This window comes from Streptomyces sp. NPDC006430, assembly GCF_040612395.1.
Lineage (GTDB): Bacteria > Actinomycetota > Actinomycetes > Streptomycetales > Streptomycetaceae > Streptomyces.
The window spans coordinates 1-56,188 of record NZ_JBEXQA010000037.1; the positions used below are offsets into that span (position 1 = coordinate 1).

Annotated in this window: 53 protein-coding genes, 1 pseudogene and 1 riboswitch (1 of these 55 cut by a window edge); of the genes and pseudogenes, 12 read left to right on the forward strand and 42 right to left on the reverse strand. The window is 70.6% G+C overall.

Annotated elements, in window-relative coordinates; genetic code table 11:
* Positions 1-332: 332 nt before the first annotated feature.
* The 6 genes from ABZZ20_RS32060 to ABZZ20_RS32085 all read right to left on the reverse strand — a co-directional run bounded on the left by ABZZ20_RS32060 (position 333) and on the right by ABZZ20_RS32085 (position 7,573).
* Positions 333-1,751: an FAD-dependent oxidoreductase gene (locus ABZZ20_RS32060; RefSeq protein ID WP_356875699.1), complete on the reverse strand. Its 1,419-nt coding sequence runs from the start codon at positions 1,749-1,751 to the stop codon at positions 333-335.
* 21 nt (positions 1,752-1,772) lie between these two features.
* Positions 1,773-2,567, reverse strand: a complete 795-nt coding sequence (locus ABZZ20_RS32065; protein ID WP_356875701.1) for an ABC transporter permease — start codon at positions 2,565-2,567, stop codon at positions 1,773-1,775.
* Positions 2,567-3,496, reverse strand: coding sequence for an ABC transporter permease (locus ABZZ20_RS32070; RefSeq protein WP_356875703.1), 930 nt, complete (start codon positions 3,494-3,496; stop codon positions 2,567-2,569). Before ABZZ20_RS32070 ends, ABZZ20_RS32065 begins: the two co-directional genes overlap by 1 nt.
* Positions 3,493-4,662 (reverse strand): ABC transporter ATP-binding protein, encoded by a 1,170-nt coding sequence (locus ABZZ20_RS32075; RefSeq protein ID WP_356875704.1) that lies wholly within the window; start codon positions 4,660-4,662, stop codon positions 3,493-3,495. Before ABZZ20_RS32075 ends, ABZZ20_RS32070 begins: the two co-directional genes overlap by 4 nt.
* A 67-nt stretch (positions 4,663-4,729) precedes the next feature.
* A complete protein-coding gene (locus ABZZ20_RS32080) occupies positions 4,730-5,980 on the reverse strand; it encodes a spermidine/putrescine ABC transporter substrate-binding protein (RefSeq protein WP_356875706.1) in 1,251 nt (416 codons plus the stop codon).
* Between the two features lie 75 nt (positions 5,981-6,055).
* Entirely contained in the window at positions 6,056-7,573 is a 1,518-nt protein-coding gene (locus tag ABZZ20_RS32085) for a gamma-aminobutyraldehyde dehydrogenase (protein ID WP_356875708.1), read from the reverse strand.
* Positions 7,574-7,755: 182 nt separating this feature from the next.
* Between ABZZ20_RS32085 and ABZZ20_RS32090 the strand changes: the two genes are divergently transcribed.
* Complete coding sequence (locus ABZZ20_RS32090; RefSeq protein WP_356875710.1) at positions 7,756-8,355, forward strand: NADAR family protein; 600 nt, start codon at positions 7,756-7,758, stop codon at positions 8,353-8,355.
* Between the two features lie 105 nt (positions 8,356-8,460).
* Here ABZZ20_RS32090 and ABZZ20_RS32095 read toward each other — a convergent pair whose 3' ends face one another.
* Positions 8,461-9,195 carry a DUF4190 domain-containing protein gene (locus ABZZ20_RS32095; RefSeq protein ID WP_356875712.1) on the reverse strand — a complete coding sequence of 245 codons (735 nt, stop codon included), beginning with the start codon at positions 9,193-9,195 and terminating at the stop codon, positions 8,461-8,463.
* A gap of 110 nt (positions 9,196-9,305) precedes the next feature.
* On the opposite strand from ABZZ20_RS32095, the gene ABZZ20_RS32100 reads away from it, so the two are divergent.
* Together ABZZ20_RS32100 and ABZZ20_RS32105 are read left to right on the forward strand one after the other, a co-directional pair.
* Positions 9,306-10,331, forward strand: a complete 1,026-nt coding sequence (locus tag ABZZ20_RS32100) for an adenosine deaminase (protein ID WP_356875714.1) — start codon at positions 9,306-9,308, stop codon at positions 10,329-10,331.
* Positions 10,332-10,353: 22 nt separating this feature from the next.
* The gene (locus ABZZ20_RS32105; RefSeq protein WP_356875716.1) at positions 10,354-11,070 is read left to right on the forward strand and encodes a glycerophosphodiester phosphodiesterase; all 717 of its coding nucleotides are present in this window, start codon (positions 10,354-10,356) and stop codon (positions 11,068-11,070) included.
* Positions 11,071-11,212: 142 nt separating this feature from the next.
* Here ABZZ20_RS32105 and ABZZ20_RS32110 read toward each other — a convergent pair whose 3' ends face one another.
* Entirely contained in the window at positions 11,213-12,391 is a 1,179-nt protein-coding gene (locus tag ABZZ20_RS32110) for a spermidine/putrescine ABC transporter substrate-binding protein (protein WP_356875718.1), read from the reverse strand.
* Positions 12,392-12,496: 105 nt separating this feature from the next.
* Complete coding sequence (locus tag ABZZ20_RS32115) at positions 12,497-13,936, reverse strand: gamma-aminobutyraldehyde dehydrogenase (RefSeq protein WP_356875720.1); 1,440 nt, start codon at positions 13,934-13,936, stop codon at positions 12,497-12,499.
* 169 nt (positions 13,937-14,105) lie between these two features.
* Between ABZZ20_RS32115 and ABZZ20_RS32120 the strand changes: the two genes are divergently transcribed.
* The 7 genes from ABZZ20_RS32120 (at position 14,106) to ABZZ20_RS32150 (ending at position 21,070) form a co-directional block, all read left to right on the forward strand.
* Positions 14,106-14,609, forward strand: a complete 504-nt coding sequence (locus ABZZ20_RS32120) for an Lrp/AsnC family transcriptional regulator (RefSeq protein WP_037837395.1) — start codon at positions 14,106-14,108, stop codon at positions 14,607-14,609.
* Positions 14,610-14,612: 3 nt separating this feature from the next.
* Positions 14,613-15,974, forward strand: a complete 1,362-nt coding sequence (locus ABZZ20_RS32125; protein WP_356875722.1) for an aspartate aminotransferase family protein — start codon at positions 14,613-14,615, stop codon at positions 15,972-15,974.
* A 173-nt stretch (positions 15,975-16,147) separates the two neighbouring features.
* Positions 16,148-16,930: an ATP-binding cassette domain-containing protein gene (locus ABZZ20_RS32130; RefSeq protein WP_356875724.1), complete on the forward strand. Its 783-nt coding sequence runs from the start codon at positions 16,148-16,150 to the stop codon at positions 16,928-16,930.
* Positions 16,912-17,985, forward strand: coding sequence for a hypothetical protein (locus ABZZ20_RS32135; RefSeq protein ID WP_356875726.1), 1,074 nt, complete (start codon positions 16,912-16,914; stop codon positions 17,983-17,985). The genes ABZZ20_RS32130 and ABZZ20_RS32135 overlap by 19 nt, the downstream gene beginning before the upstream one ends.
* Positions 17,986-18,011: 26 nt before the next feature.
* Complete coding sequence (locus tag ABZZ20_RS32140) at positions 18,012-19,103, forward strand: LOG family protein (RefSeq protein ID WP_356875727.1); 1,092 nt, start codon at positions 18,012-18,014, stop codon at positions 19,101-19,103.
* A gap of 91 nt (positions 19,104-19,194) precedes the next feature.
* Positions 19,195-20,100 carry a hypothetical protein gene (locus ABZZ20_RS32145; protein ID WP_356875729.1) on the forward strand — a complete coding sequence of 302 codons (906 nt, stop codon included), beginning with the start codon at positions 19,195-19,197 and terminating at the stop codon, positions 20,098-20,100.
* Between the two features lie 43 nt (positions 20,101-20,143).
* Positions 20,144-21,070 carry an EamA family transporter gene (locus tag ABZZ20_RS32150; protein ID WP_356875731.1) on the forward strand — a complete coding sequence of 309 codons (927 nt, stop codon included), beginning with the start codon at positions 20,144-20,146 and terminating at the stop codon, positions 21,068-21,070.
* On the opposite strand, the gene ABZZ20_RS32155 is transcribed toward ABZZ20_RS32150, so the two are convergent.
* From ABZZ20_RS32155 to rpsB, 9 genes are all read right to left on the reverse strand, one after another.
* Entirely contained in the window at positions 21,033-22,064 is a 1,032-nt protein-coding gene (locus ABZZ20_RS32155) for an ABC transporter ATP-binding protein (RefSeq protein ID WP_356875733.1), read from the reverse strand. The two genes, ABZZ20_RS32150 and ABZZ20_RS32155, sit on opposite strands and share 38 nt — an antisense overlap.
* Positions 22,064-23,680 (reverse strand): iron ABC transporter permease, encoded by a 1,617-nt coding sequence (locus tag ABZZ20_RS32160; protein ID WP_356875785.1) that lies wholly within the window; start codon positions 23,678-23,680, stop codon positions 22,064-22,066. Before ABZZ20_RS32160 ends, ABZZ20_RS32155 begins: the two co-directional genes overlap by 1 nt.
* Positions 23,681-23,739: 59 nt before the next feature.
* Positions 23,740-24,840 carry a thiamine ABC transporter substrate-binding protein gene (locus tag ABZZ20_RS32165; protein WP_356875735.1) on the reverse strand — a complete coding sequence of 367 codons (1,101 nt, stop codon included), beginning with the start codon at positions 24,838-24,840 and terminating at the stop codon, positions 23,740-23,742.
* Positions 24,841-24,925: 85 nt separating this feature from the next.
* Positions 24,926-25,034, reverse strand: a riboswitch (TPP riboswitch).
* A 58-nt stretch (positions 25,035-25,092) separates the two neighbouring features.
* Positions 25,093-26,205 (reverse strand): 23S rRNA (adenine(2503)-C(2))-methyltransferase RlmN, encoded by a 1,113-nt coding sequence (rlmN, locus tag ABZZ20_RS32170; protein WP_356875737.1) that lies wholly within the window; start codon positions 26,203-26,205, stop codon positions 25,093-25,095.
* Positions 26,206-26,393: 188 nt separating this feature from the next.
* A complete protein-coding gene (locus ABZZ20_RS32175) occupies positions 26,394-27,470 on the reverse strand; it encodes a phosphatidate cytidylyltransferase (RefSeq protein ID WP_356875739.1) in 1,077 nt (358 codons plus the stop codon).
* Positions 27,470-28,027, reverse strand: a complete 558-nt coding sequence (gene frr, locus ABZZ20_RS32180) for a ribosome recycling factor (protein WP_030298420.1) — start codon at positions 28,025-28,027, stop codon at positions 27,470-27,472. Before frr ends, ABZZ20_RS32175 begins: the two co-directional genes overlap by 1 nt.
* A gap of 84 nt (positions 28,028-28,111) precedes the next feature.
* On the reverse strand, positions 28,112-28,891 hold the full coding sequence (gene pyrH / locus ABZZ20_RS32185) for a UMP kinase (protein WP_356875741.1): 780 nt from the start codon (positions 28,889-28,891) through the stop codon (positions 28,112-28,114).
* A 162-nt stretch (positions 28,892-29,053) separates the two neighbouring features.
* Positions 29,054-29,890, reverse strand: a complete 837-nt coding sequence (gene tsf, locus ABZZ20_RS32190) for a translation elongation factor Ts (protein WP_356875743.1) — start codon at positions 29,888-29,890, stop codon at positions 29,054-29,056.
* A gap of 135 nt (positions 29,891-30,025) precedes the next feature.
* Positions 30,026-30,910 (reverse strand): 30S ribosomal protein S2, encoded by an 885-nt coding sequence (gene rpsB / locus ABZZ20_RS32195; RefSeq protein ID WP_356875745.1) that lies wholly within the window; start codon positions 30,908-30,910, stop codon positions 30,026-30,028.
* Positions 30,911-31,162: 252 nt separating this feature from the next.
* Between rpsB and ABZZ20_RS32200 the strand changes: the two genes are divergently transcribed.
* Positions 31,163-31,651 carry a M23 family metallopeptidase gene (locus ABZZ20_RS32200; RefSeq protein WP_356875747.1) on the forward strand — a complete coding sequence of 163 codons (489 nt, stop codon included), beginning with the start codon at positions 31,163-31,165 and terminating at the stop codon, positions 31,649-31,651.
* Between the two features lie 46 nt (positions 31,652-31,697).
* Here ABZZ20_RS32200 and ABZZ20_RS32205 read toward each other — a convergent pair whose 3' ends face one another.
* The 18 genes and pseudogenes from ABZZ20_RS32205 to proS form a co-directional block, all read right to left on the reverse strand.
* Positions 31,698-32,255 (reverse strand): helix-turn-helix domain-containing protein, encoded by a 558-nt coding sequence (locus ABZZ20_RS32205; protein ID WP_356875787.1) that lies wholly within the window; start codon positions 32,253-32,255, stop codon positions 31,698-31,700.
* 52 nt (positions 32,256-32,307) lie between these two features.
* The gene (gene whiG, locus ABZZ20_RS32210) at positions 32,308-33,144 is read right to left on the reverse strand and encodes an RNA polymerase sigma factor WhiG (RefSeq protein WP_356875749.1); all 837 of its coding nucleotides are present in this window, start codon (positions 33,142-33,144) and stop codon (positions 32,308-32,310) included.
* A gap of 209 nt (positions 33,145-33,353) precedes the next feature.
* The gene (gene dprA / locus ABZZ20_RS32215; protein ID WP_356875751.1) at positions 33,354-34,571 is read right to left on the reverse strand and encodes a DNA-processing protein DprA; all 1,218 of its coding nucleotides are present in this window, start codon (positions 34,569-34,571) and stop codon (positions 33,354-33,356) included.
* Entirely contained in the window at positions 34,568-36,202 is a 1,635-nt protein-coding gene (locus ABZZ20_RS32220) for a YifB family Mg chelatase-like AAA ATPase (protein ID WP_356875753.1), read from the reverse strand. The genes dprA and ABZZ20_RS32220 overlap by 4 nt, the downstream gene beginning before the upstream one ends.
* Positions 36,202-36,573: a YraN family protein gene (locus tag ABZZ20_RS32225; RefSeq protein ID WP_356875754.1), complete on the reverse strand. Its 372-nt coding sequence runs from the start codon at positions 36,571-36,573 to the stop codon at positions 36,202-36,204. The genes ABZZ20_RS32220 and ABZZ20_RS32225 overlap by 1 nt, the downstream gene beginning before the upstream one ends.
* Before the next feature lie 152 nt (positions 36,574-36,725).
* The gene (locus ABZZ20_RS32230; RefSeq protein WP_006139554.1) at positions 36,726-37,034 is read right to left on the reverse strand and encodes a DUF2469 domain-containing protein; all 309 of its coding nucleotides are present in this window, start codon (positions 37,032-37,034) and stop codon (positions 36,726-36,728) included.
* A gap of 55 nt (positions 37,035-37,089) precedes the next feature.
* Positions 37,090-37,596, reverse strand: coding sequence for an NUDIX hydrolase (locus ABZZ20_RS32235; protein ID WP_356875757.1), 507 nt, complete (start codon positions 37,594-37,596; stop codon positions 37,090-37,092).
* On the reverse strand, positions 37,586-38,377 hold the full coding sequence (lepB, locus tag ABZZ20_RS32240) for a signal peptidase I (RefSeq protein WP_356875759.1): 792 nt from the start codon (positions 38,375-38,377) through the stop codon (positions 37,586-37,588). Before lepB (ABZZ20_RS32240) ends, ABZZ20_RS32235 begins: the two co-directional genes overlap by 11 nt.
* A 66-nt stretch (positions 38,378-38,443) precedes the next feature.
* Entirely contained in the window at positions 38,444-39,343 is a 900-nt protein-coding gene (lepB, locus tag ABZZ20_RS32245) for a signal peptidase I (RefSeq protein ID WP_356875789.1), read from the reverse strand.
* Positions 39,312-40,316, reverse strand: a pseudogene (gene lepB, locus ABZZ20_RS32250) (signal peptidase I). Before lepB (ABZZ20_RS32250) ends, lepB (ABZZ20_RS32245) begins: the two are co-directional and overlap by 32 nt.
* Complete coding sequence (gene lepB, locus ABZZ20_RS32255) at positions 40,309-41,115, reverse strand: signal peptidase I (RefSeq protein ID WP_356875761.1); 807 nt, start codon at positions 41,113-41,115, stop codon at positions 40,309-40,311. Before lepB (ABZZ20_RS32255) ends, lepB (ABZZ20_RS32250) begins: the two are co-directional and overlap by 8 nt.
* Before the next feature lie 43 nt (positions 41,116-41,158).
* Positions 41,159-41,509, reverse strand: coding sequence for a 50S ribosomal protein L19 (gene rplS, locus ABZZ20_RS32260; RefSeq protein ID WP_008737520.1), 351 nt, complete (start codon positions 41,507-41,509; stop codon positions 41,159-41,161).
* Positions 41,510-41,642: 133 nt separating this feature from the next.
* The gene (trmD, locus tag ABZZ20_RS32265; RefSeq protein WP_356875763.1) at positions 41,643-42,464 is read right to left on the reverse strand and encodes a tRNA (guanosine(37)-N1)-methyltransferase TrmD; all 822 of its coding nucleotides are present in this window, start codon (positions 42,462-42,464) and stop codon (positions 41,643-41,645) included.
* Positions 42,464-43,027, reverse strand: a complete 564-nt coding sequence (gene rimM, locus ABZZ20_RS32270; protein WP_356875765.1) for a ribosome maturation factor RimM — start codon at positions 43,025-43,027, stop codon at positions 42,464-42,466. The genes trmD and rimM overlap by 1 nt, the downstream gene beginning before the upstream one ends.
* Positions 43,028-43,108: 81 nt before the next feature.
* Positions 43,109-43,348, reverse strand: coding sequence for an RNA-binding protein (locus ABZZ20_RS32275; protein ID WP_030011889.1), 240 nt, complete (start codon positions 43,346-43,348; stop codon positions 43,109-43,111).
* Positions 43,349-43,350: 2 nt separating this feature from the next.
* Complete coding sequence (gene rpsP, locus ABZZ20_RS32280) at positions 43,351-43,791, reverse strand: 30S ribosomal protein S16 (RefSeq protein ID WP_030298453.1); 441 nt, start codon at positions 43,789-43,791, stop codon at positions 43,351-43,353.
* A 248-nt stretch (positions 43,792-44,039) separates the two neighbouring features.
* A complete protein-coding gene (locus ABZZ20_RS32285; protein ID WP_356875767.1) occupies positions 44,040-44,639 on the reverse strand; it encodes a hypothetical protein in 600 nt (199 codons plus the stop codon).
* Between the two features lie 248 nt (positions 44,640-44,887).
* Entirely contained in the window at positions 44,888-46,300 is a 1,413-nt protein-coding gene (proS, locus tag ABZZ20_RS32290) for a proline--tRNA ligase (protein WP_356875769.1), read from the reverse strand.
* Positions 46,301-46,431: 131 nt separating this feature from the next.
* On the opposite strand from proS, the gene ABZZ20_RS32295 reads away from it, so the two are divergent.
* Entirely contained in the window at positions 46,432-47,109 is a 678-nt protein-coding gene (locus ABZZ20_RS32295) for a methyltransferase type 11 (protein WP_356875771.1), read from the forward strand.
* Between the two features lie 43 nt (positions 47,110-47,152).
* Here ABZZ20_RS32295 and ftsH read toward each other — a convergent pair whose 3' ends face one another.
* From ftsH to ABZZ20_RS32325, 6 genes are all read right to left on the reverse strand, one after another.
* Positions 47,153-49,075: an ATP-dependent zinc metalloprotease FtsH gene (gene ftsH / locus ABZZ20_RS32300; protein WP_356875773.1), complete on the reverse strand. Its 1,923-nt coding sequence runs from the start codon at positions 49,073-49,075 to the stop codon at positions 47,153-47,155.
* A gap of 140 nt (positions 49,076-49,215) precedes the next feature.
* The gene (ffh, locus tag ABZZ20_RS32305) at positions 49,216-50,784 is read right to left on the reverse strand and encodes a signal recognition particle protein (protein ID WP_356875775.1); all 1,569 of its coding nucleotides are present in this window, start codon (positions 50,782-50,784) and stop codon (positions 49,216-49,218) included.
* A 227-nt stretch (positions 50,785-51,011) separates the two neighbouring features.
* Positions 51,012-53,453 (reverse strand): [protein-PII] uridylyltransferase, encoded by a 2,442-nt coding sequence (locus ABZZ20_RS32310; protein ID WP_356875777.1) that lies wholly within the window; start codon positions 53,451-53,453, stop codon positions 51,012-51,014.
* A gap of 17 nt (positions 53,454-53,470) precedes the next feature.
* The gene (locus ABZZ20_RS32315; RefSeq protein WP_356875779.1) at positions 53,471-53,809 is read right to left on the reverse strand and encodes a P-II family nitrogen regulator; all 339 of its coding nucleotides are present in this window, start codon (positions 53,807-53,809) and stop codon (positions 53,471-53,473) included.
* The gene (locus tag ABZZ20_RS32320) at positions 53,806-55,152 is read right to left on the reverse strand and encodes an ammonium transporter (RefSeq protein ID WP_356875781.1); all 1,347 of its coding nucleotides are present in this window, start codon (positions 55,150-55,152) and stop codon (positions 53,806-53,808) included. Before ABZZ20_RS32320 ends, ABZZ20_RS32315 begins: the two co-directional genes overlap by 4 nt.
* Before the next feature lie 315 nt (positions 55,153-55,467).
* On the reverse strand, positions 55,468-56,188 hold the 3' portion of the coding sequence (locus ABZZ20_RS32325) for a hypothetical protein (protein WP_356875791.1). It continues 713 nt past the right edge of the window; 721 of the gene's 1,434 nt are visible here — the last part of the coding sequence; its start codon lies beyond the right edge, outside the window — the gene reads right to left on this strand; it ends in the stop codon at positions 55,468-55,470.

The following is a 56,188-nucleotide window of genomic DNA, read 5'->3' on the forward strand; positions in this document are numbered from 1 at the left end:
CCGGTAGCCGGACAGAACAGTCGCAGGACAGTCCAGCAGGACGTCAGTCAGACCCTGAGCCACGACCACCGGAACCCGCTACGAGTATCAATGTCAGCCCCCTCGGTTACTCGGGCGACTGAACCCGTCGCGCCGGAGCCCCGGAAGACTCCGGCGCGACGCCGGTCAGCCGCCGAAGTGGGCGCCGATTCTTCGAGAACTCCCGGCCGCCGAAGCGGTCCCAGTAGATCGACCGGGCCCTGCGATGACGCGGGTTGCGCCACCCCGTGCTGGTGAAACGACTCATGGCACGCGCCGCGGTACGAACCGCGGCGCGCACCCGTTCGTAGCGGTCAGCTGTCGAAGCCCAGGCCGAACTTGTCGAGCGTCCTCAGCCACAGGTTGCGACGGCCCCCGCGGGCGTCCGCCCGGGCCAGGGACCACTTCGTGAGGGTGATCCCGGTCCAGGCGAAGGGCTCCGGCGGGAACGGCATCGGCTTGGACTTCACCATCGCCAGCTCGGTCCGCTCGGTGCGGGCCCCGTCGAGCAGGTCCAGCATCACGTCGGCGCCGAAGCGGGTGGCACCGACCCCGAGTCCGGTGTATCCGGCCGCATAGGCGACCTTCCCGGAGTGGGCGGTGCCGAAGAACGCGGAGAAGCGCGAGCAGGTGTCGATGGCCCCTCCCCAGGCGTGGCTGAAGTTGATGCCCTCCAACTGCGGGAACGCGGTGAAGAAGTGCTGCGCGAGCTTCAGGTACGTCTCGGGGCGGTGGTCGTACTCGGAGTCGAGCTTGCCGCGGTAGGGGTAGATGGCGTCGTAGCCGCCCCACAGGATGCGGTTCTCCGGGGTGATGCGGAAGTAGTGGAACTGGTTGGCGCTGTCGCCCAGGCCCTGGCGGCCCCGCCAGCCGATGGCCTCCAGCTGCTCGGCGGTCAGTGGCTCGGTCATCAGCGCGTAGTCGTACACCGGGACCGTGAACGGGCGGAGCCGCTTGACCAGGGAGGGGAAGATGTTCGTGCCCAGTGCCACCCGCCGGGCGAAGATCCGCCCGTACGGGGTGCGCACGGCCATCCCGGCCCCGGAGGCGGCCAGCGACAGCCCGCGGGTGTTCTCGTAGATCCGCACGCCGAGGCCCAGGCAGGCCTGTTTCAGGCCCCAGGCGAGCTTGGCGGGGTTGAGCATGGCCACGCCGTCGGTGTCCCACAGGCCCGCGAGGAACGTCGGCGAGTCGACCTCGGCGCGCAGCTCGTCACGTTCCAGCCAGCGCGAACCGCCCGCCAGACCCAGCTTCTGGGCCTCTTCGTACAGCTCGCGCAGCTCCTCGACCTGGTGGGGCTCGGTGGCCACGTCGATCTCGCCGGTGCGCTCGAAGTCGCAGTCGATTCCGTAGCGCGCGATGGCGGCCTCGATCTCGTCGAGGTTGCGGGCGCCCAACTCCTCCAGCTTGGCGAGCTCGGCGGGCCAGCGGGCCATGCCGTTGGCGAGGCCGTGCGTGAGGGAGGCGGCGCAGAAGCCGCCGTTGCGGCCGGAGGCGGCCCAGCCCGCCTCCTTCGACTCGATCAGGACCACGTCCCGGGCGGGATCACGTTCCTTGGCGATCAGCGCCGTCCACAACCCGCTGTACCCGCCGCCGATGACAAGCAGGTCGCATGCCTCGTCGGAGGTCAGCGCCGGCCGTGCGGCGGGCTTGCCGGGGTCGTCCAGCCAGTACGAGACCGGCAGTGCTTCGGAAAGGGATTTCGCAACACTTCGCATGGCGACTGGGGCCATGTCTTCCAACTCCCTACAGAGTTACTTGGGCTGTGCGTTCTTTCGGCGGTTGCCGACGACCTGGCCGGCGAGGACCACCAGCACCGCGATGACGAACATCGCCGTGCCGATGACGTTGATCTGTACGGGCGTACCGCGCTGGGCTGATCCCCACACGAACATGGGGAAGGTGACGGTGTTGCCCGAGTTGAAGTTGGTGATGATGAAGTCGTCGAAGGAGAGCGCGAAGGAGAGCAGCGCACCCGCCGCGATGCCCGGCGCCGCGATCGGCAGGGTGACCCGTACGAAGGTCTGCACCGGGCCCGCGTAGAGGTCGCGGGCGGCCTCCTCCAGCCGCGGGTCCATGGACAGGACACGCGCCTTGACGGCGGCGACGACGAAGCTGAGGCAGAACATGACGTGGGCGATCAGGATCGTCCAGAAGCCCAGCTGGATGCCCATGTTGAGGAAGAGCGCGAGCAGCGAGGCCGCCATCACGATCTCGGGCATGGCCATCGGGAGGAAGATCAGCGAGTTGACCGCGCCGCGCGCCCGGAAGCGGTAGCGGACGAGCGCGAAGGCGATGGCCGTACCGAGGACGGTGGCACCGAGGGTGGCCCACACGGCGATCTGGAGCGACAGAGACAGGGAACCGCACAGGTCGGCGACGCCGCAGGGGTCCTTCCAGGCGTCCAGCGAGAAGCCCTGCCAGGTGTAGTTGAACCGCCCGGTGGGGTTGTTGAAGGAGAAGACCGTCACGACGACGTTCGGCAGGATCATGTACGCGAGCGTGCCGAGGCCGAAGATGACGACGAGATTGCGCCGGAGCCAATGCATCAGACCAGGTCCTCCGTCCCCGCTCGGCGGATGTAGATGGTGACCATGATCAGGACGATGGCCATGAGGATGAAGGACAGCGCGGCGGCCGTCGGGTAGTCCAGGATCCGCAGGTACTGCGACTGGATGACGTTGCCGATCATCCGGGTGTCGGTGGAGCCGAGCAGCTCGGCGTTGACGTAGTCGCCGCTCGCCGGGATGAAGGTGAGCAGGGTTCCGGAGACCACGCCCGGCATGGAGAGCGGGAAGGTCACCTTGCGGAAGGTGGTGGAGGGGCGGGCGTACAGGTCCCCCGCGGCCTCGTGGAGGCGGGTGTCGATGCGCTCCAGCGAGGTGTACAGCGGCAGGATCATGAAGGGGAGGAAGTTGTACGTCAGACCGCAGACCACGGCCAGCGGCGTGGCCAGCACCCGGTCGCCCTGGGTGAGGCCGAGCCAGCTGGTGACGTCCAGGAAGCCGATCTTGTTGAGGACGGCCACCACGGGGCCGCCGTCGGCCAGGATCGTCTTCCAGGCCAGGGTGCGGATCAGGAAGCTGGTGAAGAACGGCGCAATGACGAGCACGAGCAGGATGTTGCGCCAGCGGCCCGCCCTGAAGGCGATCAGGTAGGCCAGCGGGTACCCGAGCAGCAGGCACAGCACGGTCGCGGTGCCGGCGTACACCAGGGAACGCAGGAACTGGGGGTAGTACTCGGTCAGTGCGTCCCAGTACGTCTGGAAGTGCCAGGTGACCTGGAAGCCCTCTTCGAGGGAGCCGGTCTGCACCGAGGTGGAGGCCTGGTAGACCATCGGCAGCACGAAGAAGACCAGCAGCCACAGGATGCCGGGGAGCAGCAGCCAGTACGGGATCAGCCGCTTGCGCAGGGACGCCCTGTGGACCGGGGGTTCGACGGCGGTGGGGGCCTCGGGCGGCGCGGAGATGGCGGTCATGCGCCCTCCTCGACCGTCTCGATGCCCGCGTCGCCCATCGTTCCTGCAAGCATGGACTGGGCCGCGTCGAGGCCGAAGGAGTGCTCCGGGTTCCAGTGCAGGACGACCTCGGCGCCGGGGGCCAGGCGGGCGTCGCGCTCGATGTTCTGGACGTACACCTCCAGCTCGGAGCAGACCGGGCTGTCGATGACGAACTGGGTCGAGACCCCGATGAAGGACGTGTGCACGATCCGGCCGTGGACCTTGTTGCGGCCGGTCGCGATGGTGTCCTGTGCGTCCGCATGGACCAGGGAGATCTTCTCGGGACGCACCCCGACCAGCAGTTTTCCGCCGGCCTTGGGCGTGGTCGAGCAGCGGGCCGCGGGCAGCCGGAGCTTCGTGTCGGCGCAGGAGACGACGACGTCGGCCGATCCGGCCTCGACGACCTCGGCCTCGATGAGGTTCGAGGTGCCGAGGAAGTTGGCGACGAAGGTGGTGCGCGGGTTCTCGTACAGCTCGGCAGGGGCGCCCAGCTGTTCGACGCGCCCGCCGTTCATCACGGCGACCGTGTCGGCCATGGTCATGGCCTCCTCCTGGTCGTGCGTGACGTGCACGAAGGTGATGCCGACCTCCGTCTGGATCCGCTTGAGCTCCAGCTGCATCTGGCGGCGCAGCTTGAGGTCGAGGGCCCCGAGGGGTTCGTCGAGGAGCAGCACCTGCGGGTGGTTGATGAGCGCGCGGGCGACCGCCACGCGCTGCTGCTGGCCGCCGGAGAGCTGGTGGGGTTTGCGCTGGGCGAACTGGCCGAGCTCGACGAGCTCCAGCATGTCCTCGACCTGCTTCTTGACGGACTTGATGCCGCGGCGACGCAACCCGAAGGCCACGTTCTCGTAGATGTTCAGGTGCGGGAACAGGGCATAGCTCTGGAACACCGTGTTGACGGGGCGCTTGTACGGCGGCAGCTGGGTGACCTCGCGCTCGCCGAGGTGGACCGTGCCGGTGGAGGGCTCCTCCAGGCCGGCGATCATGCGCAGGGTGGTGGTCTTCCCGCAGCCCGAGGCGCCGAGCAGGGCGAAGAAGGAGCCCTGGGGGATGGTGAGATCCAGCGGGTGCACGGCGGTGAACGTGCCGTAGTGCTTGCTGATCCCGGCGAGGCGGACGTCGCCGCCCGCGGTCTTGTCAGTCATGGGTCGCGGCCTTCGGTGGTGGTGTCGTCGGAAGGGTGCGGGGCGCGGGTGCCGGCACGGTGGTCCGTCAGGCTCCGATGAGCTTGGCGAACTTCTCTTCGTACGCGGTCTCTTCCTCACTGCTGAGGGAGCGGAAGGCGTGGGCCTTGGCCGCCATCGCCTTGTCCGGAATGATCAAGGGGTTTTCCGCGAGCGCGGGGTCGATCTTGGCAAGGTCTTCCTGGACGCCTTCGACCGGGCAGACGTAGCTGATGAACGCGGCCAGCTGGGCGGCGATCGGGGGCTCGTAGTAGAAGTCGATGAGCTTCTCGGCGTTGGCCTTGTGCCGGGCGTGGGCGGGCACCAGCAGGTTGTCGCTGGAGGTGATGTAACCGGGCGCCGGAATCGCGTACTTGATGTCCGGGTTGCCGGCCTGGAGCTGGATGACGTCACCGGCCCAGGCCAGGCAAGCGGCGAGGTCTCCCTTGTCGAGGTCCGAGGTGTAGTCGTTGCCCGTGAAGCGGCGGATCTGCTTGGTGTCCACGCCCTTCTGGAGCCGGCCGATGGCCGCGTCGTAGTCGGCGGTGGTGAAGGTCGCCGGGTCCTTGCCCTGGTCGAGCAGGGTCATGCCGACGGTGTCCCGCATTTCGGTCAGGAAACCGACCCGACCCTTGAGGGAGGGGTCGTCGAGCAGCTGGGTGACGGAGTCGACCTTCTTGCCGTCGGTGGCCTTGGCGTTGTAGGCGATGACGGTGTCGATGCCGGTCCAGGGGTAGCTGTACGAGCGGCCCGGGTCCCAGTCCGGGGTGCGGAACTGCGGGATCAGGTTGGCGTAGGCGTGCGGGAGGTGGGCGGGGTCCAGCTTCTGCGCCCAGCCGAGGCGGATGATGCGGGCGGCGAGCCAGTCGGTGACCACGATCAGGTCGCGGCCGGTGTCCTGCCCGGCCGCCAACTGCGGGCGGATCTTGCCGAAGAACTCGACGTTGTCGTTGATGTCCTCGGTGTACTTGACCTTGATCCCGGTCCGCTTGGCGAACTCCTCCAGCGTGGGGTGGGTCTTGTCTTCCTCGCTGGTGTCCATGTACTCGGTCCAGTTGGAGAAGTTGATCTCCTTCTCCTGGGCCGAGTGGTCGTCGGACGCCGCAGCCGCGTCACCCTGGCGCTTGGCGGGCGGGATGCCGCACGCCGACAGGGCGGACAGGCCGCCAAGGGTGAGCGCTCCGACACCGGAGGCGCGCAGCAGCGAGCGGCGGGTGAGGGCTCCGCGCCCACTGGTGAGGCTGCGCCGCATCGCGGCGAGTTGTGCCGCCGAGAGGCGGTCGGGCTCGAACTGCTCCATGCGCTGTGCCCTTTCGGAAATGGGTGGCGCCGCTGGTCAGGCGGCTGGCTGCCACGCGGCGGACGCCGCGAACGGTCAGGTGCGGTCCCCGAAGATCGTGCGGTGCCAGTCCTTGGCGGCTACCGCCGTGTTGTCGTACATCACGTGCTTGACCTGCGTGTACTCCTCGAAGGAGTAGGCGCTCATGTCCTTTCCGAAGCCGCTCGCCTTGTAGCCCCCGTGGGGCATTTCGCTGATGATCGGGATGTGGTCGTTGACCCAGACGCAGCCCGCCTTGATCTCGCGGGTGGCGCGGTTCGCCCGGTAGACGTCGCGGCTCCAGGCGGAGGCGGCGAGTCCGTACGGGGTGTCGTTGGCCAGCGCGATGCCCTCGTCGTCGGTGTCGAAGGGTAGGGCGACGAGGACCGGGCCGAAGATCTCGGACTGGACGACCTCGCTGTCCTGGGCGGCGCCGGAAATCAGGGTGGGCCGGTAGTACGCGCCCCCGGCGAGCGCGCCGTCCGGCACCTCACCGCCGGTGACGACGGTGGCGTAGCCGCGGGCGCGCTCCACGAAGCCGGCGACGCGGTCGCGCTGGGCGTGCGAGACCAGCGGGCCGAGGTCGGTGGCGGCGTCGAAGGGGTCCCCGAGGCGGACGGTCTCCATGAGCTCAGCGACGCGGGCGACGAAGGCGTCGTAGAGCGGGCGTTGCACGTACGCGCGGGTGGCGGCGGTGCAGTCCTGGCCGGTGTTGATCAGCGAGGCGGCGACCGCACCGTGCGCGGCGGCCTCCAGGTCCGCGTCGTCGAAGACGAGGAAGGGGGCCTTGCCGCCGAGCTCCAGGTGGAGCCGCTTGACGGTGGCGGTCGCGATCTCGGCGACCCGCTTGCCGACGGCGGTGGAGCCGGTGAAGGAGGTCATGACCACGTCCGGGTGCCCGACGAGGTGCTCGCCCGCGTCCCGGCCGGCGCCGGTGACGATGTTGATCACACCGTCGGGCAGGCCCGCGTCCTTGGCCGCCTGGGCGAACATCAGGGAGGTCAGCGGGGTCAGCTCGGCGGGCTTCAAGACGATGGTGTTGCCCGCTGCGATGGCCGGAAGGATCTTCCATGCGGCCATCTGGAGCGGGTAGTTCCAGGGTGCGATGGAGCCGACGACCCCGATGGCCTCGCGGCGTACGTAGGAAGTGTGGTCCCCGGAGTACTCGGCGGCGGCCTGCCCCTGGAGGTGGCGCGCGGCGCCCGCGAAGAAGGCCGTGTTGTCGATCGTCCCCGGTACGTCGAACTCCGTCGACAGCTTGATCGGCTTCCCGCACTGCAGGGATTCGGCGTACGCGAAGTCCTCCGCCTGCTCGGTCAGTACGGCCGCCAGCCGGTGCAGGGCGTCGGAGCGCTCGCCGGGGGTGGCCGCGGACCAGGCTGGGAAGGCCCGCCGGGCCGCGGCGACGGCCTCGTCGACGTCGGCGGTGGAGGCGAGCTCGTACGTGAGCACCTCCTGGCCCGTCGCCGGATCGACGACGGTGTGCGACTGCCCGGAGGTACCCTGCCTGAGCTGCCCGTCGATGTACTGGGCGCCGTCTGCGAAGCGGTCCTTGACCTGGAAGCGATTACCCATGACGCTCTCACGCTCTCCGTAGCTTCAGCTCGAATTGAGTGCCGATCCTGGCAGAGGTGTTCGCCACCGCCAAGTGATTCCGTTGTTGCCTTTTGATTACGCGACGGAATCGGTCGACCATGTGTCGAGGCACAACCCAAAACCCGTACGAAGTGTCAGTGGCGACTGCCAGACTCGCGTGTATGGAGATGATCGACACGTTGATCGAGCAGGTCAGCCGCGGTGAGCGGGTCAAGTTCCTGCCGTTCTGGGGGCACCGGCCGCGCCCGGACGGGACGCTCGGACCCAGCTGCCTGAGCCAGTGGTGGCCGTCCTCCTTCACAGTAGGTGAGGTCCGATACGCCACGGCTGAGCACTGGATGATGGCCGGGAAGGCCCGGCTGTTCGAGGACACCGAGGCGGAGCGCGCCGCGTTGGAGGCGAAGACCCCCGCGGAGGCCAAGAAGGCCGGGCGGCTGGTGCGCGGCTTCGACGAGGCGACCTGGGTGCGGGAGCGGTTCGCGCTGGTGGTGGAGGGCAGCGTGCACAAGTTCGCGTCCACTCCGCAGCTGCGCGCGTACCTGCTGGCCACCGGGGACCGGGTACTGGTGGAGGCGAGCCCGGTGGACCGCATCTGGGGCGTCGGGCTGGCGCCGGACGACGATCGCGCCCTGGACCCCGCGCAGTGGCGCGGCCTGAACCTGCTGGGCTTCGCCCTGATGGAAGCCCGGGACCGGCTGCGCGCGGACGCCGGCCGAGACGATCTCGGAGGCGACGTGCACGACGCGGACGCCCGGCCGTGAGTGCGCGACGGGGTGGCCGGGCGGGCCGCCCGACGATACGGGAACGGGGCCGGGCCGGGCGATCACAGCCCCGGCCCGGCCCCGTCGGCACGCCTGCCCGGCGGGTCAGACCCGGTGGTGGACCTGCGTGTTCTTGAACGGCGGTGCGTAGTCGGAGTCGGAGTCGCTCCCCCGGTCGCTGAGCAGCACCCCGGCGACGACGAGTGCGATCATGAGGCCGCCGATGACGATGCCGACCGCGCCCGTGATGATGCCGGCCAGCGCCATCCCGTCGTTGTCGGCCTCACCGCGCTTGGCCTTGCCCCGGCCCAGTACGCCGAAGATGACGGCCGGGACGCCGAACAGGATGCCCAAGTAGCAGCTGACCACGGCGATGATCCCGAGCACCAGCGCCGTGATGCCGAAGCCGTTGCTCTTCTGCACGTAGGGCGGGTACCCGCCCTGGCCCGGATACCCGGCGTAGCCGGGGTAGCCACCGTAGGCGGGTGCACCGGGCGGCGGGGTCGGATACCCGTAGCCGCCGCCGGTGTCCGGCTGGGCCGGATAGCCGTAGGCGGGCGGCGGACCGGGCAGGGGCGCGGGCCCGGGCAGGGGCGCCGGGCCGGGCATCGGCGCGGGCCCGGGCGTCATGGCCGGCCCTGGTATCGGCGCGGGCCCTGGTATCGGCGCGGGCCCTGGTATCGGCGCTGCCTGGGGCACGTCGGCTCCCGGCATGCCCGCGATCGTCGGCTGGTCGTGTACCCCCGCCACGCCCGGTACCCCCTGCTGCTTGCCCGGTTCCACCGCCGGCCGCTCCGGCGGCGCCCACGGGTCCCTCGGCTCGGGGCTCTGGTCGGTCATGCGGCGCCCCCCTCTCGTACAACCATGCTATGCGCTGCCGATGACAGCCCCGGTGCTGCCTACGATGAAGCCCGATCTGTCCGCACCCGCGTCCTCCCGGAGGCTCGTCCATGCTCGACCTGAACCCCTTCATCGCAGGGCTGCCCAAGGCGGAACTCCACGTCCACCACGTGGGCTCAGCCTCCCCGCGCATCGTGGCCGAACTCGCCGCCCGCCACCCCGACTCCAGGGTCCCCACCGACCCCGAGGCCCTCGCCGACTACTTCACCTTCACCGACTTCGCGCACTTCATCGAGGTCTACCTCTCCGTGGTCGACCTGGTCCGCACCCCCGACGACGTCCGTACGCTCACCTTCGAAGTCGCCCGCGACATGGCCCGGCAGAACATCCGTTACGCCGAGCTGACCATCACTCCGTTCTCCTCCACCCGCCGCGGCATCGAGGAGACGGCCTTCATGGAGGCCATCGAAGACGCCCGCAAGGCCGCCGAGTCCGAACTCGGCGTCATCCTGCGCTGGTGCTTCGACATCCCCGGCGAAGCCGGCCTGGAGGCCGCCGCCGAGACCACCCGCCTCGCCGTCGAACTGCGCCCGGAAGGGCTGGTCTCCTTCGGCCTCGGCGGCCCGGAAATCGGCGTTCCGCGCCCGCAGTTCAAGCCGTACTTCGACGCCGCCCGGGCCGCCGGCCTGCACAGCGTGCCGCACGCCGGCGAGACCACCGGGCCGCAGACCATCTGGGACGCCATCCGCGACCTGGGCGCCGAGCGCATCGGCCACGGCACGAGCGCCACCCAGGACCCCGAGCTCCTCGCCTACCTGGCCGAGCACCGCATCGCGTTGGAGGTCTGCCCGACCTCCAACATCGCCACCCGCGCCGTCACCGATCTGGACCGGCACCCCGTCAAGGAGATGGTGCAGGCGGGCGTGCTCGTCACCATCAACAGCGACGACCCGCCGATGTTCGGTTCCGACCTCAACAACGAGTACGCGGTCGCCGCCCGTCTCCTGGACCTCGACGAGCGGGGGCTCGCCCGGTTGGCGAAGAACGCGGTCGAGGCCTCTTTCCTGGACGGGGCCGGCAAGGCGCGGATCACCGCGGAGATCGACACGTACACCTCCGCCTGGCTGGCGCGCTGACGGACCGCCGGGAACACCCACAATGGCAGCCATGCGCACCCTGACGGCCGTAGGCCACCGCGGCGACCCCTACCGGGTCCGCGAGAACACCCTGCCCTCGATCCGCTCGGCCTTCGCCCGCGGGGCGGACGCGGTGGAGATCGACGTACGGCTGACCCGCGACGGGGAAGCCGTCCTCCTGCACGACGACACGCTCCAGCGGCTGTGGGGCCATGACGTGCGCCTCGACGCCGTCACGGCGCCGCAGCTGCGGGAGTTGACGGGGGGTGGGGTACCGACCCTGCGCGAAGCCCTGACCGCGGCGGGTGCGGGCCGGGTGATGATCGACCTGCCGGGTGCGACGCCCGAGTCCGTACGGAGGGTCGTCGGCCAGGTCCGGGAGTGCGGGGCGCGCGACCGTACGTACTACTGCGCGGGTCCGGACACCATGTTGGCCGTACGCGCCGCCGATCCGGGTGCCGAGATCGCACTGACCTGGACCACGCTGGCGCCGCCGCGCCGAGTCCTGATCGACGCCGTGGGTCCGCGCTGGCTGAACTACCGCTTCGGGCTCGTCGACCGGGAGCTGACGGACGCACTCCACGAGGAGGGTCTGCTCGTGTCGGCGTGGACCGCGGACACCACGTGCACGATGCGCAGGCTGATCGCGGCCGGAGTGGACGCCGTCACCACCAACCGGTTGGACGCGCTGGCCCGGGTGCGGTCCGAGCTCGGTCGCCCCGGTCGCCCCGGCCGGTGATGCGCCTGGGGGACGGATCCGGCGCGCCCATGCCACGAAGGGGATTCCCCGGATGGGGCTACAGACGTGCAACTAGGCGTGGGACAGCCGCGAGTTGGCCCAGTACAGCTCGCTGCGCGCTTCGTCCTTCGCGCCCTCGACCTCACAAACCGACGAGGGCGTTCCAGCGCGGGGCGAGGGACCGGCGCTCGGCCGTAGAGATGTCCCGGGCCACGACGAGCCGCTTGCGCATCTCCTCGTCGGGGAAGATCAGCGGGTTCTCGGCCAGTTGGGCGGTCTCCTTGTCGTCGGAGCCGGCCAGGACTTCACGGGCGGCCGGCACCGGGCAGACGTAGTTGACGGCGGCGGCAAGCTTCGCGGCCACCTCCGGAGCGTAGTAGTAGTCGATGAGGGCCTCGGCGTTGGCCTTGTGCCGGGCCAGGTTGGGGATGAGCAGGCTCTCCGCCCAGAGCTCGGCCCCCTCCTGCGGGACCACGAACTCGATGTCGGGGTTGTCGGCCTGGAGCTGGATGGCATCGCCGGAGTACGCCTGGCAGGCCAGGACGTCCCCCTTGCTCAGATCGGAGGTGTAGTCGTTGCCGGTGAAGCGGCGGATGTGCTTCTTCTTCACCATGCTCTCCACCTGGTCGCACATCCGGTGGAAGTCGCTCTCGGTCCACCGGGTGACGTCCACTCCGTTGCCCTGCATCAGGAGGGCGAAGGACTCGTTCAGACCGGAGAAGAGGGTGACCTTGCCGGCCAGGTCCGGGTGCCACAGGTCGCTGACGGACTGGATCTCCCGGCCCAGCGCCTTGCGGTTGTAGGCGATGCCGGTGATGCCCGACTGCCACGGGACGGTGTGCAGGCGTCCCTCGTCGAAGGCGGGCGCACGCAGCTGCGGGTCCAGGTGCACGGCCACGTTGGACTGCTTCGCCCGGTCCATCTTCTGAGTCCAGCCCAGGCGGACGAAGCGGGCGGCCATCCAGTCGCTGACCACCACCAGGTCCTGGCCCGTCTCCTGGTGGTTCATCAGGGCCGGGCTGACCTTGCCGAAGAACTCGTCGTTGTCGTTGATCTCCTCGGTGTACCGGACCTCGATGCCGGTCTTCTCGGAGAAGGCGTCCAACGTGGGGCGGCGCTGCTCGTCCTGGTCGTCGGTGTCGATGTACAGCGGCCAGTTGGAGAAGGTCACGCTCCGGTCCCGGTCGGAGCGGTCCGGGCCTCCCCGCCGGCCGTCGGGGACGTACGCGGCCGGCACACCGCAGCCGGTGAGGGCCGCGAACGAGCCTGCGGCACCGAGGCCGCGCAGCACCGCACGGCGGGTGAAAGCGAGTTCAGGCATGGGTAAAGCCTCGGGGAACAGGAAGAGGGCGGGCAATAGACACATTGTCTACCGCCCGCCCTCTCACTCTCCTTCAATGATCAATGTGATCATCGCGGGGACCGTTCAGCCGTCGAGCGAGGTCATCACGTGCTTGATGCGCGTGTAGTCCTCGAAGCCGTAGGCGGAGAGGTCCTTGCCGTAACCGGACTTCTTGAAGCCGCCGTGGGGCATCTCGGCGACGAGCGGGATGTGGGTGTTGATCCACACGCAGCCGAAGTCGAGGTTCTTGGACATCCGCATCGCACGGCCGTGGTCCTTGGTCCACACGGAGGAGGCGAGGGCGAACTCGACGCCGTTCGCGTACTCCAGGGCCTGGGCCTCGTCCGTGAAGGACTGGACGGTGATGACCGGGCCGAAGACCTCGTTCTGGATGATCTCGTCGTCCTGCTTGAGGCCGGAGACCACGGTCGGGGCGTAGAAGTAGCCCTTCTCGCCGACCTGGTGGCCACCCGCCTCGACCTTGGCGTGCGCCGGGAGGCGCTCGATGAAGCCCGCGACCTGCTTGAGCTGGTTCGGGTTGTTCAGCGGGCCGTACAGCACGTCCTCGTCGTCCGGCTGGCCGGTCTTGGTGTCGGTCGCAGCCTTGGCGAGGGCGGCCACGAACTCGTCGTGGATCGACTCGTGCACGAGCACGCGGGTCGCGGCGGTGCAGTCCTGACCGGCATTGAAGTAGCCGGCGACCGCGATGTCCTCGACGGCCTTGGCGATGTCGGCGTCCTCGAAGACCACGACCGGGGCCTTGCCGCCGAGCTCCAGGTGGACGCGCTTGACGTCCTTCGAGGCGCTCTCGGCGACCTGCATGCCCGCGCGCACCGAGCCCGTGATGGAGGCCATCGCCGGGGTGGAGTGCTCGACCATGGCCTTGCCGGTCTCGCGGTCGCCGCAGATGACGTTGAAGACGCCCTTGGGCAGGATCGAGTCGATGATCTCGGCCATCAGGACGGTGGAGGCCGGGGTGGTGTCCGAGGGCTTGAGCACCACGGTGTTGCCCGCCGCGATGGCCGGGGCGAACTTCCACACGGCCATCATCATCGGGTAGTTCCACGGCGCGACCTGGGCGCAGACGCCGACCGGCTCACGGCGGATGATCGAGGTCATCCCTTCCATGTACTCACCGGCCGAGCGGCCCTCAAGCAGCCGGGCGGCGCCCGCGAAGAAACGGATCTGGTCCACCATCGGCGGCAGTTCCTCGCTGGCCGTGAGGCCCACCGGCTTGCCGGTGTTCTCCGACTCCGCGGCGACGAGCTCGTCCGCGCGCGCCTCGAAGGCGTCCGCGATCTTGAGCAGGGCCTTCTGGCGCTCGGAGGGGGTGGTGTCGCGCCAACCCGGGAAGGCGGCCGCGGCCGCCGCCATGGCGGCGTCCACGTCGGCCTGGCCGGAGAGCGGGGCGGTGGCGTACACCTCGCCGGTGGCGGGGTTGACCACCTCGGTGGTCCGCCCGTCGGCGGCGTCCTTGAACTCTCCGCCGATGTAGTTGCGCAGACGACGCAGTTCGGTGGTCACTACAGCCACACTCCTGATCACATGTCCAACGATTGAGACGAATCCCAAGCCTAGCCTCTCGGCGGACGCTTTCGACAGGGCCAGATGCCACCACCTACGAAATCAGTGAGATCCAAGACTTCAAACAACGGATTTCATCGATTCCGTCTTGCGGAACAGACGACTCCTCGTGCAGAGTGAGGTCGTGGTCAGTCGAAGCGCAGATTCCAGGAACAGACAACCGTCCCCTTCGGTCGATGCTGTGTCCCTGGCGATCATCGAGCAACTGCAGGAGGACGGTCGCCGTCCCTACGCAGCGATCGGCAAGGCCGTAGGCCTGTCCGAGGCTGCCGTGCGCCAGCGCGTGCAGAAGCTGCTCGATCAGGGCGTCATGCAGATCGTCGCCGTCACCGACCCGCTCACCGTGGGCCTACGACGCCAGGCCATGGTCGGCATCAACGTCGAGGGAGACCTCGACCCGGTGGCCGACGCACTGACCCAGATGGCCGAGTGCGAGTACGTGGTCATGACCGCGGGCTCGTTCGACCTGATGGTGGAAATCGTCTGCGAGGACGACGACCACCTGCTGGAGACGATCAACAAGAAGATCCGCGCGCTCCCCGGCGTGCGATCAACCGAAAGCTTCGTATACCTGAAGCTGAAGAAGCAGACCTACATGTGGGGAACTCGATAGCCCGTGAGCCAGGACCTCTCCAAGACCGCGTACGACCACCTGTGGATGCACTTCACCCGCATGTCGTCGTACGAGAACTCTCCCGTCCCCACCATCGTGCGGGGTGAGGGCACCTACATCTTCGACGACAAGGGCAAGCGCTACCTGGACGGTCTCGCCGGACTGTTCGTGGTCAACGCCGGTCACGGCCGCAAGGAACTGGCCGAGGTCGCCTACAAGCAGGCCCAGGAACTCGCGTTCTTCCCCATCTGGTCGTACGCGCACCCCCAGGCCGTCGAGCTGGCCGAGCGCCTCGCCGGCTACGCCCCGGGCGACCTGAACAAGGTCTTCTTCACCACCGGTGGCGGCGAGGCCGTCGAGACCGCGTGGAAGCTCGCCAAGCAGTACTTCAAGCTGCAGGGCAAGCACACCAAGTACAAGGTCATCTCCCGTGCGGTCGCCTACCACGGCACCCCGCAGGGCGCCCTGTCCATCACCGGTCTGCCGGCCCTAAAGGCCCCCTTCGAACCCCTGGTGCCCGGCGCGCACAAGGTGCCGAACACCAACATCTACCGCGCCCCGATATACGGCGACGACCCCGAGGCCTTCGGCCGCTGGTGTGCCGACCAGATCGAGCAGGAGATCCTCTTCGAGGGTGCCGACACCGTCGCCGCCGTCTTCCTGGAGCCGGTGCAGAACGCCGGCGGCTGCTTCCCGCCGCCGCCCGGGTACTTCCAGCGGGTCCGCGAGATCTGCGACGAGTACGACGTGCTGCTCGTCTCCGACGAGACGATCTGCGCCTTCGGCCGCCTCGGCACGATGTTCGCCTGTGACAAGTTCGGCTACGTCCCGGACATGATCACCTGCGCCAAGGGCATGACCTCGGGCTACTCCCCGATCGGTGCCTGCATCATCTCGGACCGCCTCGCGGAGCCGTTCTACAAGGGCGACAACACCTTCCTGCACGGCTACACCTTCGGCGGCCACCCGGTGTCCTCGGCGGTCGCACTGGCCAACCTCGACATCTTCGACAAGGAAGGCCTCAACCAGCACGTGCTGGACAACGAGGACGCCTTCTTCTCGACGCTGAAGAAGCTGCACGACCTGCCGATCGTGGGCGACGTCCGCGGCAACGGCTTCTTCTACGGCATCGAGCTCGTCAAGGACAAGGTCACCAAGGAGTCCTTCACCGACGAGGAGACGGAGCGCGTGCTCTACGGCTTCCTCTCCAAGGCGCTCTTCGAGAACGGCCTGTACTGCCGCGCCGACGACCGCGGGGACCCGGTCATCCAGCTGGCCCCGCCGCTGACCGCGGACCAGGGCACCTTCGACGAGATCGAAGGCATCCTGCGCTCGGTACTCACCGAGGCGTGGACGAAGCTGTAACCCGCACCGCGCCCCAGCCGTAAATAGTCCGATCCACACGGCCCGGATCCTCCGTTCGAGTGAGAACGCGGGGGTCCGGGCCGCGTGCTGTCACCATCCAAGACGTTCATCTCTTTACATCTCAGTGCGGCGTCAGTGACCGAACCGGCTCCGCTTCGTTCCCCCGGACGGAGGTGTACGCCATGGTGGCTCCACCGGACAACGCCCCATCGGACGATGACGTCCTCTGGGCACGGTCCGTTCACTACTCCCACAGCGGTTCGCCCGGCCTCATCGGGGTCTCGGTCGGTGTCCGCGAGGGCGAGATCGTGGCACTGACCGGCCCGCGCGGCAGTGGGAAGACCACACTTCTGCGCTGCCTGACCGGACAGTTGGTGCCCGAGCAGGGCGAGGTCTGGTTCAACAGCGTGCCCGTCCACACCATGAGCGCCCTCGCCCGCGCACGGCTGCGCCGCGACCGGTTCGGCTGGATCGGCCCCGATCCCCTGCTGCTGCCCGAGCTCAAGGTGTGGGAGAACGCGGCCCTGCCCCTGCTGATCGCCGGCGCCTCCCACCGCACCGCCAAGCGCGGCGCCTGCGCATGGCTCGACCGCCTCGACATCAGCGGCTTGGCCCGCAAGCGCCCCGGCGCCTTGACCCGTGCCGAGTCCCAGCGGGTCGCCCTGGCCCGGGCGCTGGTCAACGAGCCCGCGGTGGTGTTCGCCGACGAACCCACCGCCCCGCTGCACCGCGCCGAGCGCGCCCTGCTGCTCCGTACGCTCACCACCGCGGCCCGCTCGCACGGCATCACCGTGCTGCTGGCCACCCACGACGAGGAGATCGCCGCCTCAGCCGACCGCCGGGTGGCCCTCCTCGACGGCCGCCCCGCCGGGACCGCGGCCGCCATCGAGGTCAACGTAGACGGCCCGTCCGACGAGACCCCGGAGGGCCAGTCCGCGTGCTCGCTCTCCGCCTAGCCCGCGGCTCCCGCCCGCTCGTCCAGCTGCGCCGGCTGCTGGTCGCCGCCGCCTGCGCGGGCACCGGATTCCTCCTGCTGTACGTGCTCGCCGCGGCCGTGGCCCAGCCTGCCGGATCGTTCCCGCGTCTGCTGTGGGCCCTGATCCCGCTCGCCGTCACCGTGCAGCTCGCGGTCGCCGTCGCCCGGACCGACCCCGCGACCCGCCCCCGGGAGGGGCTGGACGCCGTCGGACTGGGCCCCCTGCGGCTCACCCTGGTCGCGGCGATCTCCACCGCCGTCTCATGCACCCTGGGCAGCGCCCTGGCCCTGGCCGCCTTCCTGCACCTGCGGGGTGAGCTCGCCGGTCTGCCCTTCGACGGAGCGGGATCCGCACTGCTGCACGCCGACCGACCACTGCCCGTGGCAGCCGCCCTCACCCTGCTGGCGCTCGTCCCGCTGACTGCCTCCGCCGCCACGGCCCTCGCCCTGCGCCCGCGCCCCGCGCCGGCCCCGCAGACCGCACTGCCCTGGGGCATCGCGCTCACCGCCTGCGGACTGGCGGTCGAGGCGTACGCGGGCCTCGGCAGCGCCTGGATGCCGGCCGGCTGGGCGCTGACCGCCGTCGGGCTCTCCTTCGCCGGCCCCGGCCTGGCCCATGGCTGCGGGTCCCTCATCCAGGCGGTCCGCCCGGGCGCCGGGCGGCTGCTGGCCGGGCGGATCCTGCAGGAGGAGGCCCCCAGGCTGGGCGGCCCCCTCGGCGTGCTGTGCGCGATCGGTGCGGGCCTGCTCACCACCGCGGCGCTGCGTGACCGGGGAGGGGTTCCCGTCCCGCTGGGCCCGATGGCCGTGCCGGCCGCCGCCCTGGTCGTGCTGTGCGCCGCCGCGACATTGGTCACAGCCGTGGTGGAGGCCCGTCAGGCCCGCTCCGCCGCCCGCGCGACCCTGCGCGACCTGGGCACCCCGGGCGCGGTCCTGCGTACGGCCGCGACCCTGCGGGCCGCCGTGCTGGTGGCCGTGTGCGTACCCCTCAGCTGGGGTGTGGCACAGCTGACGTCGCTGGCGTTGACCCGCTGACGCGGACAGCCCTTAGGGTGGGCCGAATGGTCAACGCAGACATCGAGATCGATACGCTCGCCGCATTCGACCAGGTCGTGGCCCGCGGCTCGCTCAGCGGTTACCGGATCCAGTCGGTCAACCTGCTGGAGCGCACGTTCGCTCTGCTGTCCGCCGACACCTCCGCGGCGGTCTTCCTGGGCTGCGCGATGGAGCCCGACGCCTCGGCGAAGGTACGCGCGGACGGCGCACTGGTCTTCCAGCCCGTGCCGGACCTGCCCTTCAACCCGTACCGGAGCCTGCTGTACACGGCCGACGAGCTCTTCGCGGGGCTGTCCGCCGGCTATGAGGCCACCTCGGACGCCGAGACCTACGCCTGGTTCCAGGAGACCTCCTCGGACGGCGACGTCTTCTCCTCCATGCTGCGGTCCGTCCACGACGACGCCGTCTCCGACGCCCTCGACGAGCACCTCGCCGGTGCCCGGGTGGTGGGTGTGATGGGCGGCCACGCGATGACCCGCGGCAGCCTGCACTACCTGGGCGCGGCGGAACTGGGACGGTCGCTGGCCCGGTCCGGGCTGACGGTGGCCACCGGTGGCGGTCCCGGCGCGATGGAAGCGGCCAACCTCGGCGCCTACCTGGCTCCGGCTGCGGACGAAGCCCTTCCGGAGGCGCTGGAGATCTTGGCCAAGGCGCCGTCCTTCGCACCCTCGGTGTCCGACTGGGCCCGGACGGCGTTCGCCGTGCGGGAGCGTTGGCCCGCCGGCGGCACCTCGGTGGGCGTCCCGACCTGGTTCTACGGGCACGAGCCGCCGAACGCGTTCGCGAGCCACATCGCCAAGTACTTCGCCAACGCCACCCGGGAGGACGGGCTGCTCGCCCGGTGCAACGCGGGCGTGGTCTTCCTGCCGGGCGCGGCGGGCACGGTTCAGGAAGTCTTCGACAACGTCACGCCGAACTACTACGAGTCACACGGTGAGCCGACCCCGATGGTGCTGGTCGGGCGCGCGCACTGGACCGAGCACCTGCCGGCGTGGCCGCTGCTCCAGGCGCTGGCGCGCGGCCGGGCGATGCAGTCCCGGATCGCGCTGGTCGACTCGGTGGAGGAGGTCCCCACCGTGCTCGCCTCGATGAACTGAGGGATGGTGCGAGGCAACTTCCCGGCCCGATCGCACGTCTGCCTTAGGTAAACACACCGCAAAAACCTGCCAGACGTGAACGGAGCCCTCGGTGCTCATAGGCCTGCTGACCGCGATCGCGGCGTCCATCTGCTACGGAACTGGATCCGTCCTGCAAGCCGTGGGGTCGCGGCGGGCGGCCCGGACGTCTCCGGCTGCCGCCGGCGTGACCGCGCACGGCGGTCCGAACCTTTCGTCCACCGCGAAGGCCGCGATGACGTGGGAGTTCATCGTCGGCACCGTCCTGGACTTCGTGGGCTTCGGCCTGGGCGCGTTGGCCGCCCGGCTGCTGCCCCTCTTCCTCTCCCAGACGGTCATCAGCGCCAACCTGGTGATCACGGCCGTGCTGAGCGTGAAGATGCTGGGCATCCGGCTGACCCGGAAGGAATGGACCTCGATCGGGGTCGTCTGCGCGGCGCTGGTGCTGCTGGCGACGGCGGCGGGCCACGAGGGCGGACACCACGCACCGATGTCCACGCACTGGTGGCTGTTCGCCGTGACCCTGCTGATCATCGCGGGCGGCACGGTGGCCGTACGCTTCCTGGGCGCCCGGGCGGCGATCCTGGCGGGCCTCCTGTCCGGCCTGGCCTTCGGCGCACTGGGCGTCGGCGTCCGGATCCTCGACGGGGTCGAGCCGTTCGAGCTGGGCACCCTGCTCGCCGACCCGGCCCTGTACGCCATTCTGCTGGCGGGCGTCGGCGGCATGTACCTGCATACGGTCGCCCTCCAGATCGGCTCGGTGAACGGCGCGACCGCGGCGCTCGTGGTCGGCGAGACCGTCCTTCCGGGTGCGATCGGCGTGCTGTGGCTGGGCGACGCGTCCCGGCCGGGCCTGGCGTGGCTGGCCGTACTGGGCTTCGTCCTCGCGGTGACCGGCGCCGTCGCCGTGGCCTGGTACGGCAACCACGACGGAGCAGATACCCCCGCGCAGGAGCAGCAGCCCGTTCCCGTCCCCTGACGCAGGCCCGGCGAGTTCCTCGGGGGCGCCCTACGGTGAGGAGATGGACCACCGTGGCGACCGGGTGGCGCCGGCCTGTTTCGTGGCCGGCGCGCTGTTCGCCGGGGGCAACGCCGTGGGGATCAGGCTCTGCGTCCGCGAGCTCGACCCGTTGTGGAGCGCCGCCCTGCGGTTCGGCGCCGCGGCGCTGCTGCTCGCCCTCGTCGTGGTCGCGCTCCGACTGCCGTGGCCGCGCGGGAATGCGCTCGTCGGCGCCGCTCTGTTCGGGCTGCTGAACTTCGGGGTCACCTTCGCCCTGACGTACTACGCGCTCGTGGACATCCACGCGGGGATCGGGCAGACGACGCTCGCGCTGGTGCCCCTGGTCACGCTGCTGCTCTCGGTGCTGCAGGGACAGGAGCGACTGCGGCCCACCGCCCTCGGCGGCACCCTGTGCGCCGCCGCCGGGGTGGCCGTGATCTCCCGGGCGCCCCTGCAGGGGTCGGTACCGTTGCTGTCCCTTCTGGCACTGCTGGGCAGCGTGCTCTGCTTCGCCCAGTCGGCCGTGCTGGTGGAACGGCTACCGAAGGTGCATCCCGTGACCATGAACGCGGTGGGGATGGTGGCGGGCGCCGTGGCCCTGTTCGCCGGCTCCCTCCTCGCGGGGGACCGCTGGGTGCTCCCCGAACGCGCCACCACCTGGTGGGCGCTCGCCTATCTGGTCGTGGCGGGTTCCGTGCTCACCTTCGTCTGCTATCTGCTGGTGATCCAGCACTGGGGCGCCTCCCGCGCCGCGTACGCCTTCGTCGTGGTCCCCGTGTTCGCGATCACCGCGTCGGCCTGGCTCGACGACGAACCGCTCACCATCACGCTGCTGCTGGGAACCCCGCTGATCCTCGCCGGGGTGTACCTCGGGGCGCTGCGCCGCCCCCGGCGCAGTACCCGAGCGCCGGTCAGGCCGCCGGGAGGACAACCACCTCGCTCGGGGTGAAGGAGACCGCGACCCGATCGCCCACCTCGGGGGCACCGGCCAGTCCGCATGCCGCCTCCAGCACAGGTCCTGCCTCCGGGCGCAGCCGCAACGCCACGTGCGTGCCCCGGAACGTGCGGGCGAGCACCTCGCACCGCAGGCCGGCGGCAGCCAGCACCACGCCCGAGGGCCGGACCAGGATCCGCCGCTCCCCCTCCGGCGACCCGGCGGGCACCACGACCTTCCCCCACGCGGTCGCGGCGGCCCCGCCCGCCACCGTCGCCGGGATCACGTTCTCGAACCCGAGGAAGCGGGCGACGAACTCCGAGGCAGGTCGCTGCCAAACCTCCAGCGGGGTCCCCGCCTGCGCGATCCGCCCCTCCTGCATCACCACCACCCGGTCGGCCAGGGCGAACGCCTCGCCCTGGTCATGGGTGACGGCCAGCACCGTGGTCCCGAGCCGGGAGAACAGCTCCCGCAGCTCCACCACCAGCCGCTCGCGCAGCCCCCGGTCCAGCTGGCCCAGCGGTTCGTCCAGCATCAGCAGCCTCGGCGACGGGGCGAGTGCCCGGGCCAGGGCGACCCGCTGCTGCTCACCGCCCGAAAGGGAGGACACCGACCGGCCCTGGGCCCCGGGAAGCCCGACCAGCTCCAGCAGTTCCGCGACCCGGGCCTCGTACGAGCCGCTCGACGACCGCCCGGCACCCCGCATGCGCAACCCGAAAGCGACGTTGCCGCCGACGTCCCGGTGCGGGAACAGCTGGTGGTCCTGGAACATCAGGCCGACCCCGCGCCGGTGCACGGGTACCCGCGCCTGGTCCGCCCCGCCCAGCAGGACCTGCCCGGCGGAGACGGGCTGGAGCCCGGCGACGACCCGCAGCAGCGTGGACTTGCCGCTCCCGCTCGGCCCCAGCACGCAGACGATCTCGTGCTCGGCGACCTCCAGGTCCACCGCATCGACGACCGCACGCTCGCCGAAGCGGACCGACACCCCGGCCAGTGAGAGCAACGTCATCAGAACTCTCCCGAGGTCTTGTCGGGGCGCAGCCGCTCCAGCACCAGCAGGGCCGCCGCGCACACCAGCATCAAAATCGTGCTCAGGGCCATCGCCTGCCCGTAGTTCAGTTCACCGGCCCGACCCAGCAGCCGTGCCACGGCCACCGGCAACGTCGGGCGGTCGGGCCGTGCGATGAACACGGTCGCGCCGAACTCCCCCAGCGAGACCGCGAAGGCGAATCCGGCTGCGATCAGCAGCGCCCGGCGCACCAACGGCAGGTCCACCTCCCGCCAGGCCCGCAGCGGGGACGCCCCGAGCACGGCGGCGGCCTCACGCAACCGCGCGTCGACGGCGCGCAGCACCGGCAGCATGGTCCGTACGACGAAGGGCACGCCGACCAGTGCCTGGGCCAGCGGCACCAGGATCCAGGAGGTCCGCAGGTCCAGCGGTGGCTCGTCCAGGGTGATCAGGAACCCGAAGCCGACCGTCACCGCCGACACCCCGAGCGGGAGCATCAGCAGGGCATCGAACCCGCGCACGAACCGACCCGCGCGCCGGGTCAGCGCCGCGGCTGCGAGCCCCCCGATCAGCAGGGCGATGGCGGTGGCCGCGAGCGCGTACTGCAGGGAGTTCCAGATCGCCTCCAGCGGGGGCACCAGGAACGTTCCTCCACCGGCGCCCGCGTCCTGCAGTGCCCGATAGAAGCCGAACCCGTACCCGCCGGGGGCGTCGAAGGACCGTTCCACCAGCACGCCCAGCGGCGCCACGATCAGCAGGGCCACCGTCAACAGGACCGCGCCCAGCAGGGCGCGCTGCCCGAGACCGGTCGGCCGGTGTCCGGTCCGCCCCGGGTCCACCATCCGCAGGGCGGTCTCCCTCCTGCGGACGGTCCGGGCGTGGACGGCGAGGATCAGAGCGACCGCGACGAACTGCACCATCGTCAGGGCGGCGGCCGTCGGCAGGTCCAGTAGCTGGGCGGTCTGCCGGTAGACCTCCACCTCCAGCGTGGCGTACGAGGGTCCACCCAGGATCTGTACGACGCCGAAGGAGGTGAAGGTGAACAGGAACACCATCAGCGAGGCGGCGCCCACCGCCGGTGCCAACGCCGGCAGGGTCACCTGTCGCCAGGCCGTGAACCGCCCGGCGCCCAGCACCCGAGCGGCTTCCTCCTGGCGCGGGTCCAGCTGCGCCCAGAGGCCACCGACCGTCCGTACGACGACCGCGTAGTTGAAGAAGACGTGCGCGAGCAGGATCGCCCACACGGTGGTGTCCAGCCGGACGCCCCACCACTCGTCCAGCAGCCCGCCGCGCCCGACCAGCGCGAGGAAGGCGGTGCCGACGACCACCGTCGGCAGCACGAACGGGACCGTGACCATCGCCCGCAGCACCTGTTTGCCGGGGAACTCGAAGCGTGCGAAGACGTACGCGCCGGGGAGCGCGATCAGCAGCGTGAGCGCCGTGGACGCACAGGCCTGCCAGGTGGTGAACCAGAGCACCTCGGCGATGTCGGGCCGGGCCAGCACCTCGCCGATCCGCCCGACCTGCCAACCCTCGTCGGTCTTGATCCCGCGGCCGACGATCGCGACGACGGGGTAGGCGAAGAACAGCCCGAAGAAGGCGAGCGGCACGGCCATCAGAGCGAGCCTGACGGCCGCGGCGCGCACGCCCTCCTTCGCGGGAGTGCTCTCGCGTCCTACTTCACGACCAGCGAGGACCACGTCTTGACCCACTGCTCACGGTTCTTGGCGATGGTCTGCGGAGCCACGTCCTCGGGCTTCTCGATGACCACGCCGTGCTTCGTGAACAGCTCCGGCAGCTTCGCGTCCTTGACCACCGGGTTCACGAACATCTGGAGCGGCATGTCCTCCTGGAACTTCTTGCTCACCAGGAAGTCGAGGAGCGCCTTGCCGCCCTCCTCGTTCTTCGCTCCCTTGAGCAGGCCCGCGAACTCGACCTGGCGGAAGCAGGTACCGGTGGAGACGCCCGTGGGGGCCTCGGCCGGCTGCGGCTCGCCGTACAGGACCTCGACCGGCGGGCTGGAGGCGTAGGAGACGACCAGCGGACGGTCGCCCTTGGCCTTCTTGCCGCCCGCGGAACCGGAGAAGCGCTCGTTGTAGGCCTGCTCCCAGCCGTCCACGACCTCCACGCCGTTGGCCTTGAGCTTGCTCCAGTAGTCCTTCCAACCCTCCTCGCCGTACTTGCCGACGGAGGCGAGCAGGAATCCGAGTCCGGGCGAGGAGGTCGCCGCGTTCTCGGTGACCAGCAGGTTCTTGTACTCCGGCTTGATCAGGTCATCCAGCGTCTGCGGCGGGGCCAGCTTCTTTTCGGCGAAGTACGCCTTGTCGTAGTTCACGCAGATGTCGCCGGAGTCGATCGGGGTGACCCGATGCTCCTTGTCGAGCACGTACTCGGGCTTCACCTCGGCCAGGCCCTTGGCCTCGTACGGGGTGAAGATGCCGTTGTCGAGGGCGCGCGAGAGCAGCGTGTTGTCCACACCGAAGAAGACGTCGCCGCGCGGGGAGCCCTTGGTGAGGATTTCCTGGTTGAGGGCGGCGCCCGCGTCCCCGGACTTGAGGACCTTGACGGTGTAGCCGCTCTGCTGCTCGAACTCCTTGAGGACCGTGTCGGTCACGTTGAAGGAGTCGTGGGAGACGAGCGTGACCGTCTTGGGCTTCGGCCCTCCGCTCTCGGCGTCGGCGGACTTGTCCGGGCTCCCGCCGCCGCAGGCGCTGAGCGTGGTGACGCCGAGCGCGGCCGCGAGCGCTGCGCCCGCGAACTTCCTGGTGGTGCTCACTGGTGAATTCCTCCTGGGATGACCAGGAGAAGACGCGGCCCTGCCCGGCGCTCAGTGCGAGCGGTCGCCGGGCAGGGCGCAACAGCTTGAGTGGTGACCGAACTTCCTACCCCGAATGACCGGGGCGAGGTTCAGAGGGTCTGCAGCTACGGTTGCCGCACTCTCAGCGCTGTGGCGCTCCCCTGTCGGAATATGCAATTGGTTCGGCCACAGGGTACCCCGTGGCCGAACGGAGGCGGAGAACAGCGGAAGCTAGCGCTCCGAAGCGGCCAGCTGGCCGCACGCGCCGTCGATCTCCTGACCGCGGGTGTCACGTACGGTCACCGGCACGCCGTGGCGGGCGATGGCTTCCACGAAGGCCCGCTCGTCCTCCGGACGCGAGGCGGTCCACTTCGAGCCCGGCGTCGGGTTCAGCGGGATCAGGTTGACGTGGACGCGCTTGCCCTTCAGCAGCCGACCGAGGAGGTCGCCCCGCCAGGCCTGGTCGTTGATGTCGCGGATCAGGGCGTACTCGATCGAGATGCGACGACCGGACTTCTCGGCGTACTCCCAGGCCGCGTCGAGGACCTCGCGGACCTTCCAGCGGGTGTTCACCGGGACGAGGGTGTCGCGCAGCTCGTCGTCCGGGGCGTGCAGCGAGACCGCGAGGCGACACTTGAAGCCCTCGTCGGCGAACCGCAGCATCGCCGGCACCAGGCCGACGGTGGACACGGTGATGCCACGCTGCGACAGGCCCAGGCCGTCGGGCTCGGGGTCGGTGAGGCGACGGATGGCACCGACGACCCGCTTGTAGTTGGCGAGCGGCTCGCCCATGCCCATGAAGACGATGTTGGACAGCCGGGCCGGGCCGCCCGGGACCTCGCCGTCGCGCAGTGCACGCATGCCGTCGACGATCTGGTGGACGATCTCGGCGGTGGACAGGTTGCGGTCCAGACCGGCCTGGCCGGTGGCGCAGAACGGGCAGTTCATACCGCAGCCGGCCTGCGAGGAGATGCACATGGTGACCCGGTCGGGGTAGCGCATCAGCACGGACTCGACGAGCGTGCCGTCGTGCAGCTTCCACAGGGTCTTGCGGGTGGTGTCGTCGTCGCAGGAGATGTGCCGGACGACGTTCATCAGCTCGGGCAGCAGCTCCTGCTGGAGCTTCTCGCGGGAACCCGCGGGAATGTCCGTCCACTGCGCCGGGTCGTGCGCGTAGCGGGCGAAGTAGTGCTGCGAGAGCTGCTTGGCCCGGAACGGCTTCTCACCGATCGCGGCGACCGCCTCGCGCCGCTCCTCGGGCGTGAGGTCGGCGAGATGCCGGGGCGGCTTCTTGGCTCCGCGAGGGGCGACGAAGGTGAGCTCTCCCGGGACGGGGCGGGCCATGGCAGGTACTCCTCGTAAGACGAAAGGCGCGCCGCAGAAGCAGCGCGCCTTTCAAGGGTAACCGGCCGGACCCACCCGAAGCCTTCGGACGTACGTCGCCCCCGCCCGCCGCGGTCCCCCGATGAACCGCCCGCCGGCGGAAGCCGGGGAGGCCGGGACCGGTCAGGACGGGTCGGTGACCACCGGGGTCAGCCCGTGCCGACGAACGCCGCCAGCAGCAGCCACACCACCGGGGCGGTGGGCAGCAGGGAGTCGAGCCGGTCCATGATGCCGCCGTGGCCCGGCAGCAGGGTGCCCATGTCCTTGATGCCCAGGTCCCGCTTGATCATCGACTCGCCGAGGTCGCCCAGCGTGGCGCTGACCGCGACGGCGAGACCGAGCAGCAGCCCCTGCCACCAGATGCCCCCGTCGATCAGGAACTCCATGCACAGCGCGCCGGCCGCCATCGCGAAGGCCACCGCGCCGAGCAGGCCCTCGCGGGTCTTGCCGGGGCTGATGCGGGGCGCGAGCTTGGTCTTGCCGAAGCGCCAGCCCACCGCGTAGGCACCGGTGTCGCTGACCACGGTCAGGACCAGGAAGGTGACCACCCGTTGCGGGCCGTCGTCGGCAGTGAGCAGCATCGCCACGAACGTGGCGAGGAACGGCACGTAGAAGGCCGCGAAGACGCCGGCCGTGACGTCCTTGAGGTAGTCCTCGGGCGGTTCGGTCATCCGCCAGACCAGGACCGCCAGCGCGGTCAGGGCCATGGCTACCCAGGCGCCCTCGGCCCCCCGGATGTATCCGGCGATGACCATGGCGGCGCCGCCGACCGCGAGCGGGACGAGCGGCGCCTTGATGTCCTTCTTCTCCTGGAGCCGGGAGGTGAGCTCCCACAGGCCCACGACGACCGCGACGACGATGACGCCGACGAAGACCGCCTTCACGATGAACAACGAAGCGAAGATCACCGCACCGAGGCCGACACCGACCCCTATGGCGGCACGCAGGTCGCGCCCCGCCCGCTTCTTCTGCGGCGGGGGTGAGGCGTCCTGCGGTGCCTGCGAGGGCGGAGGCGGTGGGCTGGGCATGGGCTCCTGCGGCGGCGTCTCGGCGCGGATCGGGGGGCCGCCGTCGGCGGCGGCCCCCCGATCGCGTGCTTCCCGGTCGTCGAAGTCACGGCCGGCGGCATCGGGCACGATGGGCATGGGCCGAGTGTGCGGGCCCACCAGCGCATCGTATGCGGGACCCGCCGGAACCGGCTCCGTGGCCCAGGGAGAGTCGTTCATCAGACCTCGAGGAGCTCGGCTTCCTTGTGCTTGAGCAGCTCGTCCACCTGCGCGACGTACTTCGCGGTGGTGTCGTCGAGCTCCTTCTCCGCGCGGCGCACCTCGTCCTCGCCGGACTCCTTGTCCTTGACGAGCTTGTCGAGGGCGTCCTTCGCCTTGCGGCGGATCGAGCGGATCGAGACCTTGGAGTCCTCGGCCTTGGTGCGCGCGACCTTGATGTACTCCTTGCGGCGGTCCTGCGTCAGCTCGGGGAAGGTCACCCGGATGATATTGCCGTCGTTGCTGGGGTTGACGCCCAGGTCGGAGTCGCGGATGGCCTGCTCGATGTTGCGCAGGGCGCTCTTGTCGAACGGGGTCACGATCGCCATGCGCGGCTCGGGCACGGAGAACGACGCGAGCTGGTTGATGGGGGTGATGGCGCCGTAGTAGTCCGCCACGATCTTGTTGAACATCGCCGGGTGCGCACGACCGGTGCGGATCGCGGCAAAGTCTTCCTTGGCGACGACGACGGCCTTCTCCATCTTCTCCTCGGCCTCGAGGAGGATTTCTTCGATCACCACGTGCTCCTGCATGTCAGATATGGATGGTTCAGGCGGGCGGGGCGGCTCGGCCCTGCGAGGCCGGGCCCGGCGTCGGAACGCTCAGGCCCGGGTGCCCTGGTCGCTCACGAGCGTGCCGATCTTCTCACCCTTGACGGCGCGGGCGATATTGCCCTCGGCGAGCAGCTCGAAGACCAGGATCGGCAGCTTGTTGTCGCGGCACAGCGTGATCGCGGTGGCGTCGGCGACCTTGAGGTCGCGGGACAGCACCTCGCTGTACTCCAGCGCGTCGAACTTCACCGCTTCGGGGTTCTTCTTCGGGTCGGAGTCGTAGACCCCGTCGACACCGTTCTTGCCCATGAGCAGGGCTTCGGCGTCGATCTCCAGGGCGCGCTGGGCGGCCGTGGTGTCGGTGGAGAAGTACGGCATGCCCATGCCGGCGCCGAAGATGACGACGCGGCCCTTCTCCAGGTGCCGTACGGCGCGCAGCGGGATGTACGGCTCCGCGACCTGGCCCATGGTGATGGCCGTCTGCACACGGGAGTCGATGCCCTCCTTCTCCAGGAAATCCTGGAGGGCGAGGCAGTTCATGACGGTGCCGAGCATGCCCATGTAGTCGGACCGCGCGCGGTCCATGCCGCGCTGCTGCAGCTCGGCGCCACGGAAGAAGTTGCCGCCGCCGATCACGACGGCGATCTCCGCGCCGTCGCGGACCACCGCGGCGATTTCCCGCGCGATGGCATGGACGACGTCGGGGTCGACGCCCAGTCCTCCGCCGCCGGAGAAGGCCTCGCCCGACAGCTTCAGCATGAAGCGGCGGCCCTTCTTGTCGTGGTCGCTCTTGTGGTCGGAAGCGGTGTGGGTGTCCACGCCCTGATTCATGGAGATCTCCTCGTGCACATACGAAGAAGGCCATTGCCGGTGGGTCCTCGCGGTTCCCTCTACGGCAATGGCCTCCTCGTCAGATCTGCGGTCGTTCCGCGCGCACGCGGACGACTGCTTCAGACCCTACCGGGGTCCGGTGTCCGTCGTGTACGGACGGACTCAGATGCCGACCTTGATGCGCGAGAAGCGCTTCAGGGTGACACCGGCCTCGTCCAGGACCTTCTGGACGGACTTCTTGTTGTCCAGCGCGTACGGCTGGCCGAGGAGGGTGGCCTCCTTGAAGAAGCCGTTGACGCGACCCTCGACGATCTTCGCGATGGCAGCCTCGGGCTTGCCCTCCGCGCGGGTGACCTCTTCGGCGATGCGACGCTCGGACTCGACCTTCTCGGCCGGGACGTCCTCGGCGGAGAGCCACTGCGGGGCGAACGCGGCGATGTGCTGTGCGACGCCGCGGGCGACCTCGGCGTTCTCCTTGTCGAGCTCGACCAGGACGCCGATCTGGAACGGCAGGTCGGGCATGGTGCGGTGCATGTACGCCGTGACGTAGCCGTCGGCGAACTGCGCGAAGCGGTCCAGGACGATCTTCTCGCCGAGGTTGGCGTTCGCCTCGTCCACGAAGGCCGTGACGGTCTTGCCGGGCTCGATCTCGGAGGCCAGCAGCGCCTCGAGGTCGGCCGGGGAGGTGGCAGCGACGTGCGCGGCCAGCTGGTTGGCGACGGCCAGGAACTTCTCGCCCTTGGCGACGAAGTCCGTCTCGCACTTCAGCTCGACGATGACACCGGAGGTGTTGTCGTCGGCGATGAGGGAGACGACGGCACCGTTCTCGGCAGAACGGCCCTCGCGCTTGGCGACGCCCTTCTGACCCTTGATACGGAGGGCTTCCATGGCCTTGTCGACGTCGCCGTCGGAGTCGACCAGCGCGTTCTTGCAGTCCAGCATGCCGGCGCCGGTGAGCTCGCGGAGCTTCTTGACGTCAGCGGCGGTGTAGTTCGCCATGAGTCTGTGATTCTCTCTCGAAGTCGTAGATCTACGGGTGAACGGCGGAGGAGGCGCGCTCGTGGCGCGGCTCCCCCGCCGTCATCGTCCGTGCTGTGAGTGCCCGGCGCGTGAACGCCGGGCGCTCTCAGTGGGTCAGGCCTGCTCGGCGTCGGCGGCCGGCGCCTCGGCGGCGGGGGCCTCAGCAGCGGGGGCCTCGACAGCGGCCTCGGCCGGAGCGGCCTCGGCGTCGTCGGCCTTCTTCTCGCCCTCGAGCAGGTCGCGCTCCCACTCGGCGAGCGGCTCGGCGGCGGCCTTCTCGCCCGGCTTCGAGTCACCGGTCGCAGCGCCGGAGCGGGCGATGAGGCCCTCGGCGACGGCGTCGGCGATCACGCGGGTGAGCAGGGTGACGGAACGGATCGCGTCGTCGTTGCCCGGGATCTTGTAGTCGACCTCGTCGGGGTCGCAGTTGGTGTCGAGGATCGCGACGACCGGGATGTGGAGCTTGCGCGCCTCACCGACGGCGATGTGCTCCTTCTTGGTGTCGACGATCCAGACGGCGCTGGGGACCTTCGACATCTCGCGGATACCACCGAGGGTCTTCTCCAGCTTGGTCTTCTCGCGGGAGAGGACCAGGAGCTCCTTCTTGGTGAGACCCGAGGCGGCGACGTCCTCGAAGTCGATCGCCTCAAGCTCCTTCAGACGCTGGAGGCGCTTGTAGACGGTGGAGAAGTTGGTGAGCATGCCACCCAGCCAGCGCTGGTTGACGTACGGCATACCAACGCGCGTCGCCTGCTCGGCGATGGCCTCCTGGGCCTGCTTCTTGGTACCGACGAACATGATGGAGCCGCCGTGGGCAACGGTCTCCTTGACGAACTCGTAGGCGCGGTCGATGTACGACAGCGACTGGAGCAGGTCGATGATGTAGATGCCGTTGCGCTCGGTGAAGATGAAGCGCTTCATCTTCGGGTTCCAGCGACGGGTCTGGTGACCGAAGTGGACGCCGCTTTCCAGCAGCTCCCGCATCGTTACGACGGCCATGGCCATCTCCTTGGTTTTCTCGGTTTGATTCCTGACGCCCCACCGCGCCCTGCCCCCGAAGAGGGGACCGAGAGACGCTGCCACCTGGCCTGACCGGCTTGATGTTGGGGCGTGCGAAGTCGACCCGGTGACCCGGATCGCCGTAAGAAGTGTACGGGACCGGGCGGTATGCCAGGTGACGCCGTTGTCCACACCGGGCCGCTCGTCCACAGGGGCGCTCACGCTGCGCGACGCCACGGCAACCTGGACGGCATGACGACACTGCTGCTCACCCTGCTCCTGACCTTGGCCCAGGCTGTCGCACCGGGGACCCGCCCGCTCCCGCCGCCCCTGGTGGTGACCCGCTGGTGGGACCCGCCGCCGACCCCGTACGCGGCGGGCCACCGCGGGGTGGACCTGGCTGCCCCGGTGGGCGCGGACATCCGCACGGTCGGCCCGGGCCGGGTCCACCACGCGGGCCCGGTGGCCGGCCGCGGGGTCCTCTCCCTCACCCTCCCCGGCGGTCTGCGCACCACGTACGAGCCGGTGCGCCCACTGGTCACGGAGGGTGAGGAGGTCGTGGCGGGGCAGGTGGTCGCGACGCTGGCGGAGGGCCCGCACTGCAGCCGGCCGTGCCTCCACTGGGGCCTGCTGTCAGGAGACACCTACCTGAACCCGCTGACCCTCCTGCCCCGCCCCACGCCGCGGCTCCTGCCGCTCGACGGGGCCGCGGCCGGAGCCGCCGAAGGCGCCGGCGGATGAGGCGCGGGATCCGAGGGGGCGGGGGCGCGGCGTCCCGGACCCGGTCTCAGCCCTGCACGCCCCGCAGGGCCAAGGCGACGGCCACTTCCGCCACCGTGCCAGCATCCTCCGCAGCGCCCAGCTCGATCCGCCGGACCGCGGCGTCGACCGTTCCTTGCAGCAGCACCGCGGCCAGCCTGGGCTGCTCGTGCCCGAGGGCCGCGAGTGCTTCCACGATCATCGCCGCGAGCCCTCCGTGCGCGGCGCGGATCTTCTCCCGCGCGCCCGCGTCCAGCTCGCTCGCCGAGATCGCCACGACCGCCCGGTGCCGCCGGTTCCCGACCAGGCCCAGCTGGCTGCGCACATAGGCCTCAACCTTCGCCTCCGGGGACTGCGCCTGCTCCATCGCCGCCTCGATCTCGGCGGCCCAGACGGGGAAGTCCACCGCGCACAGCTCTTCGACCACGGCCGCGCGGGACCGGAAGTACTCATACACGGAGGACCGGGCGAGGCCGGTCCGCTCCGCCAGGGCGGGGAAGGTCAGCGCTTCCGTCCCGCCTTCGGACAACAGGGAGCGCGCCGCGTCCAACAGGGCGCCGCGCTGCATCGACCGGTGCTGGGCCACGGAGGCCGCTCGAATCCTGGGCACGCTTCCACTCTACGGAGCTGCCGCCCGCTCAGCGGCCCACATCCGCGAGCTTGGCCCGCAGTTGGAGCACCGACTTGGTGTGGATCTGACTGACGCGGCTCTCCGTGACGCCCAGCACGTTGCCGATCTCGGCCAGGGTGAGGCCCTCGTAGTAGTACAGGGTCACCACGGTCTTCTCCCGCTCCGGGAGGGTGTTGATGGCGCGCGCGAGGAGTCGGCGCAGCTCGCGGTCCTCGGCCACCTCGACCGGATCGTCGGCGGCGGTGTCCTCCAGGGTGTCCATCAAAGAGAGCCGGTCGCCGCCTTCTCCGCCGACGTGCAGCAGCTCCTCCAGGGCGACGACGTTCGCCAGCGACAACTGACTGAACACGGTGTGGAGTTCCTCCACAGCGATGCCCATCTCGCCGGCGACCTCGTGCTCGGTGGGGGTGCGGCGCAGCTGGGCTTCGAGCGTGGCGTAGGCCCGCTCCACGGCCCGCGCCTTCTGCCGGACCGACCGCGGGATCCAGTCCAGTGCCCGCAGCTCGTCGATCATCGCGCCCCGGATCCGAGTGATCGCGTACGTCTCGAACTTGATGGACCGGTCGATGTCGAACTTCTCGATGGCGTCGATCAGTCCGAAGACCCCGGAGGAGACGAAGTCGGCCTGTTCCACATTGGGCGGCAGACCCACGCTGACCCGGCCCGCCACGTACTTCACCAAGGGTGAGTAGTGCAGGATCAGCTGCTCCCGCAGCCGCTCGTCGCCGCTCTCCTTGTACGAGCGCCACAGCGCCTCAAGGGACGAGGGTGCGGTGGACCGCACGCTGCCACGAGCAGCGGGGGGCACCGCAGCGCGGTCAGACCCTGAGGTGTGCTGGGGCATGCTTCGCCTTTGCCGGAGCCGGATTCCTTGGGAGCGTAGCGTGACGGAAGTGTCGCGGTGCGCGAAGAGTACGGGATCGCGCGTGGGCGGCGGGGCGCCGTGACTCGCGCGGGCAACCCGGGACCGGCGCCTGGCGCTCGGTCCCGGCGGCTGCCACCAGGAAGACCGCATCTCTCATCGGCGTCACTCTTTCACCGGAACACCCCAGGTCAACGACCGCCTCGCCGGACACCACCGGTTTGTGTGCCTCCCTCAGCTGATTGTGTGGTCAACTGCCAGCCCTCGCCCTGCCGTTCGACGAACCCCAGAGAGTGAAGTTCGTACAGTCTGCCGATGACTTCATCTGTACCGGTGCCCGCGGCGAGCGCCACCTCGTCCGCGTGCGCGGGACGGCCGGCCGGGAGCGCTTCGAGCACGCGGGCGGTGTCCCGGCCCAGCAGGTCCCGTGGAAGCACGGGTCCGCGGCGCTCGGGAGCCAGCTCGCCCATGCCGCCGACCAGCTCAACCACTTCCGCGGCGTCCGTGACGAGCACCGCCTCGCCGCGCAGCAGTTCGTGCACTCCGGCCGAGAGCCCGCTGGTGGCGGGTCCGGGCACGCCCATCGTGAACCGCCCGAGCTGCTGGGCCCGGCGCGCCGTGACCAGGGAGCCGCTGCGGTGGGCCGCCTCGACCACGACGGTGCCCCGGGTCAAAGCGGCGATGACCCGGTTACGCAGGACGAACCGGCTCGGGGTCGGATGACTGCCGGGCGGCAGCTCCCCCAGCACCAGCCCCTGGCCGGCGATCCGACCGAGCAGCCCCGCATGGCCGCGCGGGTAGGCGACGTCCACCCCGCAGGCGAGCACCGCGGCCGTGGCGCCGCCCGAGGCGAGCGCCCCGCGATGGGCTGCGGCGTCGACCCCGTACGCCGCCCCGGAGACGACCACCCAGCCCCGTTCGGCGAGCCCGGCGGCCAGCGTCTGGGCCATGTGCGCGCCGTACGGAGTGCAGGCCCTGGCCCCGACCACGGCGACCGAGCGCAGCGCCCAGGTCCGCAGGTCCGGCCGGCCCCGCAGCCAGAGCCCCACGGGCCGGGCGTCGCCGAGGTCGTCCAGTTGGGTCGGCCACTGCGCCGACCCGGGGCAGATGAACCGACAGCCCCCCTCGGCTGCGGTCGCCAGGTCTCTCCGCGGATCGGCGAGCGCCGCCCGTCTGCGGTATCCGGAGAGCCGCTGCGCCCCCACCCCGGACAGTGCCGCAGCCTGGGCTTCCGGTCCGGTCAGCAGCCGTATCAGCCCGAGGGCGCCGTGTTCGCGCAGCCATCGTCCGCCGTGCTCGTCCCCGGGTTCCAGGACCCGGCTCAGCGCGGCCCGGGCCAGCAGCTCCGGAGTGCTCTCCGCATCCTGCTGCGGTGCCTCCGGCGGGACGGGCCCGTCGGCAGCGCTCATGATCCGGCCCCCATGGCGAGAGCCGCCCCGCGGGCGATCCCGGTCCGCAGCTCCAGCGCGACCGCCATGTCCAGCGCCTCGGGACGGTCCCGGCCCCGGAGGTCGGCCACGGTCCAGGCGACCCGCAGCACCCGATCGAGCCCGCGGGCGGTGAGCAGCCCGCGCTCCAGGTCCCGCTCCGCCTGCGCCAACGCCCCGGGGGCGGCCTGCCAGCGGGTGCGCAGCTCGTGTCCGGGCACCTGGGCATTGAGCCGCCAGGGGGTGTCGGCCAGCCGGGCCGCTGCGCGGTCCCTGGCCTCCCGCACCCGGTCGGCGACGGTCGCCGTGGCCTCCCCCCGGCCGCCGCGCCCCAGCAGGTCGGAGCGGGTGACGGGCTCGACCTGCACCCGCAGGTCCACCCGGTCCAGCAGGGGTCCGGACAGCCTCGCCTGGTAGCGCCGGATCACGGAGGCGGGGCATTCGCAACCGGCCGCGAGCAGGGTGTGCTGCCCGCACGGGCAGGGGTTCGCGGCGAGGACCATCAGGAACCCGGCCGGCAGCCGCACCACCCCGGCGGCGCGGGCAATGACCACGTGCCCCGATTCGAGGGGCTGACGCAGGGCGTCCAGCGCCTTGGTGCTGAACTCGGCGGCCTCGTCCAGGAAGAGAATGCCCCGGTGTGCCAGGGAGACCGCGCCGGGCCGGGGTACCCCCGCCCCACCACCGACCAGGGACTGCATGGTCGCGGAGTGGTGGGGCGCGCAGTACGGGGGCCTGGCGACCAGGGGTTCGTCGGGCGGCAGGATTCCCGCGACCGAGTGCACCGCCGTGACCTCCAGGGACTCCTGCCGGGAGAGTGGCGGCAGGATCCAGGGGATGCGTTCGGCCAGCATCGTCTTGCCGGCTCCCGGGGGCCCGCTGAGGAACAGGTGGTGGCCCCCGGAGGCCGCCACTTCCAGAGCCCTGCGGGCGCCGTGCTGGCCTGCGACGTCGGAGAGGTCGGGGAACTCCGCGGGCCCGCCCTCGGCGGCCCGCGGCCGGGAGATCCCGGTGCCGAGGCCCGCTCCCGGGACGACCAGCCCCGCCAGCATCGGGTCCGGCCTCCCCTGCCGCTCCGGGGCCTCCTCCTCGGGGACCTCCGCGCCGGTCAGCACCGCGATCAGCTGGCGCAGGCTGCGCACGCCGAGGACCGAGACGTCGGGGACGAGCATGGCCTCGGCTGCGGACTGCTGCGGGACCACGACGCTGCGGTAGCCGGCGTCCGCCGCGGCGAGGACGGCCGGCAGGACGCCCCGCACCGGCCGTACCCGGCCGTCCAGGCCCAGCTCCCCGATGAGCACCAGGTCGGCGATCGTGCCGGGGTCGAGCACCTCCGCTGCGCCCAGGACGGCCGCCGCCACGGCCAGGTCGAACCCGGCACCCGATTTCGGAACGGAGGCCGGGCTGAGCCCGACCGTGAGCTTCTTCTGCGGCCATGCCGCGCCCGAGTTCACGACGGCGGCCCGCACCCGGTCCCGGCTCTCGACCAGGGTCTTGTCGGGCAGTCCCACCAGGGTGAAGGCGGCGAGCCCGGGTTCCAGGTCCGCCTGGACCTCCACCACCACGCCGTCGACGCCCACCAGGGCGACCGAGCAGGCCCGTGCGAATCCCATCACGCCACCCCTCGGACGTGTTCCACCAGGGCCGCACCGCGCCGCGGCAGCAGGACTCCCACCAGATCGATGCGCACCCCGCCCGGAGGCGGCCCACCGTGGTCGGCGAGCCAGCGCCCGGCGAGCCGGCGCAATCGCTCGGCCTTGCCGGGGCGGACCGCGGCCATGGGGTGTTCGAACGCACCCGCCCGGCGCGTCTTGACCTCGCACACGACGAGGGCGTCCCCGTCCCGCGCGACGATGTCGATCTCCCCGCTGCGGCACCGCCAGTTCCGTGCGATCACGGTCATCCCGACCTCAGTCAGCCGCCGTGCCGCGAGCTCCTCGCCGTACCGCCCCAATGCCTGCTGTGCCACGCCCTTCGCGTTCATCGGGCACCACCTCCGGCACCGACGATCCCGCGAACCCCCACACCTTGTGGATCTTGGTGGACAGTCACGGCATTGTGGACAACCCCCTCACTCTTGAGGGGGAACCCGAGGCGGGACCCGAGCCGCGAAGCGCGGGCGAGGAAGTGCGGGAATCAGCTGCCCGGCAGTTCGAGATCGCTCTTGTTGAGCTCCTCGATGTTCACGTCCTTGAAGGTCAGCACCCGCACCTGCTTCACGAAGCGGGCCGGCCGGTACATGTCCCACACCCAGGCGTCGGCCATCGTGACCTCGAAGAACACCTCCCCCTGGACCGAGTGCACCTGCATTTCGTAGTCGTTCGTGAGGTAGAACCGACGTTCGGTCTCGATCACGTACTTGAACAGCCCGACGACGTCGCGGTACTCGCGATAGAGCTTCAGCTCCATCTCGGTCTCGTACTTCTCGAGGTCCTCGGCGCTCATGGCATGTTCCCCTTCAGCCGTGCGTCCCCCTATTGTGCGCCAGGCCCCCGCGCCCCTAGACGATTTCCGGGGCCAGGACCACCGGTGCACCCGGAGGACCGTCGTCGAGCAGCGTACGGAGCAACTCGGCGAGTCTGGTCGGGTACACCGTCTCATGGGCCGCGAGAAGTTCCTCGGAAGTCCACCACCTCGCCCCGGAGACGCTGCGCCGCTCCAGCTCGGTGAGCCCGCCCAGCTCGGTCCGCGTCCGGTCCGTCCGTGCCAGGTAGTACCACTCGTCCTGCTCCCAGCGCTTCCCGTCGAACGGGAAGGAGCAGTACCGGTGCCAGAGCACCGGCCCTAGCTCCACCTCGGTGATCCCCGTCTCCTCGGCCAGCTCCCGCAGGGCGGCCTGTTCCCGGGTCTCGGTGTCCTCGAGTCCGCCGCCCGGGGTGAACCACCAGGTGTCCGCCGGGTCGTTCGGTTCGAAGCCGTGCAGCAGCAGGATCCGGTCCGAGGGGTCCAGCAGGATCACCCGTGACACCTTGCGGGCGCCGGCCGCGGCGCCGCGGTCAGCGGCCACCGGCCTGCTCCCGCCGCCGCCCGCGCCCCAGGACCCGTACGACGGGCCCGTACGCGGCGCCCAGCACCACCAGAGCGGCTCCCGCCACCACGGCGGCCAGTTGGAGGCGCAGCGGCCCCGGCCGGGATGTCCCGCCGGGCAGGGCGGCGTACGTGGCGGGTCGCTCCAGCATCGTCATCGAGGGCCAGGCGAGGGCATCGACCCGGGCGTGGACCGCCGACCGGGCCACGGTCCCCTGACCGGCTTCCTGGAGATGAGCGCGGGAGTCCAGGGAGGCGGACCGCCGGTCGCCCAGCAGGAAGAGGTTTCCCTCGGGCACCGTCACCTCGAACGGGGTGTCGGAGGCGGCGCCCGGGCCCGAGCCCGCCGCTGCTTCCGGCTTGGAGTGCTCGATGTAGGGCTCGTCGAGCTCCTTGCCGTTCACGGTGAGCCGGCCACCCTCGCCACAGCACTTCACGGTGTCGCCGCCGATACCGACGACCCGCTTGACCATGGGCGAGTCGCTCCACAGGGCATCGGTGAAGACGACGACGTCGCCGCGCCGCACCGCACCGCCGTCGATCCGCTGGGCGAGCACCCGGTCGCCGGGCTTCACCGTCGGCACCATCGAGTCGGTCGGCACCGTGTACGGCTGGTAGACGAGCGCCCCCCACGCGAAGCCGCCCAGGAAGAGCAGGAAGCCGACGGCCACGGCGACTCCCGACAGCACGTGGCCGAGACCGCCGCGGCCGTCCTTGCCACCGCGTATTACTTGCGTACCGCATGTCCGTGTTTCGCCCATTGCAGCGCCCCACACTTCCGGGATCGACGACCTGGGCGGCACCCTACCTGCCAGTAGTCTCCCCAGCTATGGCCGCCGGGAAGTGCTCTCGGCGGTCGGCTTCCGCCGGCGCCACATGACAACCGGAACCGCGCCGACGAGGCCGACCGCGGCCGGACCGAGACCGACCGGAGCCAGCCCCGCGGCCCCGAGACCCATCGCGGTCGCCTTGGTCTGATTCCCGATGCCCGGCTGGTCGAACGTGTCCGGGATCGGCAGGGTCGCCCATCGGGTGATCGGCCACGCGACCACCACGGCCCGCCCGACGACCTTGTCGACCGGCACGAAGCCCTGGGTGGAGTCCTGCATGTGGTAGCGGGAGTCCTGGGAGTTCTGCCGGTGGTCGCCCATCACCCAGATCTTGCCCGTGGGTACGGTGATCGGGCCGAACGGAGCGTCATCGCACGGCGTGTTGCCCGGGAAGATGTACGGCTCGTCCAACGCCTTGCCGTTGACGACGACCGGTCCCCCCTTCCTGCATTCGACCGTGTCGCCGCCGATGGCAATGGTCCGCTTGATCAGGTCCTTCTCGTCGGCCGACGGCATCAGGCCGATCTTGCTGAGGATCTGCTGCGCGAAGTTGGGATCCGGGGTGGGCTCCCCGGCCAGCCAGCTCGCGGGGTCGTGGAAGACCACGACCTCACCGCGCTCGGGCTCCGACCCGAACCACGGGGTCAGCTTGTCCACGAGCACCCGGTCACCGCGCTGCAGGGTGTTCTGCATCGAGTCGGACGGGATCGAGAACGCCTGCACCAGGAAGGTCTTGATCAGCAGAGCGAGCAGCAGGGCAATGCCGACGAGGAGCGGGAGCTCCTTCCAGAACGAGCGCTGCGGGCGCGCCGCTTCGTCGCCCTCCTCGGCCTCGCGCTCGGCATCGTCCGGCCGCTCCTCGCCTTCATCGCGTCCGGATCGCGCGCCTACCGCCACATCCCCCACATCCACTCCTCACTCGCAATCGCCGCCCGTGCCGGATCGGACACAGGCCCTCCCCTCCCTTAACGAGCGGGAGTTCCCTAGGGCTCGGGAGACCGAAGACACACTATGCGAACGGTGCGCCCCGACCGCGCCCGCGGCGTCCGCGTCGCCCGCGCCGCGCCTGATCGGGCACCGTGCGGAAGGTGGCGGGCTGTTCGAGTTTGCGCCAGTGGTCGAACGGCCACGCGATGACCACGGCCTGGCCGACGACGCCCTTCTCGTCGATGGTGCCGTCGAAGGCCTCGTCGAGGTGGAAGCGGGAGTCCGCGGAGTTCGCCCGGTGGTCGCCCATGACGAAGAGCCGCCCCGGAGGCACCTGTACCTCGAACCTGATGTCGGACGGGGTGTTGCCGGGGTTCACGTATGGCTCGTCGAGCGGCGTGCCGTTGACGGTGACCCGCCCCTTAGCGTCGCAGCACACGACCGTGTCGCCGCCGATGCCGATGACCCGCTTGATGAGGTCCTGCTCGTCGGCCGAGGGGAGCAGACCGATGAAGGTCAGCACCTCCTTGATCTGCTTGACGCCGACCGGATCGGCGGCCGGGCGGGCGGCCTCGCCCTTGAGCCAACCGCCGGGATCCTTGAACACGACGACGTCGCCGCGCTCGATCTTGGAGCCGAACCAGGGGGTCAGCTTGTCGACCAGCACCCGGTCGCCGATGCGGATCGTCTGTTCCATCGACCCGGACGGGATGAAGAAGGCCTGGACGAGGAAGGTCTTGAGGACGAGCGCTATGCACAGCGCGACGACGATCAGCACCGGCACCTCGCCCACCCGACGGGTACGCCTGCGCCGCCGGACCCGGCGGGCCAGCCGGCGCCGCTCGGCCCGGCCCCCACTGCTCTCGACCACCGTCACCGGCGGGAGCGGTTCGAGCTTCGGCTCGGGGGCCCGGCGGCCCCGCGACCGCCCGCGGCTACCCATGACCGCCGCCGGAGGACCCGGACGACCCGGTCGCCACATCCGCGGAACCCACGGCACCCACGGCACCCACCGACCCCGTCGCGCCCCAGCGCGACGGCGGCCAGCCGATCCAGTCGGCCCGCCCGATCACCTTCTCCACCGGCACCATCCCCCCGCCCGGCTCCCCCAGATGGTCCCGGGAGTCCCGGGACTGGGAACGATGATCACCCATGACCCACAGGGTCCCAAGCGGCACGACGATCCGGAACGGCACCTTCGAAGGCGTGTCGCCGGGATGGACGTACGGTTCCGCCAACGGAACGCCGTTGACCTTGATCCGGCCCCCGGCGTCGCAGCACACCACGTCGTCGCCACCGACGCCCACGACCCGCTTCACGAAGTCGGTGTCGGACGGCTCGCCGATCCCGAGCGCGGAGACCGCGCCGTGCAGGGCCTCGCCGATCGGATTGCCCTCGACGCGCTCCCGTACGAAGGACCCCGTGCCGTCGAAGACCACCACGTCCCCGCGCTTCGGCTGCGCGCCGAAACGGTACGCCAGCTTGTTGACCAGGACCCGGTCCCCGACCCGGAGCGTCGGCTCCATCGACCGGCTCGGGATCAGGAAGGGCTGTACGACGAAATTGCTGAGCAGCAGCAGGAAGGCCGTGCAGAGCACGCCGAGCACCCCGGCCCGCCGCCAGGTCAGGAAAGCGCGCCACCCGGGAAACGCACGGCGCCCCCACGACGCAGAACGCGGCCGTTCCTCCCCCGTGTCGGGGGAGGAACGGCCGCGCTGTGTGAGCTCTGCTTCGGTGTCCATCGGGGCGAGCCTATCCGGCCGCCCCCGGAATCCGGAGAGGAGATCAGCGGTCGCGCTTCTCCTTGATCTTCGCGGCCTTGCCGCGGAGCTCACGGAGGAAGTACAGCTTGGCGCGACGCACGTCACCACGGGTGACGAGCTCGATCTTCTCGAAGATCGGGGAGTTGACCGGGAAGGTGCGCTCCACGCCGACGCTGAAGGAGACCTTGCGAACGGTGAAGGTCTCGGAGACGCCAGAGCCCTGGCGACGGATGACAACGCCCTTGAACTGCTGGATACGGGAGCGGTTGCCCTCGATCACGCGGACGTGCACGTTGATCGTGTCACCCGGGCGGAAGGCCGGGACGTCGGAGCGGATCGAGGCGGCGTTGACGCCATCGAGCAGGTGAGACATGTTCTTCGTCTGCTTTCTTCGCACGACGCCACAGGCCGCCGGTGCGGATTTCCGTAGAGAATTCGGGAGCCGGGTCACTCGGCGGACGACGATCCCCCTGTGGCAGGGGCGTACGCGAGCACACAGCAGCCGCCTATTCTTCCACGGCCCGCGCCCTACGCCAAAATCGGCCGTCGGTGGTCGGCTGCCAGCCCAGGATGCTCAGCATCTCCCGGTCCTTCTTGTCGAAGGCGGAGGCCTCGCAGCGCTCGATCAGGTCCGGGCGGTTCCGCGCGGTCCGGCGCAGGGCCTCGTCCCGGCGCCAGCGAGCGATCTTTCCGTGGTGGCCGCTGAGCAGCACGTCGGGGATCTCCCGGCCGCGCCACTGCGGCGGCTTCGTGTAGACCGGACCCTCCAGCAGGTTCGCCATCTCTCCGGGCGCGAAGGAGTCGTCGCGGTGCGATTCGGCGTTGCCGAGCACTCCGGGCAGCAGCCGGGCCACGGCCTCGGTGATGACCAGGACGGCCGCTTCGCCTCCCGCGAGCACGTAGTCGCCGATGGAGACCTCGTAGACCGGCATCCGCGTGGCGTACTCGTCCATGACCCGACGGTCGATGCCCTCGTAGCGGGCCGGCGCGAACAGCAGCCAGGGCCGCTCGGAGAGCTCGACGGCCAGTTCCTGGGTGAACGGGCGGCCGCTGGGCGTCGGGACGACCATGACCGGTCCCCGGGCGCCGGACTCGTATCCGTCGGCCAGCGCCTCGTCGAGGGCCTCGCCCCACGGCTCGGTCTTCATGACCATGCCGGGGCCGCCGCCGTACGGGGTGTCGTCGACGGTGTTGTGCCGGTCGTACGTCCAGTCCCGCAGGTCGTGGACCTGTACGTCGAGCTGCCCGCGGGCCCGCGCCTTGCCGACGAGGGAGACGTTCAGCGGCTCCAGGTACTCGGGGAAGATCGTGACGACGTCGAGACGCATCAGGCCTCTTCCCCGGCCTCGGCCCCGTTGTCGCGCGTCGAGACGATCTCGGCGCGGTCGTCGATCAGCCCGGGCGGCGGGGTGATGACGCAGCGCTGCTCCTCCAGGTCGATCTCGGCGACGATCTCCTCGACGAAGGGGATCATCACCTCGGTGCCGTCCGGTCGCTCGACGATGAAGAGGTCCTGCGAGGGCAGGTGGGAGATCTCGGTGATCCGGCCGATCTCGGTGCCGTCCTCCAGGACCACGTCCAGGTCCATCAGCTGGTGGTCGTAGTACTCGTCGGGCTCCTCCGGCAGCTCCGCCGGGTCGACGTCCGCGATCAGCAGGATGTTGCGCAGCGCCTCGGCGGCGGTGCGGTCCTTGACGCCTGCGAAGCGGAGCAGGAGCCGGCCGCTGTGCACCCGGCCCGTCTCGATGGTCAGCGGACCCGCCGAAGCCGGTTCGGTCTGGAGCACGGCGCCGGGCCCGAGCCGCAGCTCCGGCTCGTCGGTCCGCACCTCGACGGTGACCTCACCCTTGATCCCGTGGGCGCGGCCGATCCGCGCGACTACCAGCTGCACTGTGTGTCTCTCCTGTTCAGACGACGACGGGCCGGGGCGGGCACGTATGCCCTCCCCGGCCCGTGCCGGTGATTCAACTTCTCAGCGGACCTGGTCCACGTCGACGAGGTCGACGCGGATCCCCCGGCCGCCGATGGCGCCCACGACGGTACGCAGGGCACGCGCGGTGCGGCCGTTGCGGCCGATCACCTTCCCGAGGTCGTCCGGGTGAACCCGGACCTCGAGCACCTGCCCGCGACGCAGGTTGCGCGAGGCGACCTGCACTTCGTCGGGGTTGTCCACAATGCCCTTTACGAGGTGCTCAAGAGCCTCCTCGAGCATGCTCAGGCCTCGGTCGACTCGGCGGCGGCCTCAGCCTCGTCCGCCTTCTTGTCGGCCTTCTTCGCCTTCTGCGTGATGGCCTCGCCCTTGGTCTCGCCGATGCCCTCGAGGGCCTTGGCGAACTCGTCGAAGGAGCGACGCTTGCTCTCCTTCGTCTCCGGCTGCAGCAGCGGCGCCGGGGCCGGGAGGCCCTTGTGCGCCTGCCAGTCACCGGTCAGCTTCAGGATGGCGAGCACGGCCTCGGTGGGCTGGGCGCCCACGGACAGCCAGTACTGCGCACGCTCGGCGTTGACCTCGATGCGCGACGGGTTGTACGTGGGGTGGTACAGACCGATCTCCTCGATCGCACGACCGTCCCGGCGAGTGCGGGAGTCGGCGACGACGATGCGGTAGTGCGGCTGGCGAATCTTGCCGAGGCGCTTGAGCTTGATCTTGACTGCCACTGGAGTGGTGTCTCCTGAACTTGACGTGGTTGGGCACATGAGATGCCACGTGGGGTTGCGGTACTCGGGTGCCCGATGGACGCGTCAGCCGGAGGAGAGAGGGGTCCTATGCGACTGTCGAGTACAGCTAGCCATTCTGCCACATACCTGCGGCGCGCTCAGCCGGGAGGGCCCGAACCCCGGCAGGGGGGTGCGGGCCTGGCGGCACGATCGCCTCGGCAGCCCCCGCCCCCGCAGGGCCGCGAGCTCTAGGAGGCCGCGGCCGAGACCGCCACCTCGGGGATGCGGAACGGCTTCATACAGCCGCCGCAGACGATCGGCGCCTGGGCCAGCACGGACGGGACCACCCGCACGTTGCGGCCGCAGTCGCAGACTGCCTTGACGCGGACACCGCCACCCGAGGAGCCGTGCCGGGCAGCCGGCCCGCGGAAGCTGCGCTTGGTGTCCGCGGCCGTGGCGGCGGAGTGCGCCTTCAGCGCACGCTGAAGGCGCTCGATGGTCGGCCGGTAGCGCTTCTTGGCCTCGGGATTGAGCGAGACCAGGGAGAAGCCGCTGCTGGCGTGCGGCTCGTCGGAATGGTCCAGCCCCATCTCCTCGGCGATCGCGAGGAATCTGCGGTTGTGGTAGCGGCCGGCACGCGAGGTGTCTCGCACTCCGCGGGCGGCGGCGATGCCGTGGACTGCCTCGTGCAGCAGTCGCTCGAAGGAGAGCTCGGCGCCGCAGGCGGACGAGGACTCTCCGATCAGGGACTCGGGCGCGGCAAGGTCAGGCAGCTCGGGGTGGTACCGCTGAATATCGGCCCACGCCTGCGCCAGCTCTGCGGCGAGAACAGGTGGTGTCGTGCTCACGTCGTGACAACGAGCCGAGGTGCCCCGGTGTTCCGATTCCGGGCCATTCCAAATTTTTTGCACGTACCAGTCAGTTCACGCTCATGCGTCCCGACGAGGACGGGTGCGTCGATCCCAGGAGGAGTCGGTACGTAACGACGACTACGCCCCGGCGCACGGCTCGTGCCGTGCGCCGGGGCGCATGAGTGCTCAGGCGGTGTCGATCAGGCCGATCAGATCGATCCGGTCGATCCGGTCGATCCGGTCGATCAGTACGAGCGAGCGACGATGGCGAGCGTTCCGGGAGCGTCGTCCGCCTCCGGGACGGACCCGTCCTCGGAGATCAGGCAGCGGACCGACACGGCCTGCTCGCCCAGCCTCGCCTCGCCCTCGGGGCCGAGGTCGGCCCACGGGATCCGCGCCCAGCCGCCGCCAACGGCGACCTCGGCGGCCTCCTCGATGGTCGCGACGTCGCTGGTACGGGACTCACGGCGCTCGCGGGACTCGCGCAGCAGCTGCGCCTGGTCCTCCTCCAGCACCTTGGGCAGCAGGTCGGCGAGTGCGTCGATCTGCACGGGCTCCTTGCCGCCCGGGATCCGGCGGGCCAGCATCGCGGTGCCGGCCTCCAGGTCGCGGGGGCCGATCTCCACGCGGACCGGTACGCCCTTGAGCTCCCAGTCCACGGCGCGCCGGCCGAAGGGGGTGTCGACGCGGTCGTCGACCTGCACGCGGATGCCGGCGGCCTTCAGCTGGGCGCCGAGCTCGCGGACCTTCGTGACGGCCTCGTCGCCCTTGATCGCCATGACGACGACCTGGACGTGCGCCAGACGCGGCGGGACGCGCAGGCCGTTGTCGTCGCCGTGGGACATGATCAAACCGCCGACCATGCGGGTCGAGACGCCCCAGGAGGTCTGCCAGACGAGCTCCTGCTTGCCCTCCTTCGACAGGTACTGGGTGTGGAAGGCCTTGGCGAAGTTGGTGCCGAGCTCGTGGCTCGTGCCCAGCTGCAGGGCCTTGCCGTCGCCCATCATGCCTTCGAGGGTGAGGGTGTTGATGGCGCCGGCGAAGCGCTCCTTGGCGGTCTTGCGGCCGAGCACGACGTCGATGCCGAGCACGTTCGTCATGAAGTCGCCGTAGACGTCGCGGTGGATCCGGGCGGCGTAGTCGCGGGCGTCCTCGTACGTGGCGTGGGCCGTGTGGCCCTCCTGCCACAGGAACTCGCTCGTACGGAGGAACACGCGCGGGCGCATCTCCCAGCGGACCACGTTGGCCCACTGGTTGATCAGCAGCGGCAGGTCGCGGTAGCTCTGGACCCACTTGGAGAAGTAGTCGTTGATGATCGTCTCGGAGGTCGGCCGGACCACGACCGGCTCTTCGAGCTCCTTGCCGCCGCCGTGCGTGACGACCGCGAGCTCCGGGGCGAAGCCCTCGACGTGCTCCGCTTCCTTCGTCAGGTACGACTGCGGGATGAACAGCGGGAAGTACGCGTTCTGGGCACCCGCGTCCTTGATGCGCGCGTCCATCTCCTGCTGCATCCGCTCCCACAGGCCGTAGCCGTACGGCCGGATGACCATGGTGCCGCGCACTGGGCCGTTGTCGGCCAGCTCGGCCTTGTTGATCAGATCCTGGTACCAGCGGGGGAAATCCTCCGCCTGGGGGGTGAGAACGGGAGCCTTTGCCATGGCGCGAATGGTACGGCGCCCGGCGCGTCAAGCGTGAATCGGGTGGCGCACTCCTCTGGACGCGGGGGCGAATCGGGAGTTCTCTGGCAACGGGGGCACGGGGGCGACAAGGAATCAGGAGCGCTCTTTCGATGACACCGACGCCGACGGCAACGCTCGCCGCCCGGGACTGGGCGGAGATCCAGGAACGGATGCTGGTACCGCTGTACGAAGCGGTCTTCGACCGGCTGGAGGTCGGTCCGGGCGACCGGCTGCTCGGCCTGGACTGCGGGGCCGGGCTGGCCCTGCTGCTGGCCGCGGGGCGAGGAGCCGTCACCACGGGTGTGGAGGCGGATCCGGCGCGCCGGGCGCTGGCTCGGGAGCGGCTGCTGGAGGTGGTCGCGGAGCCGCCGTCCGGCGGGCGGCCGTACGACGTGCTGCTGGCGTTCGCACCGTCCGCGGCCGCCCTGGCCCCGGCCCTGCCCGCGGTCCGGCGGGGCGGGGCGGTGGTGCTGGCCGACTGGGGGCCGATGGAGCGGTGCACGGTGCCCACCGTCCTCGGGGGCGGGCCCGCGCCGCAGGATCTGGACGCGGCGGTAGCTCGGGCCCGGCTCTCGCCCGACGGATCGGGGCGGGTGTTCTGCCCCTTCGGGTACGCGGACGTGGACAGCGCGGTGCGGGGGCTGCTGTCCACGGGGCTGTACGAGTCCTCCTGCGACCCGGCGCAGTGGGAGAAGGAGATGACCGAGGCGCTTCACCCGTACGAGCGGCCGGACGGCTCCGTCTGGTTGCCGAACGTGTTCCGCTACGTGATCGCCCGCGTGCCGTAGTCCGCCGGCGGGGCGGCCCTTCGGCCGCCCCGGCGGACACCGCTCACCTCTTCGACGTCCGGGGGATGCCGGCGGCCTCGTAGGCGGCCGGCTCGTCCAGCGTTTCGTTGGCCAGCAGGGCCTCGGTCAGGGCGTCGAGTTTCGGACGGTGCTCGCGCAGCAGCCGGCAGGCCTCCATGTAGCACTCGTCGACGATCCGGCGCATCTCGTGGTCCACCGCGTCCAGCGTGGCGGGGGCCGCCACGAGTCCGTACGGGCTCTGCGCGTCCGCCGGGATCGCGGTGAGACGGCCCACGCGTTCGCTCATGCCCCAGCGGCCGACCATGCTGCGCGCGAGGTTGGTGACCTGTTCGAGGTCGTTCTCCGCGCCCGTGGTGATGACGTCGTAAACGATGTGCTCGGCCGCCATGCCGCCCAGCGCACCGATGATGCGGCCGCGGAGGTAGTGCTCCGTGTAGGCGTAGCGGTCCGCGTCCGGGGTCGAAAGGGTGACGCCGAGTGCCCGGCCGCGCGGCACGATCGTGATCTTGCGGACCGGGTCGGCGCCCGGGTGGAGCATGCCCAGCAGGGCGTGGCCGCTCTCGTGGTAGGCCGTGCGGCGACGTTCCTCCTCCGGAATGACCAGCGCCCGTGCCGCGCCCAGCTGGACCTTCTCCAGGGCGTCCATGAAGTCGGCCTGGGTGACCTGGTCCTGCTTCCGCTTCACGGCGAGGAGGGCGGCTTCGTTCGCCAGGTTGGCGAGGTCCGCGCCCGTCATGCCCGGGGTGGTGCGGGCCACCTGGTCCAGGTCGACGTCGGGGGCGAGCGGGACGTCCCGGGTGTGGATCCGCAGGATCGCCTCGCGGCCCGCCCGGTCCGGCGGGGAGACCGACACCGTGCGGTCGAAGCGGCCGGGCCGGGTGAGCGCCGGGTCCAGGACGTCGGGCCGGTTCGTCGCCGCCAGGACGACCACGCCTTCCGAGCCGGAGAAGCCGTCCATCTCGGTCAGGATCTGGTTGAGGGTCTGCTCGCGTTCGTCGTGGCCGCCCATGGTGGCGCCGCCGCCCCGGGCTCGGCCGATGGTGTCGATCTCGTCGATGAAGACGATCGACGGAGCCACCTTCCGCGCCTCGGAGAAGAGGTCTCGGACCCGCGAGGCGCCCACGCCGACGATCATCTCGATGAACTCGGAGGCGGAGGCGGAGAAGAACGGCACCCCGGCCTCGCCCGCCACCGCCCGCGCCAGCAGGGTCTTGCCCGTGCCGGGCGGCCCGGCCAGGAGGACCCCGCCGGGCATCCGGGCGCCGAGCCTGCGGTACTGCTGCGGGTTCTTCAGGAAGTCCACGACGTCGTTGAGCTCGCCCTTGACCTCGTCGATGCCGGCCACGTCCGCGAAGGTGGTGCGCTTGGCGCCTTCCAGCTCAACGGGCTTGGGCGGTCCCTTGCGGCCCAGACCGGGGACTCCGCCTCCGGCCGCGCCCATCCGGCGGGCGATGAACACCCACAGCAGGACCAGCAGCAGCATCGGGGCCAGCGAGATCAACAGGTTGGCCAGGAAGCTGCGCTGGACGACGACCGGGGAGGCCGTGACGGTGACGCCGTGCTGGGTGAGGTTGGCCCACAGCTGGTCGTCGGCGAAGGCCGGGCGCTGGGTGACGAACTTCGTGTAGTCGCCCTTGTCCCCGTCGGGCAGCGGCTGCTTGTTCTTCAGCTGGCCCTGGATGGCGTCGCCCTTGGAGTAGATCTTCGAGACGTTGCCGTCCGCGACCTGCTTGCTGAACTCCGTGTACGAGATCGTCGGCTCGTCGCCCTCGTTGAAGAAGGACAGGACCACGTTGGTGATCAGGAAGACGATCAGCGCGGCGAGGATCAGTCCGCGCCAGCCTCCGGGCATCTTCTTCCGGGGCGGCGGAGCCGGCGGCGCGCCCTCCGAGCGCCAGGGCGTGTCGGCGCGGCCGCGAGGCGGTACGGGGGTGGGGTTGGGCACGTGGCCTCCTTACAGCCGTCCTCCTGGCCGACCATAAGGGACATACCGCCCTCGCGCGCCCGCACGCCGTACGCGGCAGGGCCCCGGCCGAATCCCCCGATGCTGTCCCCCGGCCGGGGCCCTGCCGCAGGCGCCTGCGGTTACTTCATGAACTTCTTGAACTCGTCCGGAAGGTCGAAGTCCTCGCCGGACTGGCCCCCGGCCGGAAGGCCGAACGGGCTGCCGGTGGCGGGCGGAGCCGCCTGCGCGCCCTGCTCGCGACGGGCAGCCGCAGCGGCCTCCTCTTCCTTGCGCTTCATCGGGTTGCCGCTCTTGCGCTTGCCCTTGGCCTGCTTGACCTGCTTCTTCTGCCGGCCGGGGCCGCCGCCCATGCCCGGGATGCCGGGCATGCCGGGCATCCCGCCGCCCTGGGCCATGCGGGACATCATCTTGCGGGCCTCGAAGAAGCGCTCCACGAGGTTCTTGACGGCACTGACCTCGACGCCGGAGCCCTTGGCGATACGGGCGCGGCGCGAGCCGTTGATGAGGTGCGGGTCCTGGCGCTCGGCCGGGGTCATCGACTTGATGATCGCGGCGGTGCGGTCGACGTCGCGTTCGTCGATGTTGTTGATCTGGTCCTTGATCTGCCCCATGCCCGGGAGCATGCCGAGCAGCTTCGAGATGGAGCCCATCTTGCGGACCTGCTCCATCTGGGCCAGGAAGTCGTCGAGCGTGAACTCCTTGGGCCCCTTCGCCAGCTTGGCCGCCATCTTCTCGGCTTCGGCCTGGCTGAAGGTCTTCTCGGCCTGCTCGATGAGGGTGAGCATGTCACCCATGTCGAGGATCCGGCCCGCCATGCGGTCGGGGTGGAACGCGTCGAACTCGTCGAGCTTCTCGCCGTTCGAGGCGAACATGATCTGCTTGCCGGTGACGTGCGCGATGGAGAGCGCGGCACCACCGCGGGCGTCGCCGTCGAGCTTGGAGAGCACGACGCCGTCGAAGCCGACGCCGTCGCGGAAGGCCTCGGCGGTGTTGACCGCGTCCTGGCCGATCATGGCGTCGACGACGAAGAGGATCTCGTCCGGGCTGACGGCGTCGCGGATGTCCGCGGCCTGCTGCATCAGCTCCTGGTCGATGCCGAGGCGGCCGGCGGTGTCGACGATGACGATGTCGTACTGCTTGGTGCGCGCGTACTCGACGGAGTCCTTGGCGACCTGGACCGGGTCGCCGACGCCGTTGCCGGGCTGCGGCGCGTAGACCGCGACGCCGGCGCGCTCCGCGACGACGCTGAGCTGGTTGACGGCGTTGGGCCGCTGGAGGTCGCAGGCGACCAGCAGCGGGGAGTGGCCCTGGCCCTTGAGCCAGAGGCCGAGCTTGCCGGCGAGGGTGGTCTTACCGGCACCCTGGAGACCGGCGAGCATGATCACGGTGGGTGCGGTCTTGGCGAAGCGCAGCCGACGGGTCTCGCCACCGAGGATCGAGACGAGCTCGTCGTTGACGATCTTGAGGACCTGCTGGCCGGGGTTCAGGGCCTTGGAGACCTCTTCGCCGCGGGCGCGCTCCTTGACGTTCGCGATGAAGGAGCGGACGACCGGGAGCGCGACGTCGGCCTCGAGGAGGGCGATACGGATTTCCCGCGCCGCAGCGTCGATGTCCTGCTCGGAGAGGCGGCCTTTGCCCCGGAGGGACTTGAAGGTCGCGCTGAGGCGGTCGGAAAGCGTATCGAACACGGTGGTCGCGATTCCTCGGGTCGGGGGCGTGGTGGTCGTCCCCCAGGGTATCGGCCCTTTCCGCTTGCTGACCCCTGCCTCCTGCTTCGGCCGCCGGTGCCTCCTGCTTCGGCCGCCGGCCGCGGGGCTGCGGGACCCGGTACGGGCGCAGCCCCGTCTCCGCCCCTCCCCGGACGGATCTCGTGCGGGACGACCTCGGGGAGTAGGGAGACGGGGGGCTCGATCCGCTAGCGGAGGGCTGCCTCCACGGCCGCGGCCAGGGCTGCGGCCGCCGGGGGCGGGAGGGGCTTGCCGTCGGTGTCCACGAGGTACAGCGAGTCCACCGCGTTGGCTCCGAGGGTGGAGACGTGCGCGCTGCGGACCCGGGCCCCGGAGGATTCCAGCGCCCGCCCGATCCGGTGCAGCAGACCCACCGCGTCCGGGGCGCGGACCTCCAGGACCGTGGCCAGGGAGGAGACCTCCGGGACCACCGTGACGCGCGGTGGCGGCGGCACGACCCCGCGCCGCCGCGGGTACGCCGCCTCGCGGTCGGCCAGCTTCGCCGGGACGTCCAACGAGCCGTCCAGCGCCCGGATCAGGTCCGTACGGAGCCGGGCCGCCTCCGGTGGGGAACCGAACTGGGCGGCCACCCACCAGCGCAGGACCAGGACCTCGCCCAGCTCGTCGGGGAGCTCCAGCGAGCGCAGGTCCGCCGCGCGCACCGTGAGGCGGTGGAGTGCCAGCACCCCCGCCACGGCCGGGAGGACCCCCGGCTGGTCCGGGACCGCCACGACGAGTTCGACCCCGACCGCGTCGTCCTCCTCCTGCCGCGCGTGCAGCGACAGCACCGGTTCACGGGTGCGCAGCGCCTCCACGGCCAGGCGTTCCTGTTCCGTGGTCGGGATGGCCAGGTCCGGGACGACCGGCGCCGCGCCCCGCAGGACCGACGCCACCCGCGCCACCAGGTCCGCCACCAGCGAGCCCCGCCAGGTGCTCCACGCCGCCGGCCCGGTGGCCAGCGCGTCGGCCTCGGTCAGCGCGTGCAGTATCTCCAGGGTGCCCAGCGACCCGACCGCCTCCGCGACGGACCGGACCGTCGCGGGGTCGTCCAGGTCGCGCCGCGTTGCGGTGTCGATCAGCAGCAGGTGGTGCCGTACGAGCACCCCCAGCACGGCGGCGTCCTCCGCGTCGAAGCCCACCCGTACGGCCACGTCGTGCGCGATCGTCTCCCCCGCCACCGAGTGGTCTCCCGGCCAACCCTTGCCGATGTCGTGCAGCAGGGCGGCCATCAGCAGCAGGTCCGGGCGGCTCACCCGGCGGGTCAGGGCCGAGGCGCGGACCGCCGTCTCCACCAGGTGCCGGTCCACGGTCCAGGTGTGGACGGGGTTGCGCTGCGGCCGGCACCGTACCCGTTCCCAGTCGGGCAGCAGCCGAGTGATCAGGCCCTCCGCTTCCAGGGCCTCCCACACCGCCACGGTCGGTTCCCCCGCCCCCAGCAAGGTCAGCAGTTGTTCCCGCGCCTGGGCGGGCCACGGGACGGGTAGCGGTTTCGCCTGCGCCGCCAACCGGCGTACGGCGTGCAGCGACACCGGCAGTCCCGCCTGCGCCGCCGCCGCACCGAACCGCAGCGGCAGCACCGGGTCCCGGTCCGGCCGGGCCGCGAGGGCCAGGACGGCCTCGCCGTCGGACTCCACGACCCCTTCGGCGAGCGGCGCCCGCTCGGCTGCTGCGACCCCCCGCGTCCCCAGCAGCCCGCGCAGCCTCGGCCGGGCCGCCCTGGCCCGTAGTACGCGCCCGACTTCCCGCCAGGTCACGTCACCGGCGTACGCGACGACCCGCGCGGCCTCGTACACCTCGCGCAGCAACGCGTCCGCGTCGAGCAGGCCCAGCTGGGCCGCGACCTGGTCCTGTTCCTGGAGGGCGAGCCGGTCGGTCGCGCGGCCCGTCACCAGGTGCAGGGCGTCCCGCGCGTCCAGCAGCCGGCGCCGGGCCTCGGCCAGCCCCTCGCGCGGGGCGTCGGCGAGCCAGGACGCGGCGACGGCGCGCAGTGCGGTGATGTCGCGGAGCCCGCCGCGGGCCTCCTTGAGATCGGGTTCCAGCAGGAATCGGAGCTCCCCGGCCAGCTCGGCCCGTTCCCGGCACAGGGAGTGCAGCTGCGGAAGCCGTTTGGTGGCCTGGTTGCGCCAGTCGGCCAGGACGGAGGTGCGCAGGCCCGCGAGCAGGCCCGCGTCGCCCGAGACCGGGCGGGCGTCCAGCAGCCCGAGGTGCACCTTGAGGTCCTCGGAAGCGGTCTTGCGGGCTTCGGCCGGCGTCCGCACCGAGTGGTCCAGGGCCACGCCCAGGTCCCACACCGGGTACCAGATGCGGTCGGCCAGCGCGCTCAGCGCCCGCGGCTCCGCCTTGCCGTCATGGAGCAGCAGCAGGTCGAGGTCGCTGCGCGGGGAGAGTTCGGCGCGCCCGTAGCCGCCGACGGCGACGAGGGCGGCGCCCCGGACTCCGGTCTCGCGTACGGCCGTGGCGAACAGGGCGTTCAGCCAGTCGTCGGTCAGTGCGGCCAGCGCGGAACGCCGCGACGGCCCGGACCGCGACTCCTCCTGGAGGAGTCGCAGCCGGGCCGCGGCGTACCCGCTGGGTCCCGAGTCGGACGGCTCTTCGGAACCGCCCGTCGTGGTCTTTTCGACGCTCGTCACCCAGGAGCTCCCGTCACCTAGAGCGCTTCAGCGCCGCGCTCGCCGGTGCGGACCCGGATGATCGAGTCCACGGGGACGCTCCACACCTTGCCGTCACCGATCTTGCCGGTGCGGGCGCTCTTCACGAGGACCTCCATCACCGATTCGGCGTCGTCGTCCTCGACGACCACCTCGATGCGGATCTTCGGTACGAGGTCCACGGTGTACTCGGCACCGCGGTAGACCTCGGTGTGGCCGCGCTGGCGGCCGTACCCGCTGGCCTCCGAGACCGTGAGGCCCTGGACTCCGAACCGCTGGAGGGCGTCCTTGATCTCGTCCAGCCGGTGCGGCTTGACGATCGCGGTGATCAGCTTCATGCGTCAACCTTCTTGCTCGCGGCGGCAACGGGGGCGGGTGTGGCGGTGCTCCTGGAGGAGGCGCCGCCGCCGGCTCCGCTGAAGTCGTAGGCGGTCTCGGCGTGCTCGACCTGGTCGATGCCGGAGACCTCGTCGTCCTCGGTGACCCGCATCCCCATCGTCTTGTCGAGGAGGAAGGCGAGGATCGCGGACGCGACGAGAGAGTAGGCGAGTACGGAGAAGACTCCGATGGCCTGCTTGCCGAGCTGCTCCAGGCCGCCGCCGTAGAAGAGGCCGGCCGCGTCGGACTGGACCCCGCCGGTGGCGAAGAAGCCGACGAGGAGGGATCCGGCGATACCGCCGACGAGGTGGACGCCGACCACGTCGAGGGAGTCGTCGTAGCCGAACTTGTACTTGAGGCCGACGGCCATGGCGCACAGCACACCGGCGATGGCGCCGATGCCGATGGCGCCGAGCGGGGAGCAGGACCCGCCGGAGGGGGTGATGGCGACGAGGCCCGCGACCGCGCCGGAGGCGGCGCCCAGGGTGGTGAAGGAGCCGTGGCGCAGCTTCTCGTAGGCGAGCCAGGCGAGCATCGCGGCGGCGGTGGCGACCTGGGTGTTGACGAACATGACCGCGCCGACGCCGTCGTCGTTGCCGAGCCAGGAGCCTGCGTTGAAGCCGAACCAGCCGAACCACAGCAGACCGGCGCCCAGCATCACGAGCGGGAGGCTGTGCGGGCGCATCGGGTCCTTCTTGAAGCCGACGCGCTTGCCGATCACCAGGATCACGCCGAGGGCCGCGGCACCGGCGTTGATGTGGACGGCGGTGCCGCCCGCGAAGTCGATGACGCCGAGCTCGAAGAGCCAGCCGCCGGCGCCCCAGACCCAGTGGGCGACGGGGAAGTAGACGACGGTGACCCACAGGGCGGTGAACAGGGCCCAGGCGCTGAACTTCACCCGGTCGGCCAGTGCACCGCTGATCAGGGCGGGGGTGATGACGGCGAACATCAGCTGGAAGACGGCGAAGACGTAGACCGGGATGGTGTAGCCGTCCCACAGCTCGGTGATGCCGATGCCGCTGAGGCCGACGTAGTCGGAGGACCAGCCGATGATGCTGGCGGAGTCCGTGCCGAAGGCGAGGCTGAAGCCGAAGAGGACCCAGAGGATCGTGACGATCCCGAGGCTGATGAAGCTCATCATCAGCATGTTGAGGCTGCTCTTGACGCGGACCATGCCTCCGTAGAAGAAGGCGAGTCCCGGGGTCATCAGCATGACCAGGGCGGAGCAGATGAGCATGAACCCGGTGTTCGCGGCAGACAGCGTCGGGGCGTCTGCAGCGAGGGTCGTGATGGCTGATGCCATCGGCGTCTCCTCGTCGTCGGTACGTTCGCGTGCGGGCGATCGTGAAAACCTGAGCGGCGCAAGGCGTAAGGCCGGGGGGTGGGGCCTGGGGGCTGGCCGGTTATTGGCCTTGAGATTCGCGCAGGCCGGTTTCCGGCGGCGCCGCTCGATGTTTCGCCGCGGTGACGAAGAGGTCGGGCGTGTTACACGTCCATGAACGGACACGTACGAGAACCGGCCGCGGCAGTGACCCGGGGGACCTGGCTGGGGGAGCCTGATCGGGCTTCACGGGGTGACTGCCGCGGCCGGGGCCTTGGGGACGGCCGCGCGTGGCCGTCAGACGGCCTCGGCGGCCTCGGGGAGCCGGGAGGCGAGGTGGTCGGTCAGCCGGCCGACGTCGGGGACGTCGCCGTACTCACGGGCGACGGTGTCTACGGTCTTGCGTAGCCGCGTGTTCACCCTTTCGGACCGCACCTTTCCGGCCACGTCGAGGGCCTTGCCGATGAGGACGGTGGCCTGCTCGGGCTCGCGCTGGAGCAGGTGGACGGTGGCCATGCCGATGAGGTTGAGGGCGTAGGAGCGCTGGTGCTCGTCGTCCTTCTCGAAGAGCTCCACGGCCCGCTGCATCACGGGTTCGGCGAGGGAGGCGTACATGGGGCTGCGGCCGGCGACGTAGGCCAGATCGCGGTACGAGTGGGAGTTCTCCCCGTTGAGTTCGGCCTCTGAGAAGAAGCGGATCCAGTCGGGTTCGGGCTCGCCGCCGAAGTCGATGTCGCTGAAGGTGTCCTCGGCCATCCGGACGGCGCGCTTGCAGCGGCTGGGCTGGCCCATGTTCGCGTAAGCGCGGGCCTCCATCGCATACAGCATGGCCTGGGTGCGCGGGCCGGCGCAGTCGCGGCTGCCGTACTGCGCGAGGTGGATGAGCTCCAGGGCGTCCTCGGGGCGGCCCAGGTGGATCATCTGGCGACTCATGTTGGACAGGATGTACGAGCCGAGCGGCTTGTCGCCGCCCTCCTTGGCGGCGTGCAGTGCGAGGACGAAGTACTTCTGCGCGGTG

What these genes read in the sequence shown, in the direction of transcription:
- ABZZ20_RS32275 (WP_030011889.1), bottom strand. Translation starts at nt 43,348, where the DNA reads ATGCTCGAGGAGGCTCTTGAGCACCTCGTAAAGGGCATTGTGGACAAC.
- ABZZ20_RS32295 (WP_356875771.1), top strand. Translation starts at nt 46,432, where the DNA reads ATGACACCGACGCCGACGGCAACGCTCGCCGCCCGGGACTGGGCGGAG.
- pyrH (WP_356875741.1), bottom strand. Translation starts at nt 28,891, where the DNA reads ATGAATCAGGGCGTGGACACCCACACCGCTTCCGACCACAAGAGCGAC.
- rlmN (WP_356875737.1), bottom strand. Translation starts at nt 26,205, where the DNA reads ATGGCCCGCCCCGTCCCGGGAGAGCTCACCTTCGTCGCCCCTCGCGGA.
- ABZZ20_RS32225 (WP_356875754.1), bottom strand. Translation starts at nt 36,573, where the DNA reads ATGAACGCGAAGGGCGTGGCACAGCAGGCATTGGGGCGGTACGGCGAG.
- tsf (WP_356875743.1), bottom strand. Translation starts at nt 29,890, where the DNA reads ATGGCGAACTACACCGCCGCTGACGTCAAGAAGCTCCGCGAGCTCACC.
- ABZZ20_RS32220 (WP_356875753.1), bottom strand. Translation starts at nt 36,202, where the DNA reads ATGGGATTCGCACGGGCCTGCTCGGTCGCCCTGGTGGGCGTCGACGGC.
- ABZZ20_RS32200 (WP_356875747.1), top strand. Translation starts at nt 31,163, where the DNA reads ATGACGACACTGCTGCTCACCCTGCTCCTGACCTTGGCCCAGGCTGTC.
- ABZZ20_RS32060 (WP_356875699.1), bottom strand. Translation starts at nt 1,751, where the DNA reads ATGGCCCCAGTCGCCATGCGAAGTGTTGCGAAATCCCTTTCCGAAGCA.
- ABZZ20_RS32320 (WP_356875781.1), bottom strand. Translation starts at nt 55,152, where the DNA reads ATGGCATCAGCCATCACGACCCTCGCTGCAGACGCCCCGACGCTGTCT.
- ABZZ20_RS32095 (WP_356875712.1), bottom strand. Translation starts at nt 9,195, where the DNA reads ATGACCGACCAGAGCCCCGAGCCGAGGGACCCGTGGGCGCCGCCGGAG.
- whiG (WP_356875749.1), bottom strand. Translation starts at nt 33,144, where the DNA reads ATGCCCCAGCACACCTCAGGGTCTGACCGCGCTGCGGTGCCCCCCGCT.
- rplS (WP_008737520.1), bottom strand. Translation starts at nt 41,509, where the DNA reads ATGTCTCACCTGCTCGATGGCGTCAACGCCGCCTCGATCCGCTCCGAC.
- ABZZ20_RS32065 (WP_356875701.1), bottom strand. Translation starts at nt 2,567, where the DNA reads ATGCATTGGCTCCGGCGCAATCTCGTCGTCATCTTCGGCCTCGGCACG.
- ABZZ20_RS32085 (WP_356875708.1), bottom strand. Translation starts at nt 7,573, where the DNA reads ATGGGTAATCGCTTCCAGGTCAAGGACCGCTTCGCAGACGGCGCCCAG.
- ABZZ20_RS32155 (WP_356875733.1), bottom strand. Translation starts at nt 22,064, where the DNA reads ATGACGTTGCTCTCACTGGCCGGGGTGTCGGTCCGCTTCGGCGAGCGT.
- lepB (WP_356875759.1), bottom strand. Translation starts at nt 38,377, where the DNA reads ATGGGCGAAACACGGACATGCGGTACGCAAGTAATACGCGGTGGCAAG.
- ABZZ20_RS32105 (WP_356875716.1), top strand. Translation starts at nt 10,354, where the DNA reads ATGGCAGCCATGCGCACCCTGACGGCCGTAGGCCACCGCGGCGACCCC.
- ABZZ20_RS32080 (WP_356875706.1), bottom strand. Translation starts at nt 5,980, where the DNA reads ATGGAGCAGTTCGAGCCCGACCGCCTCTCGGCGGCACAACTCGCCGCG.
- ABZZ20_RS32100 (WP_356875714.1), top strand. Translation starts at nt 9,306, where the DNA reads ATGCTCGACCTGAACCCCTTCATCGCAGGGCTGCCCAAGGCGGAACTC.
- rpsB (WP_356875745.1), bottom strand. Translation starts at nt 30,910, where the DNA reads ATGGCCGTCGTAACGATGCGGGAGCTGCTGGAAAGCGGCGTCCACTTC.
- ABZZ20_RS32175 (WP_356875739.1), bottom strand. Translation starts at nt 27,470, where the DNA reads ATGAACGACTCTCCCTGGGCCACGGAGCCGGTTCCGGCGGGTCCCGCA.
- ABZZ20_RS32160 (WP_356875785.1), bottom strand. Translation starts at nt 23,680, where the DNA reads ATGGCCGTGCCGCTCGCCTTCTTCGGGCTGTTCTTCGCCTACCCCGTC.
- ABZZ20_RS32070 (WP_356875703.1), bottom strand. Translation starts at nt 3,496, where the DNA reads ATGACCGCCATCTCCGCGCCGCCCGAGGCCCCCACCGCCGTCGAACCC.
- ABZZ20_RS32090 (WP_356875710.1), top strand. Translation starts at nt 7,756, where the DNA reads ATGGAGATGATCGACACGTTGATCGAGCAGGTCAGCCGCGGTGAGCGG.
- ABZZ20_RS32150 (WP_356875731.1), top strand. Translation starts at nt 20,144, where the DNA reads ATGGACCACCGTGGCGACCGGGTGGCGCCGGCCTGTTTCGTGGCCGGC.
- ABZZ20_RS32230 (WP_006139554.1), bottom strand. Translation starts at nt 37,034, where the DNA reads ATGAGCGCCGAGGACCTCGAGAAGTACGAGACCGAGATGGAGCTGAAG.
- ABZZ20_RS32140 (WP_356875727.1), top strand. Translation starts at nt 18,012, where the DNA reads ATGGTCAACGCAGACATCGAGATCGATACGCTCGCCGCATTCGACCAG.
- ABZZ20_RS32075 (WP_356875704.1), bottom strand. Translation starts at nt 4,662, where the DNA reads ATGACTGACAAGACCGCGGGCGGCGACGTCCGCCTCGCCGGGATCAGC.
- lepB (WP_356875761.1), bottom strand. Translation starts at nt 41,115, where the DNA reads ATGGACACCGAAGCAGAGCTCACACAGCGCGGCCGTTCCTCCCCCGAC.
- ABZZ20_RS32110 (WP_356875718.1), bottom strand. Translation starts at nt 12,391, where the DNA reads ATGCCTGAACTCGCTTTCACCCGCCGTGCGGTGCTGCGCGGCCTCGGT.
- ABZZ20_RS32315 (WP_356875779.1), bottom strand. Translation starts at nt 53,809, where the DNA reads ATGAAGCTGATCACCGCGATCGTCAAGCCGCACCGGCTGGACGAGATC.
- dprA (WP_356875751.1), bottom strand. Translation starts at nt 34,571, where the DNA reads ATGAGCGCTGCCGACGGGCCCGTCCCGCCGGAGGCACCGCAGCAGGAT.
- proS (WP_356875769.1), bottom strand. Translation starts at nt 46,300, where the DNA reads ATGGCAAAGGCTCCCGTTCTCACCCCCCAGGCGGAGGATTTCCCCCGC.
- trmD (WP_356875763.1), bottom strand. Translation starts at nt 42,464, where the DNA reads ATGCGTCTCGACGTCGTCACGATCTTCCCCGAGTACCTGGAGCCGCTG.